54 protein-coding genes (1 of these 54 only partly in view) are annotated in these 55,514 nt (G+C 72.9%); 22 read left to right on the forward strand and 32 right to left on the reverse strand.

Annotation, left to right across the window (positions count from 1 at the left end):
* Nucleotides 1-184: 184 nt before the first annotated feature.
* The gene (locus ACWDBE_RS10840) at nt 185-1,378 is read right to left on the reverse strand and encodes a glycine C-acetyltransferase (protein ID WP_449793180.1); all 1,194 of its coding nucleotides are present in this window, start codon (nt 1,376-1,378) and stop codon (nt 185-187) included.
* Between the two features lie 30 nt (nt 1,379-1,408).
* Nucleotides 1,409-2,437: an L-threonine 3-dehydrogenase gene (gene tdh / locus ACWDBE_RS10845; RefSeq protein WP_449793179.1), complete on the reverse strand. Its 1,029-nt coding sequence runs from the start codon at nt 2,435-2,437 to the stop codon at nt 1,409-1,411.
* Between the two features lie 572 nt (nt 2,438-3,009).
* On the opposite strand from tdh, the gene ACWDBE_RS10850 reads away from it, so the two are divergent.
* Complete coding sequence (locus ACWDBE_RS10850; RefSeq protein WP_449807745.1) at nt 3,010-4,446, forward strand: serine hydrolase domain-containing protein; 1,437 nt, start codon at nt 3,010-3,012, stop codon at nt 4,444-4,446.
* A gap of 80 nt (nt 4,447-4,526) precedes the next feature.
* Here the strand turns inward: ACWDBE_RS10850 and ACWDBE_RS10855 are convergent, their stop codons facing one another.
* Nucleotides 4,527-5,588, reverse strand: coding sequence for an ATP-dependent DNA ligase (locus tag ACWDBE_RS10855; protein WP_449807746.1), 1,062 nt, complete (start codon nt 5,586-5,588; stop codon nt 4,527-4,529).
* A gap of 66 nt (nt 5,589-5,654) precedes the next feature.
* On the opposite strand from ACWDBE_RS10855, the gene ligD reads away from it, so the two are divergent.
* Nucleotides 5,655-6,662, forward strand: coding sequence for a non-homologous end-joining DNA ligase (ligD, locus tag ACWDBE_RS10860; RefSeq protein ID WP_449807747.1), 1,008 nt, complete (start codon nt 5,655-5,657; stop codon nt 6,660-6,662).
* Nucleotides 6,663-6,687: 25 nt separating this feature from the next.
* Here the strand turns inward: ligD and ACWDBE_RS10865 are convergent, their stop codons facing one another.
* Nucleotides 6,688-7,896, reverse strand: coding sequence for an 8-amino-7-oxononanoate synthase (locus tag ACWDBE_RS10865; RefSeq protein WP_449793175.1), 1,209 nt, complete (start codon nt 7,894-7,896; stop codon nt 6,688-6,690).
* 175 nt (nt 7,897-8,071) lie between these two features.
* Here ACWDBE_RS10865 and ACWDBE_RS10870 point away from each other — a divergent pair, with 175 nt between their 5' ends.
* The 4 genes from ACWDBE_RS10870 to ACWDBE_RS10885 all read left to right on the forward strand — a co-directional run bounded on the left by ACWDBE_RS10870 (nt 8,072) and on the right by ACWDBE_RS10885 (nt 12,916).
* On the forward strand, nt 8,072-8,524 hold the full coding sequence (locus ACWDBE_RS10870) for a WXG100 family type VII secretion target (protein ID WP_449793174.1): 453 nt from the start codon (nt 8,072-8,074) through the stop codon (nt 8,522-8,524).
* Between the two features lie 47 nt (nt 8,525-8,571).
* Nucleotides 8,572-9,345, forward strand: a complete 774-nt coding sequence (locus ACWDBE_RS10875) for a hypothetical protein (RefSeq protein WP_449807748.1) — start codon at nt 8,572-8,574, stop codon at nt 9,343-9,345.
* A 42-nt stretch (nt 9,346-9,387) separates the two neighbouring features.
* Nucleotides 9,388-10,098 (forward strand): hypothetical protein, encoded by a 711-nt coding sequence (locus ACWDBE_RS10880; protein ID WP_449807749.1) that lies wholly within the window; start codon nt 9,388-9,390, stop codon nt 10,096-10,098.
* 325 nt (nt 10,099-10,423) lie between these two features.
* Entirely contained in the window at nt 10,424-12,916 is a 2,493-nt protein-coding gene (locus tag ACWDBE_RS10885; protein ID WP_449793182.1) for a DEAD/DEAH box helicase, read from the forward strand.
* A 148-nt stretch (nt 12,917-13,064) separates the two neighbouring features.
* Here ACWDBE_RS10885 and ACWDBE_RS10890 read toward each other — a convergent pair whose 3' ends face one another.
* Nucleotides 13,065-13,925, reverse strand: coding sequence for a hypothetical protein (locus tag ACWDBE_RS10890; RefSeq protein WP_449793171.1), 861 nt, complete (start codon nt 13,923-13,925; stop codon nt 13,065-13,067).
* Nucleotides 13,926-14,253: 328 nt separating this feature from the next.
* On the opposite strand from ACWDBE_RS10890, the gene bioB reads away from it, so the two are divergent.
* The 4 genes from bioB to ACWDBE_RS10910 all read left to right on the forward strand — a co-directional run bounded on the left by bioB (nt 14,254) and on the right by ACWDBE_RS10910 (nt 18,114).
* Nucleotides 14,254-15,516, forward strand: a complete 1,263-nt coding sequence (gene bioB, locus ACWDBE_RS10895; RefSeq protein ID WP_449793170.1) for a biotin synthase BioB — start codon at nt 14,254-14,256, stop codon at nt 15,514-15,516.
* Nucleotides 15,517-15,543: 27 nt separating this feature from the next.
* Nucleotides 15,544-16,860, forward strand: a complete 1,317-nt coding sequence (locus ACWDBE_RS10900; RefSeq protein WP_449793169.1) for an adenosylmethionine--8-amino-7-oxononanoate transaminase — start codon at nt 15,544-15,546, stop codon at nt 16,858-16,860.
* On the forward strand, nt 16,857-17,591 hold the full coding sequence (gene bioD / locus ACWDBE_RS10905; RefSeq protein ID WP_449807750.1) for a dethiobiotin synthase: 735 nt from the start codon (nt 16,857-16,859) through the stop codon (nt 17,589-17,591). The genes ACWDBE_RS10900 and bioD overlap by 4 nt, the downstream gene beginning before the upstream one ends.
* Nucleotides 17,592-17,667: 76 nt before the next feature.
* Complete coding sequence (locus tag ACWDBE_RS10910; protein ID WP_449793167.1) at nt 17,668-18,114, forward strand: hypothetical protein; 447 nt, start codon at nt 17,668-17,670, stop codon at nt 18,112-18,114.
* 222 nt (nt 18,115-18,336) lie between these two features.
* Here the strand turns inward: ACWDBE_RS10910 and ACWDBE_RS10915 are convergent, their stop codons facing one another.
* Nucleotides 18,337-18,564, reverse strand: coding sequence for a hypothetical protein (locus tag ACWDBE_RS10915; RefSeq protein ID WP_449793166.1), 228 nt, complete (start codon nt 18,562-18,564; stop codon nt 18,337-18,339).
* Nucleotides 18,565-18,572: 8 nt separating this feature from the next.
* Nucleotides 18,573-18,797, reverse strand: a complete 225-nt coding sequence (locus tag ACWDBE_RS10920; RefSeq protein WP_449807751.1) for a hypothetical protein — start codon at nt 18,795-18,797, stop codon at nt 18,573-18,575.
* A gap of 209 nt (nt 18,798-19,006) precedes the next feature.
* Here ACWDBE_RS10920 and ACWDBE_RS10925 point away from each other — a divergent pair, with 209 nt between their 5' ends.
* Nucleotides 19,007-20,047, forward strand: coding sequence for a helix-turn-helix domain-containing protein (locus ACWDBE_RS10925; RefSeq protein WP_449807752.1), 1,041 nt, complete (start codon nt 19,007-19,009; stop codon nt 20,045-20,047).
* Nucleotides 20,048-20,125: 78 nt separating this feature from the next.
* Here the strand turns inward: ACWDBE_RS10925 and ACWDBE_RS10930 are convergent, their stop codons facing one another.
* From ACWDBE_RS10930 to ACWDBE_RS10960, 7 genes are all read right to left on the reverse strand, one after another.
* Entirely contained in the window at nt 20,126-20,773 is a 648-nt protein-coding gene (locus ACWDBE_RS10930) for a hypothetical protein (RefSeq protein ID WP_449793163.1), read from the reverse strand.
* A gap of 62 nt (nt 20,774-20,835) precedes the next feature.
* A complete protein-coding gene (locus ACWDBE_RS10935) occupies nt 20,836-21,273 on the reverse strand; it encodes a hypothetical protein (protein WP_449793162.1) in 438 nt (145 codons plus the stop codon).
* Between the two features lie 19 nt (nt 21,274-21,292).
* Nucleotides 21,293-22,201: a helix-turn-helix transcriptional regulator gene (locus ACWDBE_RS10940; RefSeq protein WP_449793161.1), complete on the reverse strand. Its 909-nt coding sequence runs from the start codon at nt 22,199-22,201 to the stop codon at nt 21,293-21,295.
* A gap of 267 nt (nt 22,202-22,468) precedes the next feature.
* Nucleotides 22,469-22,867, reverse strand: a complete 399-nt coding sequence (locus ACWDBE_RS10945) for a hypothetical protein (RefSeq protein ID WP_449807753.1) — start codon at nt 22,865-22,867, stop codon at nt 22,469-22,471.
* Nucleotides 22,868-23,052: 185 nt separating this feature from the next.
* On the reverse strand, nt 23,053-23,613 hold the full coding sequence (locus tag ACWDBE_RS10950) for a GNAT family N-acetyltransferase (protein WP_449793159.1): 561 nt from the start codon (nt 23,611-23,613) through the stop codon (nt 23,053-23,055).
* Nucleotides 23,614-23,704: 91 nt separating this feature from the next.
* Entirely contained in the window at nt 23,705-24,343 is a 639-nt protein-coding gene (locus ACWDBE_RS10955; protein ID WP_449793158.1) for a DUF6461 domain-containing protein, read from the reverse strand.
* Between the two features lie 78 nt (nt 24,344-24,421).
* Nucleotides 24,422-25,042 carry a helix-turn-helix domain-containing protein gene (locus ACWDBE_RS10960; RefSeq protein ID WP_392913332.1) on the reverse strand — a complete coding sequence of 207 codons (621 nt, stop codon included), beginning with the start codon at nt 25,040-25,042 and terminating at the stop codon, nt 24,422-24,424.
* A 111-nt stretch (nt 25,043-25,153) separates the two neighbouring features.
* Between ACWDBE_RS10960 and ACWDBE_RS10965 the strand changes: the two genes are divergently transcribed.
* Nucleotides 25,154-26,590 (forward strand): aminopeptidase P family protein, encoded by a 1,437-nt coding sequence (locus tag ACWDBE_RS10965; RefSeq protein ID WP_449807754.1) that lies wholly within the window; start codon nt 25,154-25,156, stop codon nt 26,588-26,590.
* A gap of 94 nt (nt 26,591-26,684) precedes the next feature.
* Here ACWDBE_RS10965 and ACWDBE_RS10970 read toward each other — a convergent pair whose 3' ends face one another.
* From ACWDBE_RS10970 to paaK, 3 genes are all read right to left on the reverse strand, one after another.
* Nucleotides 26,685-27,122 (reverse strand): GNAT family N-acetyltransferase, encoded by a 438-nt coding sequence (locus ACWDBE_RS10970; protein ID WP_449807755.1) that lies wholly within the window; start codon nt 27,120-27,122, stop codon nt 26,685-26,687.
* A 161-nt stretch (nt 27,123-27,283) separates the two neighbouring features.
* Nucleotides 27,284-27,955, reverse strand: a complete 672-nt coding sequence (locus tag ACWDBE_RS10975) for a class I SAM-dependent methyltransferase (protein ID WP_449793155.1) — start codon at nt 27,953-27,955, stop codon at nt 27,284-27,286.
* 149 nt (nt 27,956-28,104) lie between these two features.
* Nucleotides 28,105-29,454, reverse strand: a complete 1,350-nt coding sequence (gene paaK / locus ACWDBE_RS10980) for a phenylacetate--CoA ligase PaaK (protein WP_449793154.1) — start codon at nt 29,452-29,454, stop codon at nt 28,105-28,107.
* Nucleotides 29,455-29,812: 358 nt separating this feature from the next.
* On the opposite strand from paaK, the gene ACWDBE_RS10985 reads away from it, so the two are divergent.
* The 3 genes from ACWDBE_RS10985 (at nt 29,813) to ACWDBE_RS10995 (ending at nt 33,258) form a co-directional block, all read left to right on the forward strand.
* A complete protein-coding gene (locus ACWDBE_RS10985) occupies nt 29,813-31,357 on the forward strand; it encodes a hypothetical protein (RefSeq protein ID WP_449807756.1) in 1,545 nt (514 codons plus the stop codon).
* A gap of 40 nt (nt 31,358-31,397) precedes the next feature.
* Nucleotides 31,398-31,847 (forward strand): hypothetical protein, encoded by a 450-nt coding sequence (locus ACWDBE_RS10990; RefSeq protein ID WP_449807757.1) that lies wholly within the window; start codon nt 31,398-31,400, stop codon nt 31,845-31,847.
* Between the two features lie 247 nt (nt 31,848-32,094).
* Entirely contained in the window at nt 32,095-33,258 is a 1,164-nt protein-coding gene (locus ACWDBE_RS10995) for an ROK family transcriptional regulator (protein WP_449793151.1), read from the forward strand.
* A gap of 227 nt (nt 33,259-33,485) precedes the next feature.
* On the opposite strand, the gene ACWDBE_RS11000 is transcribed toward ACWDBE_RS10995, so the two are convergent.
* Complete coding sequence (locus ACWDBE_RS11000; RefSeq protein ID WP_449793150.1) at nt 33,486-34,259, reverse strand: GntR family transcriptional regulator; 774 nt, start codon at nt 34,257-34,259, stop codon at nt 33,486-33,488.
* Between the two features lie 356 nt (nt 34,260-34,615).
* On the opposite strand from ACWDBE_RS11000, the gene ACWDBE_RS11005 reads away from it, so the two are divergent.
* Nucleotides 34,616-35,416: an exodeoxyribonuclease III gene (locus ACWDBE_RS11005; RefSeq protein WP_449807758.1), complete on the forward strand. Its 801-nt coding sequence runs from the start codon at nt 34,616-34,618 to the stop codon at nt 35,414-35,416.
* A 300-nt stretch (nt 35,417-35,716) separates the two neighbouring features.
* Nucleotides 35,717-36,115 carry a hypothetical protein gene (locus tag ACWDBE_RS11010; protein ID WP_449807759.1) on the forward strand — a complete coding sequence of 133 codons (399 nt, stop codon included), beginning with the start codon at nt 35,717-35,719 and terminating at the stop codon, nt 36,113-36,115.
* Between the two features lie 153 nt (nt 36,116-36,268).
* On the opposite strand, the gene ACWDBE_RS11015 is transcribed toward ACWDBE_RS11010, so the two are convergent.
* The 5 genes from ACWDBE_RS11015 to ACWDBE_RS11035 all read right to left on the reverse strand — a co-directional run bounded on the left by ACWDBE_RS11015 (nt 36,269) and on the right by ACWDBE_RS11035 (nt 40,675).
* The gene (locus tag ACWDBE_RS11015) at nt 36,269-36,871 is read right to left on the reverse strand and encodes a hypothetical protein (protein WP_449791521.1); all 603 of its coding nucleotides are present in this window, start codon (nt 36,869-36,871) and stop codon (nt 36,269-36,271) included.
* A 531-nt stretch (nt 36,872-37,402) separates the two neighbouring features.
* Nucleotides 37,403-37,537 (reverse strand): hypothetical protein, encoded by a 135-nt coding sequence (locus tag ACWDBE_RS11020; protein WP_449807760.1) that lies wholly within the window; start codon nt 37,535-37,537, stop codon nt 37,403-37,405.
* Between the two features lie 311 nt (nt 37,538-37,848).
* Nucleotides 37,849-38,112, reverse strand: a complete 264-nt coding sequence (locus tag ACWDBE_RS11025) for an acyl carrier protein (protein WP_449807761.1) — start codon at nt 38,110-38,112, stop codon at nt 37,849-37,851.
* A 17-nt stretch (nt 38,113-38,129) separates the two neighbouring features.
* Complete coding sequence (locus tag ACWDBE_RS11030; RefSeq protein ID WP_449807841.1) at nt 38,130-39,356, reverse strand: ketosynthase chain-length factor; 1,227 nt, start codon at nt 39,354-39,356, stop codon at nt 38,130-38,132.
* Between the two features lie 26 nt (nt 39,357-39,382).
* Nucleotides 39,383-40,675, reverse strand: coding sequence for a beta-ketoacyl-[acyl-carrier-protein] synthase family protein (locus tag ACWDBE_RS11035; protein WP_449807762.1), 1,293 nt, complete (start codon nt 40,673-40,675; stop codon nt 39,383-39,385).
* 751 nt (nt 40,676-41,426) lie between these two features.
* Here ACWDBE_RS11035 and ACWDBE_RS11040 point away from each other — a divergent pair.
* Together ACWDBE_RS11040 and ACWDBE_RS11045 are read left to right on the forward strand one after the other, a co-directional pair.
* Entirely contained in the window at nt 41,427-43,379 is a 1,953-nt protein-coding gene (locus tag ACWDBE_RS11040; protein WP_449807763.1) for a BTAD domain-containing putative transcriptional regulator, read from the forward strand.
* Between the two features lie 179 nt (nt 43,380-43,558).
* Complete coding sequence (locus tag ACWDBE_RS11045) at nt 43,559-43,930, forward strand: antibiotic biosynthesis monooxygenase family protein (RefSeq protein WP_449807764.1); 372 nt, start codon at nt 43,559-43,561, stop codon at nt 43,928-43,930.
* Here ACWDBE_RS11045 and ACWDBE_RS11050 read toward each other — a convergent pair.
* The 3 genes from ACWDBE_RS11050 to ACWDBE_RS11060 form a co-directional block, all read right to left on the reverse strand.
* Nucleotides 43,914-45,023 (reverse strand): DegT/DnrJ/EryC1/StrS family aminotransferase, encoded by a 1,110-nt coding sequence (locus tag ACWDBE_RS11050; protein WP_449807765.1) that lies wholly within the window; start codon nt 45,021-45,023, stop codon nt 43,914-43,916. The genes ACWDBE_RS11045 and ACWDBE_RS11050 overlap by 17 nt on opposite strands.
* A gap of 154 nt (nt 45,024-45,177) precedes the next feature.
* The gene (locus tag ACWDBE_RS11055; RefSeq protein WP_449807766.1) at nt 45,178-45,888 is read right to left on the reverse strand and encodes a class I SAM-dependent methyltransferase; all 711 of its coding nucleotides are present in this window, start codon (nt 45,886-45,888) and stop codon (nt 45,178-45,180) included.
* A gap of 77 nt (nt 45,889-45,965) precedes the next feature.
* Entirely contained in the window at nt 45,966-46,745 is a 780-nt protein-coding gene (locus ACWDBE_RS11060) for a cyclase family protein (protein WP_449807767.1), read from the reverse strand.
* A gap of 228 nt (nt 46,746-46,973) precedes the next feature.
* Here ACWDBE_RS11060 and ACWDBE_RS11065 point away from each other — a divergent pair, with 228 nt between their 5' ends.
* Nucleotides 46,974-47,420, forward strand: coding sequence for a nuclear transport factor 2 family protein (locus ACWDBE_RS11065; protein ID WP_449807768.1), 447 nt, complete (start codon nt 46,974-46,976; stop codon nt 47,418-47,420).
* 89 nt (nt 47,421-47,509) lie between these two features.
* Here the strand turns inward: ACWDBE_RS11065 and ACWDBE_RS11070 are convergent, their stop codons facing one another.
* Genes ACWDBE_RS11070 through ACWDBE_RS11095 form a run of 6 tightly spaced genes read right to left on the reverse strand, consistent with a single transcriptional unit; the run spans nt 47,510 to nt 54,492 of the window.
* Nucleotides 47,510-48,775, reverse strand: coding sequence for a methyltransferase domain-containing protein (locus tag ACWDBE_RS11070; protein ID WP_449807769.1), 1,266 nt, complete (start codon nt 48,773-48,775; stop codon nt 47,510-47,512).
* On the reverse strand, nt 48,775-50,265 hold the full coding sequence (locus ACWDBE_RS11075; RefSeq protein WP_449807770.1) for an NDP-hexose 2,3-dehydratase family protein: 1,491 nt from the start codon (nt 50,263-50,265) through the stop codon (nt 48,775-48,777). The genes ACWDBE_RS11070 and ACWDBE_RS11075 overlap by 1 nt, the downstream gene beginning before the upstream one ends.
* The gene (locus ACWDBE_RS11080; RefSeq protein ID WP_449807771.1) at nt 50,262-51,206 is read right to left on the reverse strand and encodes an NAD-dependent epimerase/dehydratase family protein; all 945 of its coding nucleotides are present in this window, start codon (nt 51,204-51,206) and stop codon (nt 50,262-50,264) included. Before ACWDBE_RS11080 ends, ACWDBE_RS11075 begins: the two co-directional genes overlap by 4 nt.
* Nucleotides 51,203-51,817 (reverse strand): dTDP-4-dehydrorhamnose 3,5-epimerase family protein, encoded by a 615-nt coding sequence (locus ACWDBE_RS11085; RefSeq protein WP_449807772.1) that lies wholly within the window; start codon nt 51,815-51,817, stop codon nt 51,203-51,205. The genes ACWDBE_RS11080 and ACWDBE_RS11085 overlap by 4 nt, the downstream gene beginning before the upstream one ends.
* Nucleotides 51,818-51,877: 60 nt before the next feature.
* The gene (locus ACWDBE_RS11090; protein WP_449807773.1) at nt 51,878-53,089 is read right to left on the reverse strand and encodes a methyltransferase domain-containing protein; all 1,212 of its coding nucleotides are present in this window, start codon (nt 53,087-53,089) and stop codon (nt 51,878-51,880) included.
* Nucleotides 53,090-53,106: 17 nt separating this feature from the next.
* Nucleotides 53,107-54,492 carry a cytochrome P450 family protein gene (locus ACWDBE_RS11095; protein ID WP_449807774.1) on the reverse strand — a complete coding sequence of 462 codons (1,386 nt, stop codon included), beginning with the start codon at nt 54,490-54,492 and terminating at the stop codon, nt 53,107-53,109.
* A gap of 120 nt (nt 54,493-54,612) precedes the next feature.
* Here ACWDBE_RS11095 and ACWDBE_RS11100 point away from each other — a divergent pair, with 120 nt between their 5' ends.
* Together ACWDBE_RS11100 and ACWDBE_RS11105 are read left to right on the forward strand one after the other, a co-directional pair.
* Nucleotides 54,613-55,356: an NAD-dependent epimerase/dehydratase family protein gene (locus ACWDBE_RS11100; protein WP_449807775.1), complete on the forward strand. Its 744-nt coding sequence runs from the start codon at nt 54,613-54,615 to the stop codon at nt 55,354-55,356.
* A 146-nt stretch (nt 55,357-55,502) separates the two neighbouring features.
* A protein-coding gene (locus ACWDBE_RS11105; protein ID WP_449807776.1) for an acyl-CoA dehydrogenase family protein crosses the window boundary here: on the forward strand, nt 55,503-55,514 show its beginning. The gene runs 1,218 nt beyond the window's last position; 12 of the gene's 1,230 nt are visible here — the first part of the coding sequence; the start codon lies at nt 55,503-55,505; its stop codon lies off the right edge, out of view.

Genomic DNA, 55,514 nt, shown 5'->3' on the forward strand with positions numbered 1-55,514 from the left:
GCCCCCGGCGGGCGGGCCCGCCCGCGCCGGCCCGCCCTCCCCCCCCCGCGCCGGCTGGGGGGCGCTGGGGGCTGCGCGCGGGTGGTGCGCCGCCCCCGGCCACCCCCCCCCCCCCACGGCAGTTGTGAGCCCGCGGGCCGGTCCGGTTCCGAGCGGTCCGGCCCGCGGGCAGCCTGGGGCGGGGTTACTCCCCCAGCGCGGCGCGCGCGTCCACGAAGGCCGCGACGGCGCGCTCGACGTCCTCGGTGGAGTGCGCCGCGGACAGCTGCACCCGGATCCGGGCCTGGCCGTGCGGCACCACCGGGTAGGAGAAGCCGATCACGTACACGCCGCGCTCCAGCAGCAGTTCGGCGAGCCGGCCGGCCTCGGCCGCGTCGCCGATCATCACCGGGGCGATCGGGTGGTCGCCGGGCAGGATCTCGAACCCGGCCTCGGTCATCCTCGTCCGGAACAGCGCGGTGTTGGCCGCCAGCCGCTCGCGCAGCTCGTTGGACTTCTCGACCAGGTCGAGCACCTTGAGCGAGGCGGCCGCGATCACCGGGGCCAGCGAGTTGGAGAACAGGTACGGGCGGGAGCGCTGGCGCAGCAGGGCGACGATCTCCCGCCGGGCGGAGACGTAGCCGCCGGAGGCGCCGCCGAGCGCCTTGCCGAGGGTGCCGGTGATGATGTCCACGCGGTCCATCACGCCGTGCAGTTCGGGGGTGCCGCGGCCGCCCGCGCCGACGAAGCCGACGGCGTGCGAGTCGTCCACCATGACCATGGCGTCATAGCGGTCGGCCAGGTCGCAGATCTCGCGCAGCGGGGCGACGTAGCCGTCCATGGAGAACACGCCGTCGGTGACGATCAGGCGGCGGCGGGCGTCCTGGGTGTCCTGGAGCTGCTTCTCCAGGTCGGCGAGGTCGCGGTTGGCGTAGCGGTGGCGGCGGGCCTTGCTGAGCCGGATGCCGTCGATGATGCTGGCGTGGTTCAGCGCGTCGGAGATGACGGCGTCGCGGTCGTCCAGCAGGGTCTCGAAGACACCGCCGTTGGCGTCGAAGCAGGAGGAGTAGAGGATCGTGTCCTCCTGGCCGAGGAAGGCCGAGAGGCGGTCCTCCAGTTCCTTGTGGACGTCCTGGGTGCCGCAGATGAAGCGGACTGAGGCCATCCCGTAGCCCCAGCGGTCCAGGGCGTCCTTGGCGGCGGCGAGCACCTCGGGGTGGTCGGCGAGGCCCAGGTAGTTGTTGGCGCAGAAGTTCAGCACCTCGCCCGGGCGGCCGCCGGCGGTCACGGTGACCGCGGCGCTCTGCGGGGATCCGATCACCCGCTCGGGCTTGAACAGGCCGGCCTCGCGGATCTCGTCGAGGGTCGTGGCGATGTCGGCGCGCACGTTGTCGAACACAGCAGGCTCCTTTTGCGTCGGCGGGGTGGCTCAGGCGGTCCAGTCGAGGATGATCTTGCCGCAGTTGCCGCTCGCGGCGTCGTCGAAGGCGGCCTCGAAGTCGGTGGCGGCGTAGCGGCCGGTGATCACCGGGCTGAGGTCCAGACCACCCTCCAGCAGCACGGACATCGCGTACCAGGTCTCGAACATCTCGCGGCCGTAGATGCCCTTGATGGTGATCATCGAGGTGACGATCGAGGCCCAGTCCACCGGGAACTGCTCGGCGGGCAGGCCGAGCATGGCGATCTTCCCGCCGTGGGTCATGTTGGCGATCATCGACTGCATCGCCTCGGGGCGGCCGGACATCTCCAGGCCGACGTCGAAGCCCTCGCGCAGGCCGAGCTTCTGCTGGCCCTCCTCGATGGTGTGCTGGGAGACGTCCAGCGCCAGCGTCACGCCGACCTCGCGGGCCAGGTCGAGGCGGTACGAGGAGACGTCGGTGATCATCACGTTGCGGGCGCCGGCGTGCTTGGCGACGGCGGCGGCCATGATGCCGATCGGGCCGGCGCCGGTGACCAGCACGTCCTCGCCGACCAGCGGGAAGGACAGCGCGGTGTGCACGGCGTTGCCGAACGGGTCGAAGATCGCGGCCACGTCCAGGTCGACCGGCACCCGGTGCACCCAGACGTTGGAGGCGGGCAGGGCCACGTACTCGGCGAAGGCGCCGTCGCGGTTGACGCCCAGGCCGACGGTGTTGCGGCACAGGTGGCGGCGGCCGGCCAGGCAGTTGCGGCACTTGCCGCAGACCAGGTGGCCCTCGCCGCTGACCAGGTCGCCGACCGCGACGTCCGCGACGCCGGCGCCGATCTCGGCGACCTCGCCGACGAACTCGTGGCCCAGCACCAGCGGGGTCCTGATGGTCTGCTGGGCCCAGCCGTCCCACTTGCGGATGTGCAGGTCGGTGCCGCAGATGCCGGTCCGCAGCACCTTGATCAGCACCTCGCCGGGGCCGATCTCGGGCATGGGGACGTCCATCAGCCAGAGCCCGGGCTCGGCCTGCTGCTTGACGAGTGCCTTCACGGCGGCTCCTGACGTGCGGGTGGAACGGCCTGCGGGTGCGGGGGCAGGCCGAGGGGGCCCGGTTCGGCCGCTCCTGACGGGGCGCGCTCCGGGCAGGCAGCAATCTGCCTGGTCGGAGGGGGCGCGGTCCATCGAGGAATTCTTAAGGGCGGCCACAGCTGGGCTGAACGATCGTGCCCGAGCCGCGCTCGCAGGCCGGTGCGGCATGCCGGTGCTCACCCGTCCGGCCGAGCGCGGAGGCGGCGGGCGTGACTCCGGCGGGGCCCGACCACGGCCCCGGGGCGGGTGACGGCGGACCGCCAGCCGGGCGGGGCACTCGGCTGACGGTGCTCCCGTTCGGTCCAGCCGGGCACGGACCCGCGCGCGGCCGGACGGCGGCGGTGCTTACGGTGGCGACGCTCCCCCGCGGCCCCGTGGAGCAGTGCTCCGGCCCGGCCGAGCCGCGCTCCGGGGCCCTTCGTCGCCAAGGGGCCGCCCGCCCCAGAGAGGCGCCTGCGCCGATGACCGACACCCGACGGCCCCGACCGGCCGTTCCCCGCTCCGTACGGGTACCCCGCTCTCCGCGTCCGGCCGTGCCCAGGTCCGTACGGGCGGCCTCCGCCGCCCTCGCGCTGAGCGGCCTGCTCGCCGTCTCCGCCTGCTCCGGGGACTCGTCGCCCGCGCAGGCCGGTCCGGCGGTCACCGCCGAGCCGGCCGCGCTCAGCCCGACCGCCACGCCGACCGGCAGCCCCACCGGCGGAGTGGTGGCGCTCACCCCGGACGTCATGAGCCGGCTGGACACCGCGATCAACCAGGTGATGAGCGAGGCCGCCATCCCCGGGGTGATCGTCGGCTACACCACCCCCGACGGCAGCTACCAGCGCACCTTCGGCGTCGCCGACAAGGACGCCGGGACGCCGATGTCGCCCGACCTGTACATGCGGGTCGGCAGCGTGACCAAGACCTTCACGACCACCGGCATCCTGCGGCTCGTCGACCAGGGCAAGCTCGGCCTGGACGACTCGATCTCCAAGTACGTCCCGAACGTGCCCGGCGGCGACGGCATCACCCTGCGTCAGCTCGGCGAGATGCGCAGCGGCCTGTTCGACTACACCCTGGACTCCGACTTCCGGAACGCGGTCTTCAACGACCCGAACGGGCCCTTCACCCCGGACCAGTTGCTCGGGTTCGCGTTCAAGCACCCGGCGAACTTCGCGCCGGACGCCAAGTTCGAGTACTCCAACACCAACCTGATCCTGCTCGGCCTGGTGGTCGAGAAGGTCGGCGGGCAGCCGCTCCAGGACTTCCTGGACCAGCAGGTGTTCGCCCCGGCCGGGCTCACCAAGACCAGCCTGCCGACCGACGCGACCTTCCCCGACCCGCACGCCCACGGCTACACCAACCAGACGGCCAGCGGCTCCGTCGAGGACTCCACCACCTGGAACCCGTCCTGGGGTTGGGCGGCCGGCGCCGCCATCTCCGACCTCGCGGACCTGCAGACCTGGTCGAAGGTGCTGGCCACCGGCGAGCCACTGCTCAAGCCCGCCACCCAGGCGGAGCGGCTGAAGTTCAAGCCCGCCGGAGACACCCCCGACCTGGGCTACGGCTTCGGGGTGTTCACCACCCACGGCTGGATCGGCCACAACGGCTCGCTGCCCGGGTACGAGGCCGTGGTGCTCCACCTGCCGGAGGCGAAGGCCGGCCTGGTCGTCCTGCTCAACACCGACATCGCCCACGACGGTTCGGAACCCTCGACGCTCGTGGCCCGGGCGATCACCCAGATCGTCTCGCCGAACAACGTCTACACGCTGCCCACCGCGCCCACCACGGGCTCGCCGACGGCCTCCCCCTCACCGACGGGCTCACCGACGGGCTCCCCCTCACCGACGGGCTCCCCCTCGCCGACCACGTCGCCGACGACCTCGCCGCCGGAGTCGCCCACCGCCTCGCCGTCGCCGAGTCCGATGGCCACGCCGACCCCGTCCCCCACGGCCTCGCCCACCAGCACCGCCACGCTGCACCTCTCCTGAAGCACGTTCCGAGCGTTTCGCCGACGTTCCGCCGACAGTGCGTCGGCGGAACGTCGGCATCGCGTCGGGCCCCCAGCACGTCAGATCCCCAGCAGCCTGCCGAGGTCGTACGAGACCGGCTCCTCCAACTGCGCGTAGGTGCAGCTCTCCGGCGTGCGGTCCGGCCGCCAGCGGCGGAACTGCGCGGTGTGCCGGAACCGGGTGCCCTCCATGTGGTCGTACGCGACCTCGACCACCCGCTCGGGGCGCAGCGCGATCCAGGAGAGGTCCTTGCCGCCGGTCCAGCGGCTGACGGCGCCCGGCAGCCGGCCCCCGGCGTGCGCGGCCTCGTCCGCCCAGGCGCCCCAGGGGTGCCGGGAGACGTCCGCCATCCGCAACGGGGCCAGCTCCTCGGCGAGTTCGCGGCGGCGGGCCATCGAGAAGGCGGCGCAGACGCCGACGTGCTGGAGCCTGCCGTCGTCGTCGAAGATGCCGAGCAGCAGCGAGCCGACCACCGGGCCGCTCTTGTGCTCGCGGTAGCCGGCCACCACGCAGTCGGCGGTGCGCTCGTGCTTGATCTTGTACATGGTCCGCTCCCCCGGCCGGTACGGCTGGTCCAGCGGCTTGGCGACCACCCCGTCCAGCCCGGCGCCCTCGAACTCGGCGAACCAGGTCCGGGCGAGGTCGAGGTCGGTGGCGGCGGGGGCGGTGAACACCGGGTCGGCGGCGTCGGCGAGCGCGGCCTCCAGGGCCGGGCGGCGTACCGACAGCGGCTCGTCCAGCAGGCTCTCGTCGCCGAGGGCGAGCAGGTCGAAGGCGACGAAGGAGGCCGGGGTCCGCTCGGCGAGCAGCTTCACCCGGCTCGCGGCGGGGTGGATGCGCTCCAGCAGTTCCTCGAAGCGCAGCCGCCCCTCCCGGGCGATCACCACCTCGCCGTCCAGCACGCAGCGCGGCGGCAGCTCCCGCCCGAACGCCTCGACCAGCTCGGGGAAGTACCTGGTCAGCGGCTTGCCGGTGCGGCTGCCGAGCTCCACCTCGTCGCCGTCGCGGAACACGATCGAACGGAAGCCGTCCCACTTGGCCTCGTACTGCATCCCGGGCGGGATCTGGGCCACCGACTTGGCGAGCATCGGCGCCACCGGTGGCATCACGGGCAGGTCCATGCGACCGATCCTCGCCCGGTTCGCCTCGGGGCGCGCGCCGGGCGTACCGCGCTTAGCGTGAGGGGCATGGGCTCAGCCGTGGAACTGGAAGTCGCCGGGCGCACCGTCCGGCTGTCGAACCCGGACAAGGTGTACTACCCCGAGCGCGGCTTCACCAAGCTGGACGTCGCGCAGTACTACCTGTCCGTCGCCGACGGAGTGCTGCGCGGGCTGCGCGACCGGCCGACCACCCTGCAGCGCTTCCCGGACGGGGTGGACGGCGAGTTCTTCTACCAGAAGCGAGCACCCAAGGGCCTGCCGGAGTGGCTGCCCACCGCCCGGATCGAGTTCCCCAGCGGCCGCTCCGCCGACGAGATCTGCCCCACCGAGCCGGCCGCCGTGCTGTGGGCGGCCAACCTGGGCTGCCTCACCTTCCACCCCTGGCCGGTCCGCCGCTCCGACACCGGCCACGTGGACGAGCTGCGGATCGACCTCGACCCGCAGCCCGGCACCGACTTCCACGACGCCGTCCGCGCCGCCCACGAACTGCGCGCCCTGCTGGAGGAGTACGGGCTGCGCGGCTGGCCCAAGTCCTCCGGCGGGCGCGGACTGCACGTCTACGTGCCGCTCGCGCCCGAGTGGACCTTCACCGACGGACGGCACGCCGTGATCGCGCTCGGCCGGGTGCTGGAGCAGCGGATGCCCGGGAAGGTCACCACCTCCTGGTGGAAGGAGGAACGCGGCGAGCGGATCTTCGTCGACTACAACCAGATGGCCCGCGACCGCACCATCGCCTCCGCCTACTCGCTGCGCGCCCGCCCCCGCGCCACCGCCTCCGCCCCGCTGCGCTGGGAGGAGCTCGACGACGCCGCCCCCGAGGACTTCGACCTGCGCACCGTCCCGGCCCGCTTCGCCGAACTCGGCGATCCGAACGCCGAGATGGAGCAGCACGCGTTCCGCCTGGAGCCCCTGCTGGAGCTCTACGAGAAGCAGCTCCACGACGAGGGCCTCGGCGAACTCCCCTACCCGCCCGACCACCCCAAGGCGAAGGGCGAGCCGCCCCGGGTCCAGCCGAGCCGGGCGAAGAAGACGTAGCAGCCGTCCCCTTCGCTGCGGACCCTCAGGCCCGCGCGCCGGGCGGGGCCAGCTCGGCGACGACGCGGACGGCTTCGGCGATCTGACCGTCCGTCAGATCTCCCCGGGCGGTGAGCCGCAGCCGGGAGATGCCGTCCGGGACGGACGGCGGGCGGAAGCAGCCGACGGCGAGGCCCGCACGCAGGCAGTCGGCGGCCCAGGCGACGGCGGCCTCCGGCCCCGGGGCGCGCACGGAGACGACCGCGGCCTCGGGCTCGCAGCTGTGCAGGCCGGCGGCGGTGAGCTGCCGGGCCAGGGTGCGGGCGACCTCGCGGGCGCGCTCGGCGCGGGCCGGCTCGGCGCGCAGCAGCCGCAGGGCGGCGAGGGCGGCACCGGCGGCGGCCGGGGCGAGACCGGTGTCGAAGATGAAGGTGCGGGCGGTCTCCGTGAGGTGCCGGATCACCCGGCGCGGGCCGAGGACGACGCCGCCCTGCGAGCCGAGCGACTTGGAGAGGGTGGCGGTGGCCACGACGTCCGGCTGCCCGGCGAGGCCGGCCGCCGCGAGCGCCCCGGTGCCCCCGGGGCCGAGCACACCCAGCCCGTGCGCGTCGTCCACCAGCAGCGCGGCGCCGTGCGCGCGGACGGCTTCCGACAGCCCGGGCAGCGGGGCCGCGTCGCCGTCCACCGAGAACACCGAGTCGGTGACCACCAGCGCCCGCGGCTGCGTCCGCCCGGCGAGCGCCTCGGCGACGGCCGCCGGGGCGCTGTGCGGGGCCCGGTGGACGTCGGCGCGGGAGAGCCGGCAGCCGTCGATCAGCGAGGCGTGGTTGTAGGCGTCGGAGACGATCAGGGTGTCAGGGTCGGTGAGCGCCGTCAGCGCCGCGAGGTTGGCCGTGTAGCCGGAGGAGAACACCAGCGCGGCCTCCGCCCCGCAGAACTCGGCCAGCTCCTCCTCGAGTTCGGTGTGCAGGGCCGTCGTCCCCGTCACCAGCCGCGAGCCCGTCGAACCTCCGCCCCAGCGCAGCGCGGCGTCCGCGGCGGCCCGGGTGACCACCGGGTGCCTGGTCAGCCCCAGGTAGTCGTTGCCGGCGAGGTCCAGCACCGCGTCGTCCGCCGCCCGGCTGCGCAGCGTCCGCCTCAGCCCTGCCTCCGCGCGCATCACGGCGGTCTCGTCGAGCCAGTCGAAGACGCGCGCGGGAGCGGGGGCGAGGCCGGTGGCGGCGGGGCGCGGCTCGGCCGCGAGCGGATGGTTCATGCTCGGCACTCTGGCATGCCTCCGCGTGCGGGGCAATGTGCGGATCGGCACAGTGCGGACGGGTTGTCCTTGTGGTGGTTCACCAGGTGTCAACGGGATGTCAGTATTCAATTCACCGAATCCTCGCCGTAAAAATAGTACGATCCATGCCGATCTTTATCCGGGGGGCAAAACAATGACCGCCCTCGAATTCGAGCGTCGCATGAATCCGTGGCTCTTTGACGACAAGGGCAATCTGACCGAAGAGGCGAAGAAGCAGTTCCCGGACCTCGCCGGGGCCAACTCCGCACCGGTCTCGTTGAACCCGGCGGGCGGCGGCAAGACCATCGCCGTGAACGCCGGCGTGCTCCAGCAGGCCGCACAGAACGCCCTCGCCCTGCGGGACGCCGTCAAGACCGAGTGCGACCAGCCCGGCGAGCACGTCAACGCGGCGGCCGGCTCCCTCAAGGGCTGGAACCTCGGCGGCGCGCTCACCGCCGCCTGGGGCACCTGGACCAGCCAGTCCGGCGGACTGCAGACCACCGTCGGCGACATCGGCACCAACCTGCAGACCACGGGCCAGAGTTACAGCAAGACCGACTCGGACATCCAGGCCAACTTCAACAAGCCGCAGGGCACCGGCAGCTAGCGCCGGCGCAAACGGGGGGATACCGCACGAACGACATCATGTCCCACGTGGTGGAGAGGTTCGGCACCAAGGACGGCCCGGACCTGCTCAAGGGCGGCCTGTTCGCGAACCTCAACGGCAGCCTCGGGAACATGACCGCCAACTACATCGGCCCCTTCCAGGGCGCCCTGGAAGGGGCGGGAGCCGACTCCCACCTCTTCAAGCAGAGCCAGGTCGGGCGCCTGCTCGGCACACTCGGCCAGGACCCGGACGCCTACGCCACGATCGCGGCAGGGCAGCAGGCCTACACCACGGCCCAGATCCAGGACGTGCTGGCCCACCCCGAGTTGCACAAGGACCTGGCGGTGGCGGTCGAGAACATCGCCAAGCCGGCCGGGCAGGTCAACGGCCTGATCACCAGCGCGATGGTCGACGCGGTCTACCAGAAGCACTCCGCCGGCGACGCCGAGTTCAACGCCGCCATCGACACCAAGAGGGAGATCGCCGGCCAGATCTGGTCCTTCGCCGGCGACGCGCTCAAGGAGCGCGCGCCCCTGATCGGTGAGGGCGTCGACAGCGTGGTCAACCAGATCATGGACGACGTCGCCAACGGCTACAAGGTGGACACCCACAACGACACCAGCGACGAGGCCGGGTCCGCGAAGGAGTCGGCCGAGCTCAAGTCCCAGCAGGCGATCATCGACGCCGTCCGCGAGGCCGGCCGCAACGCGGGCGCCGACCCGAACTACATCAACGACGTGGCCCGCCGAGCCGCCCAGGAGGAGAACACCGGCTACAGCAGCGGCAAGACCTCGTACGACACGGTCTACCCCAAGAGCTGACCGCCCGAGCCCACCACCTGCCACGACCGAGAGCGCTGAGGAATGGCCGACGTCGCCCACATCATCCCGCCGTCCCCGGACGACCCGCCCCCGCGCCGGTCCCGGGTCCGCCCCTGGCACGCAGTCGTCGCCCTCGCCGTGGTCGCGGCGGTGGGCGGCGGGCTGTGGGCCTGGAAACCCTGGCAGTCGGTGGAGCTGCCACGGAGCGCGTGCTGGGGGGTGCTCGGTGCGAACGACCTGAAGCCGCTCGCGGGCACGGACGGGAAGGCCACCGAGCCCAAGCCGTCCCGCAAGATCGCCACCCCCGCGAAGCCCGCGTCGGGGAGCCGCGACTCCCGGTGCCTCGTCTCCTGGCCCGGCGGGACCATCCTGCTCGACGCGGACGTCCGACCGGCGCACGACCGGATCGACGCCGACCGGAAGAACGACGCCGGCGGCGGATCGGTCATCCCGCTCGACTTCGGCTCCGGCACGACCGGGTGGATCACGGCCAGCAGGATCGTCCCCGGAAACGCGGCGGTTCGGCTCTACGTTCCGTGCGACTACGACGCCCCGAAGGACGACGGCGACCAGCCCCCGCCGAAGTACATCGGCGTCCTGGTCTCCGGGGACGTCGTCCACGGCGCCACCCTCGGCAAGGCACATCAGGCCTACGCGGACATCGCCCTCAAGATCGGCCGGGCTGCCGCGACCGCGTACGAGTGCCGGAACCCCGTGACGCTGGCCGGTACCGCCCCCCGCATCGGTTCCTGACGTCCGGGGGGCGGTCAGGGGCAGCCGTCAGAGCGACGGGGTCTGCCGGTCGCCGAAGGTGGTGGCCGTCGTGCCGGTGAGGTAGCGGACGCAGCCGTCGATGCCGACGGCGATGCCCGGTGCCGGCCGCCCGCCCGCACCGGTCCGCCCCGGCTGCCGTCCGCCTGGAGCCAGTAGGTGTGGAGGGCGCCGGCCCGGACGACGAAGACCCGCGGCCGGGCGGACGGCTGCCCGCCACACTCCGGCGGCCCGCTCCCCTCGGCTCCGGGCTTTGCCCGGGGTGGCGGCGAGCAGGCAAGATAGCCGGGTGACCCTCCTTGATCTGATGCCGAAGCCCGCCACCCCCGACGCGCTGTACGAGACGTTCGCAGCCTGGGCGGAGGAACGGGGGATCACGCTCTACCCGGCGCAGGAGGAGGCGCTGATCGAGCTGGTGTCGGGGAACAACGTGATCCTCGCGACGCCGACCGGGTCAGGCAAGAGCCTGGTGGCGGCGGGGGCGCACTTCGCCGCGCTGGCGGAGGGGCAGCGGACCTTCTACACCGCCCCGATCAAGGCGCTGGTCTCGGAGAAGTTCTTCGACCTGGTGAAGATGTTCGGCACCGAGCAGGTCGGCATGATGACCGGCGACGCGAGCGTGAACCCGACCGCGCCGATCATCTGCTGCACCGCCGAGGTGCTCGCCCAGATCGCGCTGCGCGACGGCACCCGGGCCGACATCGGCCAGGTGGTCATGGACGAGTTCCACTTCTACGCCGAGCCGGACCGCGGCTGGGCCTGGCAGATCCCGCTGCTGGAGCTCCCGCAGGCGCAGTTCCTGCTGATGTCCGCGACGCTCGGCGACGTCCGCCGCTTCGAGGAGGACCTGACCCGCCGCACCGGCCGGCCGACCACGGTGGTGCGCAACGCGACCCGCCCGGTGCCGCTGTTCTACGAGTACCGCCGCACCTCGATGCACGACACCCTGGAGGAGCTGCTGCAGACCGGCCAGGCGCCGGTCTACGTCGTGCACTTCACCCAGAAGGAGGCGGTGGAGCGGGCCCAGTCACTGATGAGCATCAACATGTGCTCGAAGGCGGAGAAGGAGGCCATCGCCGAGCTGATCGGCAACTTCCGCTTCACCACCAAGTTCGGCCGCAACCTGTCCCGTTTCGTGCGCCACGGCATCGGCGTGCACCACGCGGGCATGCTGCCGAAGTACCGCCGGCTGGTCGAACGCCTCGCCCAGGCGGGCCTGTTGAAGGTCATCTGCGGCACCGACACCCTCGGCGTCGGCGTCAATGTGCCGATCCGCACGGTGCTGTTCACGGCGCTGTCGAAGTACGACGGGCAGCGGGTGCGCATCCTGCGCGCCCGTGAGTTCCACCAGATCGCCGGCCGGGCCGGCCGGGCCGGCTTCGACACCGTCGGCCAGGTCGTCGCCCAGGCGCCGGAGCACGTGATCGAGAACGACAAGGCGATCGCCAAGGCCGGGGACGACCCGAAGAAGAAGCGCAAGGTGGTGCGGAAGAAGGCGCCGGAGGGCTTCGTCGGCTGGACCGAGGAGACCTTCGACAAGCTGATCGCCGCCGACCCGGAGCCGCTGGTCTCCCGGTTCAAGGTGAGCCACGCGATGCTGCTGTCGGTGATCGGCCGCCCGGGCAACGCCTTCGAGGCGATGCGCAAGCTGCTGACCGACAACCACGAGGACAAGGCCGCACAGCGCCGGCACATCCGCACCGCGATCGCCATCTACCGCTCGCTGCTGGAGGGCGGCGTGGTGGAGCGGCTGCCGGAGCCGGACGCCGAGGGCCGGATCGTCCGGCTCACCCTGGACCTCCAGGAGAACTTCGCGCTCAACCAGCCGCTGTCCACCTTCGCGCTGGCCGCCTTCGAGCTGCTCGACCCGACCTCCCCCTCGTACGCGATGGACGTCGTCTCGGTCGTCGAGGCGACCCTCGACGACCCGCGCCAGATCCTCGCCTCGCAGCAGAACAAGGCGCGCGGCGAGGCCGTCGGCGAGATGAAGCGGGACGGCATCGAGTACGAGGAGCGGATGGAGCGGCTCCAGGAGATCACCTACCCGAAGCCGCTGGAGGAGCTGCTCACCCACGCCTACGAGGTGTACCGCCGGGCGCACCCGTGGATCGGCGACCACCAGCTGCAGCCGAAGTCGGTGGTCCGCGACCTGTACGAGCGGGCGATGACCTTCTCGGACTACGTCGGCTTCTACGAGCTGGCCCGCACCGAGGGCATCGTGCTGCGCTACCTCGCCGGCGCGTTCAAGGCGCTGGAGCAGACCGTCCCCGAGGACGTGAAGACCGACGACCTCAAGGACGTCATCGCCTGGCTCGGCGAGCTGGTCCGCCAGGTCGACTCCAGCCTGCTGGACGAGTGGGAGCAGCTGGCCAACCCGACCGAGCCGCAGGCCGCCGAGGTGCGGCTGGACGACAAGCCGGCGCCGGTCACCGCCAACGCCCGCGCCTTCCGCGTCCTGGTGCGCAACGAGATGTTCCGCCGGGTCGAGCTGTGCGCACTGGAGCACTACGAGGAGCTCGCCGAGCTGGACGGCGAGTACGGCTGGGACGCGGACCGCTGGGCGGACGCCATGGACGGGTACTGGGAGGAGTACGACGACCTGGGCACCGGCCCGAACGCGCGCGGCCCGAAGATGCTGATCATCGAGGAGGAGGACTCCGCCTGGCGGGTCCGGCAGATCTTCGACGACCCGGAGGGCGACCACGACTGGGGCATCAGCGCCGAGGTCGACCTGTACGGCTCGGACGAGGAGGGCCGGGCGGTGGTCCGGGTGACCTCGGTGGACCGGCTCGGCGGCTGAGCACCGGCCGACGGACCGTCGGAGCCCCCCGGAGTCCTCTCGGCTCCGGGGGGCTCCGTCATGGTCCGTCCGGGCGTCACCTCGGTCGTCCGGGCGTCACACCGGTCATCCGGGCGTCACACCGGTCGGCCATTTCGTCGGCCGGCCGTCACATCCAGGCGAACGGCGAGCCCGCCGCGTAGGAGAGCGCGCGGGTGGCCTCGTCCAGGTTCTGTTCGGTGCTCGGCGCCGTGCCGGTGGTCGTCGGGAGCGGCGCGGCCGGCGCCCCGGTGCCGCTCGGGGCGGCGCTCGCCGGGCGGCCGTCGCCGGACCGCGAGCTGGTGACCGTCACGTAGTGCCCGACCGCCTCGATCCGCGGCTCGCCGCCCGGCTTGGCGCCGGGGGGCGGGGTGGGGGCGGTGGAGGCGTCGGCGAGGATGAAGGCGACCGCGCCGGGCTTGGCCCGCAGGGCTTCGGCGGCCCGGGCGGCGGAGGGCTGGTCGGGGAAGCGCAGCAGGGTGACGCTGCTGAGCACGGGGTGGTCCTGGCCGGTGAAGCTGACGGCCAGGTAGCCCTGGCAGCCGGTGTCCTTCAGCGGGTCCTGGGTGCGGTCCTGGAGCACCTCGCCGCAGTTCTCGCCCTGCCGGACGCCGTTGCGCCGCGCCTTGAAGGCGCCGACCTCGACGGGCCGCTGGGCGGGGAAGAGGGTGTCGACGTTGAGGGCCTCGGAGTCGGTGCGCGGCGGCGGGGCGCCCACCACCCGCGGTGTCGCGGCCGCGTCCTTGGTGGACGGGCCGAGCCCGGGTATGTAGTCGCCGGGCATCGGGCGGGTGATGATCCATCCCCCGGCCGCGACCACCCCGACCACGACGATCCAGCCGGCCGCCCGACGGGCCGTCATCCGACGACCCCGCCCGCGGTCCGTTCCCCCCTCGGCGTCGGCGGCCCCGGCGGCCCCGCCGACCCGCTGCTCTACCCGGCCGTCCCGGCCCTCTCCCGGAGTCGGGGTGCGCTCCCCCTGCGTGGTCATGGCGCAGATTCTAAGCATCCCCGGGGTGGCGTGGATCACGGGGGCGGGGGTTGTGGATCATCGTCCACCGGAGCCGTCCGCGGCCCGGCCGCCAGCGGTCACCACCCCGCCCGCCACCCCGGCCGCGGCCTGGCCGCCACCCCGGCCACCGCCCGTCCGCCACCCGCTGACTACTCGCCGGTAACCGCTGGCCCGGCACCTCGTCAAGCCGATGACCAGCAACGGAGCCCGTGACCTTCGACACTGTGGCAATCGGCACATCCTCACACCGATCTTCTGGCAGGTTTGCTCTGGCGCCGCTCGATCGCCACCAGGCAGGATCGGCCCCATGGATCTTCTCGATAGCCTCACCGCCAAGGGCCTGCGCGGCGAAGTCCCGACCCGCGAGGAGGCCCTGGCCGTCCTCGCCACCACCGACGACGAGCTGCTCGACGTCGTCGCCGCGGCCGGCAAGGTGCGCCGCCGCTGGTTCGGCCGCCGGGTCAAGCTCAACTACCTGGTGAATCTGAAGAGCGGGCTCTGCCCCGAGGACTGCTCGTACTGCTCGCAGCGGCTCGGGTCCAAGGCCGAGATCCTCAAGTACACCTGGCTCAAGCCGGACCAGGCCGCCGAGGCCGCCCGCGCCGGAGTGGCCGGCGGCGCCAAGCGGGTCTGCCTGGTCGCCAGCGGCCGCGGCCCGACGGACCGCGACATCGACCGGGTCACCGACACCATGGCCGCCATCAAGGACGCCGACCCCGCGGTCGAGATCTGCGTCTGCCTCGGCCTGCTCTCCGACAACCAGGCGGAGCGGCTCAAGGCGGCCGGCGCCGACGCCTACAACCACAACCTCAACACCTCCGAGGGCACCTACGGCGACATCGCCACCACCCACACCTACGCGGACCGGGTGGACACCGTGCAGAAGGCGCACGGCGCGGGCCTGTCCGCCTGCTCCGGTCTGATCGCCGGCATGGGCGAGAGCGACGAGGACCTGGTCGACGTGGTGTTCGCACTGCGCGAGCTCGGCTCGGACTCCGTCCCGGTCAACTTCCTGATCCCCTTCGAGGGCACCCCGCTGGCCAAGGAGTGGAACCTCACCCCGCAGCGCTGCCTGCGCATCCTGGCGATGGTCCGCTTCGTCAACCCGGACACCGAGGTGCGGATCGCGGGCGGGCGCGAGGTGCACCTGCGCTCGATGCAGCCGCTCGGCCTGCACATCGCCAACTCCATCTTCCTCGGCGACTACCTGACCAGCGAGGGCCAGGCCGGGCAGGCCGACCTCGACATGATCAGGGACGCCGGCTTCGAGGTCGAGGGCGCCGGCGAGGCCACCCTGCCGCGCCACCGCGCGGACGTCGCCGAGGCCGCCCAGGCCGCCGGCGGCTGCGGCACCGCGGCCTCGGCCTGCGGCAGCGGCGGTGGCGGCTGCGGGCCGTGCGGCGGGCACGCCCACGGCGCCGACGCCCCCGCCCCGGAGGCCGTCACCGTACCCGACAGCGGGAACAGCGCCGGGAACGGCACCGAGAACGGCACCGAGAACGGGCTCCGCAGCGAGCTCGTGAAGGTCCGCCGCCGCGGCGCCGGCACCGAACTCGCGCCCAACGCCTGACAGTTCCGACCCTCCGGAGAAAGCACCATGCTCCAGCCGTCCACGGCCGCGTCCGCGTCCGACCTGCTCGCCCTCGACCGCGCCCACGTGTGGCACCCGTACGGGCCGATGCCCGGCACCGTCACCCCGTACGTGGTCGAGTCCGCCTCGGGGGTGCGGCTGCGCCTGGCCGAACCGGTCGCGGGCGGGCGGCGCGAGCTGGTCGACGGGATGTCGTCCTGGTGGGCGGCGATCCACGGCTACCGGCACCCGGTGCTGGACGAGGCGGTGCGCGATCAGCTGGGGCGGATGAGCCATGTGATGTTCGGCGGGCTCACCCACGAGCCCGCCGTCCGGCTGGCCGCCCGGCTGGTGGAGATCACCCCGGAGCCGCTGCGGCACGTCTTCCTCGCCGACTCGGGCTCGGTGGCCGTCGAGGTCGCGATGAAGATGTGCCTCCAGTACTGGCAGTCCACCGGGCGGCCGGCCAAGCGCCGGCTGCTCACCTGGCGCGGCGGCTACCACGGGGACACCTTCCACCCGATGTCGGTGTGCGACCCGGACGGCGGGATGCACCACCTGTGGGGCGGGGTGCTGCCCGGCCAGCTGTTCGCCCCGGAGCCGCCGGCCGGGTTCGACGCCCCGCTCGACCCGGCGTACGCGCAGCACTTCGAGGAGTTGATGGCCCGGCACGCCGACGAGCTGGCCGCCGTCATCGTCGAGCCGGTGGTCCAGGGCGCGGGCGGGATGCGCTTCCACTCGCCGGCCTACCTGCGGATGCTGCGCGAACTGTGCGACCGCTACGGGGTGCTGCTGGTCTTCGACGAGATCGCCACCGGCTTCGGGCGCAGCGGCGCGCTGTTCGCGGCCGACCACGCGGGCGTCTCGCCGGACGTCATGTGCCTGGGCAAGGCACTGACGGGCGGCTACCTGACGCTGGCCGCGGCGCTGTGCACCGCCGAGGTCGCGGACGGGATCAGCCGCGGCGAGGTGCCGGTGCTCGCGCACGGGCCGACGTTCATGGGCAACCCGCTGGCCTGCGCGGTCGCCAACGCCTCGTTGGACCTGCTGCTCGGGCAGGACTGGTCGGTGGAGGTGAAGCGGATCGGCACGGGGCTGGCCGAGGGCCTCGCGGCGGCCGCGGACGTCCCCGGCGTGCGTGACGTACGGGTCCGGGGGGCCATCGGCGTCGTGCAGTTGGACCACCCGGTGGACGTTCCGGCGGCGACCGAGGCGGCGGCGCGGGAGGGCGTGTGGCTGCGGCCGTTCCGGGACCTGATCTACACCATGCCCCCCTATGTGACGCAGGACGAGGACGTGGCGCGGATCGCCGCCGCCGTGACCGCCGCGGCGGTGGCCGGATGAGCGCGCGCATCCTGTTCGTGACGGGGACGAACACCGACGTCGGCAAGACGGTCGCGACCGCGGCCGTCGCCTCGGCGGCGCTGCGGGCGGGCCTGAGGGTCGCGGTGCTGAAGCCCGGGCAGACCGGCGTCTCGCCGGACGAGCCGGGCGACGCTGCCGAAGTGCGGCGCCTGGCAGGGGATCTGACGGTACGTGAGCTGGTCCGATACCCCGAGCCGCTGGCGCCCGACACCGCCGCCCGGCGGGCCGGGATGGCCTTTCTCTCCCCGGCGGACGTGGTGTCGGAGGTCGCCGAACTGGCTTCCACACACGATCTGGTCCTTGTGGAAGGCGCCGGCGGACTGCTGGTCCGCTACGACGACGAGGGCCGCACGCTCGCCGACCAGGCCAGGGCCGTGCTCGACGCCGGACTCCCGGCCGAGATCCTGCTGATCGCCTCGGCCGGGCTCGGCACGCTCAACATCGTCTCCCTCACCGCGGAGGCGCTGGCGGCCCGCCACCTGCCGCTCGCGGGTGTGCTCATCGGCTCCTGGCCGGCCGAGCCGGGCCTCGCCGAGCGCTGCAACCTGGCCGACCTGCCCCGCTGCGCCGGCGCCCCGCTGCTCGGCGCACTTCCGGAACGGGCGGGCGGCACGCCGGACTTCGCCGCCCTCGCCCACGCCTCGCTGGCCCCTGAGCTGGGCGGCGGCTGGGACGCGGAGCACTTCGCCCACGTCCACCGGCCCGATTAGGCCCCGCTTCGCTCGAAGGGGTGATCCCGGCTTCCGCACCTGTCGGAAGCCGGGACGGCTCAATACCGTTCCTTCCATGACAGAAGGGCTCACCGCAGACGAGGCCCTGCGGGCCTTGGCCGCCCTCGAGGCGGCGTGGAAGGACGACGACGAGGCGCTGTTCGCCCTGGCGGCGGGCGGCACCGGCGAACGGCCGCTGCCGGCGCTGGTCGCCGCGTACGGCGAGCATGCGATGGACACCCTGATGGCGCTCGCCTTCGGGTTGCGCGCCACCATGAGCGACGAGGAGATCGCCGAGATCTCCGATGCCGTCAGCTCCAACATCGGCGCCAGGATGAGCGCCCTGCTGACCCAGACGCTGAAGGCCTGGGGCACCCTGGCGCCCGCGGACGACCTTTCGGTGACGAAGATCATCGCCCACACGGTGATCGACGCGATGCGGGCCGTCACCGAGGACCCCAGCAAGACCGAAGTGCTGCCCCTGCTGGCCACCTTCCGCAGCTACGCCCTCAATGGAGTCTGAGGGCGGAGGTGTTCGGTGTGGGCTTCGGGTCTCCTCGAAGCCCACACCGCTATGACCGCACGCTCAGCCACCCCGCCACGAGCACGAACGCGCCCGTCGAGGCGGCGAGGAAGACGAGAACGAACACCAGGGCGCTCGCGGAGGGGGAAACGCACTCGGGAATCATCAGGAGGACCGATGCCGCGAGCGCGAGACTCCCGACTGTGATGACGCCGGCTCCGGCTACGGCCGCATACCTCTGCGGAGGACGACGACCAGCCGCTCGATGACGTCCGGCCGGGCGGCCCCGAGGTCGATCAGGACGACGCCGGTGGCCCTGGCCGACTGCCAGTCGATCCCGAGGGACGGGAGTTTCACGTCGGCGGCGTTCAGGACGACCCGGAGGTCGTCGAGGACGTCGGCCGCGACGCGACGGTCCTCCGCCGTAATCTTGTCGATCATGCTGCTCATCGGGCATCTCACTGTTCGGTGTCGGTGATCCAGCGCGCTTCGGTGTCCCACTCGACGCCGCCGCCCAGGGGGCGGAGGTAGGCGCGACCGTGCTGCCACCCCATGAAGGCGGCCCAGCGGCCGGAGCGGACGTCGAAGACCCGCTCGCCGAGGACCGAGGGCCGGTAGGGGCTGGTCGGCGGCGCCACCCGCCGCGCGGGCGGCGCCGCCGGGGTCATGGCGTCGGCGCTCATCCGCGCCTCGGGGATGGAGTCGCCGCACTTCGGGCAGCGACACGGCGGAAAGTTCCGCCGCAGGAGCAGGCTTTCGCCAGATTGATTGTTCGTCATATCCATCGACTAATTCCTCTCTGTTGCTACCCCCTCACCAAGAGTGGCCGATTGCGGCTAGCATCGGAAGGACTTCACTTTGACAGCGAGCACTGTGGAAGCGGGCAGCCATCATGCGCCAGCGCGAAGTAGACCCCACCTCATCTCCGAACGCCGCCCTCGGCGTTCAGCTGCGGCGCTTCCGCAGGGCGCGGGGGCTCACCCAGGTCGAGCTCGGGCGGCGGACCAACTACAGCGACTCGCTCATCTCCATGATCGAGAACGGCGACCGTCCCGCGCCGCTGAACCTCGTGCGGCGGTGCGACAGGGAGCTCGACACCTGCGAGGCGCTTGAACTCCTGTACTGGACCGCCAAGAGCAGTACTTTGATCGGCGGATTCCTCGCCTACATTGAGCACGAGCGCAAGGCGACCGCCCTCAAGATCTACGAACTGAACGTCGTCCCCGGGCTACTCCAGACGCGGGCCTATGCCTCTACGCTTATCGAGGCCGCAGCCCGGCGCGGTGAGATCCCCGAGGGCAAGGCCATCGAACGCCTGAATGTCCGAATGGCGCGACAAGCGTTGCTGTACCGGGAGCCTGCTCCCTCTCTCCAAGTCGTCATCGAGGAGAGTTGCCTGCGACCCATCGGCGGCCCCCACGTCATGGCCGATCAGCTCCGCCGGCTGGAGAGCGTGGCCAGCCTCCCCCATGTCATGCTGCAGATCGCGCCCACCAGTCTCGGCGAAAACCTCCCCACCAGCAAGCCGTTCACGCTCCTGACCTCCTCGGACGGGGAGTGGATGGCCTACCTCGAAACCATCCAACGGGGCTATGTCGAGCGAGACGACAAGGACAAGATCCGTTCTCTGGCAAGGGCTTACGATTGGCTCCAGGCTCAAGCCCTCTCAAGTGCGGACACGCTGGCAGTCATCCGCACCCGCCTCAAGGAGTTTCAAGCCATGTTCCCCATCTCGACGGTCAAGCCCACTTCCTGGCTGAAGTCCTCGTACAGCGACGGCGGTGGCCAGTGCATCGAGGTCGCGCCGGGCACTCCGGGGATCCTTCCGGTCCGCGACAGCAAGGACCCCGACGGCCCGCAGCTCGCCTTCGGCCTCGACGCCTGGCAGTCCTTCATCACCGGCGTCAAGTCCGGCGAGTTCGGGGCTGCTTGATCCCTTCGCCCCGGCCCGGACACACGGGTGCGCGGGAAGTCGGACCGGCCGACTTCCCGCGCGCTTCCGCTCCGCTCGTTACGCGGTCCCGCAGAACGGCAGCGAGGCGGTGGGCTCGGCGATGTCGTCGTCCCACACATACCCGGCGCTGTTGGCCCACTGGACGCCGTTGCGGCCGGGACGCTCGATGACCAGGTCCAGGCGCTTGCCGTTGTTGTCGAGGACTTGGCAGATGCCGGCCACGTCGTCGCCGGCCCAGGCGGTGCCGACGGCCGGGGTGCTCAGACCCGGCCCCGAGTAGATCGCGGTGTTGCGGACCGGGGTGAGCCGCCGGCCGTAGTTCGAGCAGCTCGGGAAGCCGCCGGTGGCTTCCGCGATGTCGTCGTCCCAGAGGTAGCCGGCGGTGTTGGCCCACTGGACGCCGTTGCGGCCCGGGCGTTCGATGCCCAGGATCAGGCGCTTGCCGTTGTTGTCGGTGACCTGGCAGATGCCGGCCACGTTGTCACCCGCCCAGGCCGTGCCGATCCGCGGGGTGCTCAGCCCCGGGCCGAAGTAGATCCCGGTGTCGCGCACCGGGGTGACCTGCGAACCGATGCCCAGGATGCCGACCGGCCCCTGCTGCACCGCCGAGGCGGGCACCGCCCCGGCGGTGGCGCCGGCCAGAGCGGCGGCCGCCGCGAGGCAGACCGCTCCGAATGCGGTCGCCGCCTTACTCGTCCTTGTCACGTTCTTGCTCCTCCGCTCGTCCGAGGCTGCGCCACGACCATGGCGCGCCGTGTCACGTGGTGTCAGCAGTGCGGCAGGATCACGGTGTCGTGGGCGTAGCCGTACGCGTCCAGGTAGGTGTCGCTGACCCAGACGTTGCGGTGTCCGGTGTCGTCGTCGGTCAGCAGCCAGATGTTGCTGGTCCGGCCCGTTTCGCCGGCGTAGTACGTCTGTCCGGTGGTCCAGCAGTAGAAGTAGTTCACCCCGGCGTTCAGGGTGCCCGCGTGGCTGGAGTCCGCGGCGTCCGGTGTCCAGTGCGTCCACTGCGTGAGGATCGTGGTCAGGTTCTGCTTCGCGAACGCGGGGGCGGGTGCCGACGAGGACGCGGTGGTGGAGCTCTTCGCCGCGGGGCCGGCCGGCGCCGCCGCGCCGACCCCCGCCGTCGCGGTGAGCAGGAGCGCGACGGCGCCCGCCGTGGTGGCCACCCGCTTCACCGCGGAGGCGATCAGACTGCGTGACACAGGGATTCTCCCGTTCGCTTCATGGTGAGGGCGTCCGGCCGGTGGGGCCGGCGCCAGGACAATCCTCGGGAGGACGGCGGCCGCGGCGTTGGACATCCTTGCCCGGTCCCGCGATGGGCGTGGTGCGCGACAGCACGGACCGCACGACGCTGGGGAGTTCGCCGGCGTACTGCCGGAACACGCGTGTCAGGTGGGCCTGGTCGGCGAAGCCGTACTGCGCGGCCAGCTCCCGCAGCGGCCGGCCGCCGACGATCTCCTCCGCCACCGCGCGCACCCTCAGCTGGTTGCGATAGCTGGTGAGGGTACGGCCGGTGACCGACCGGAAGACCCTGCTGAGGTGGAACGGCGAGCAGCCGGCCGCGCGACTGACCTCCTCCAGTCCCAGGGTCGGCGGCCCGTCGATCAGTGCGGCGCAGGCCTGGTGGGCGATCCTGCGGTGGGCCAGGGCGGTGGCGGCCCGCCGTCCGCCACCGGTGGACGGGCGGCCGCCGGTCAGCCTGGCCATCAGGCCGTGGGCGCGCTCCGCCACCTCGAACGGGTCCGCCCCCGCGCGACAGGCGGCGACCAGGCTCCGGTGGGCCAGGTCGAGGCCGGGATCCACCGGCAGGCTGCGCGGCCCGGACCCGCCCGGGCACTCCCCGTGGACGTCCTGGTGGAACTCCAGCACCGTGCTCAGCTCGGGAGCGTCCGTCAGATGGGCGACGGCCGCGTCGTCCCCGCGGCGCAGCAGGAAGCCCGTCGTGGGGTCGACGAAGTCCTCGCGGCCGCCGGTGCGGAGCACGAAGCCGCCCGAGCGGATCAGCGAGAGGACGAGCACCGCGTCGTCGGGCGCCCCGGTCACCACCGGTCTGAACGACCGGTGGTCCTCGAAGCAGGCGAGTTCGGTGATCCGCAGGCCCGACTGACAGGCCAGGCGGGACCGTCTCACCGGTTCCTCGGCCAGGCCTTGCCGCCCCTGGTGCACCGCCCCGTGGTCTCGCACCATCCCCGCGTCCCCTGCGTCCGAACGTGTCGATCGGATCCGCAGTCTGGCGGCGGCGGGGCGTGCGGCGCCCGGCGCAGCGGGGCTATTGGCGTAGACCAATCTCAGAATGACGCAAACATGTCATCTTTCCGTCTCCGGGGTGAGCCGCCCGCAGGTCGGTCCTCGGCGAGCCCCAGCAGCCTTCGGCGCCCCTCGGCGAACCAGCGAACCTCAGCGACCCTGCGCGACCTGGAAGCGGCCGGAGCGCCAGTGCAGGCGCGCCGGGCCGCCGGTGGGCCAGTCGTGGTCCAGGTGGCGGCGGCCGCGGCCGAGCCCGCCCAGCTCACACGGTCGCAGGGTGCCCGCCGTCAAGCCGGTGGCCTCACCGTCGGTCACCGGCATGATCGTCACGTACTGGGCGTCGTCGCCGCCCATCCAGTCGACGACCTCGGTGTAGATCCAGACGAACCGCTGCGAACACTCCCGGCAACGCCGGAGGTTGACGGCGAAGCGCGAGCCGTCCACCACCGCCGTCTCGTGCTCGAACCCCTCGCGCTGCCGGCCCCACACCGCCCGCTCGTCCTCGCCGTAGCACTTCGCGCAGCCGAACTCCGCCAGCGGCCTTCCCATCGGTCGACTCCCTGTTCCGCGACGTCCCGTTGTCGCGGCCCATGATGCCCGCAGGGCCCCGTCGACCGGCCGGACGGCCAGCCGCCCGAGGAACAATTCACGGCCCGTTCCCGCTCCGTTCGCGCCCCAAGCGGGAGACGTGCCCGCCGGGTTGACGACGCGTCCGGGAAACGGCCCCGGGGGTGTCAGGACTCCGATGCCGGGCGGGGCGGCGGGCCCGCCCGCAGGAGCAGACCCGTACCGCCGTCGAACTCGATGCCCTGGAACGAGGCACCGGTCCTGACGTGGTCGAATCCGAGTTCCCGGTGCAGGTCGAGCGAGGCGGGGTTCCTGGCGGAGACGAAGCACCAGACGGCCGAGTCCCGCTGGTGGACCCAGTCCATCCGCCACCGGGTCAGCAGCCTCCCGATGCCGCGGCGGCGCCAGGCGGGATCCACCGTGACGCCGGTCAGGTAGTAGCCGGCCGGGGCCCGGTCCACGGGGTGCTCCGGCAGGAACGCCGCGTTGGCGTACCCGACAGCCTCGCCGGCCACCTTCGCGGTGACCACCAGGCTGCGTCCGGCGCGGCGCGCCCGATCGATGCGCTCCGCCCATGCGTCCGCCGAACCGCCGCGGGCCCGGGCCTGCAGCCCGGCCAGCACGGGCACGTCCGTCCCGGTCGCCTCCGCCACCACCGCGGACACCGGGGCAGGCCGCGCGGCCGGATGCGGCAGGTAGGCGGCGAACCGCGAATCCGTCCCCGCCATGCCGCCTCCCCCGCTCCCCGCTGCGTCTCCGGCCCGCCACGCTACGGCCGCTCGTGCCCTTTCCGGCACCCGGCCGGCGGCGCGCCTAGGATCAGTCGGTCTCCAGCAGCACCGCCGGAAGTGCGGCCTCCCGCACCAGGGCGCGCGGCAGGGTGAGCGCGAAGTGGCGGCCGAGCACCTCCAGGCAGGTGCGGTGGAGGTCACCGCTCTCGCGCTCGGGGTCCGGCAGCCCGGCGGCGGCCAGCTCCGCCGTCAGGGCGGCGGCCGTGGCCGGCTCTCCCCGGACGTCACCGGGGCCCCAGCTCGGGTCCAGGTGGAGGTTGAAGTAGCAGTGCTCCCGCCCGTCCCGGTAGCTGCTGAAGAACGGAGGCACCGGCTTGCCGTTCTCCTCCTCGAACTCCAGGTGGAAGACCTCGGCGCCGCCGCGTGACACCGACGGCGGGATCGTCAGCTCGCCCTGCCAGTAGCCGTACGCCACCGCGAAGGCGAGGTCGCCGCTGCGCCCGTGGTGCAGCGCGATGTCCTCGACGCCCCCGGCGAACTCGAGCTCGTACTCCTCGACCAGGTCCTCCGCGGTGAGTTCGTCGAGCGGTCGTGCGGTGCGCCCCGGAAGCTCCTCGGCGATCCGGGCCACCAGCTCCTCCGGCGTCAGGCCGCGGGCCAGCACGACGCTGTAGCCGCCGTAGGCGATCGACTCGGGTTCCGCCAGCCAGGTGAGTGCGTCCGTCATGGTGATCATCCTGCCCCACGGGTCGGACACGTTCGGTATTCCGAACGATCCGGCGGTGCGCCGAACCGCCGGGACCGCTCAGTGCCAGAGCCCCCAGGAGGCGGCCGGCCGGGCCGGTTCGGCGAGGTGGCCGTGCTGCTCGGCCCGGTACTGCAGCACCAGCACCGAGCGGACCCGCTCGCCGTCCAGCGCGGTGTAGGCGTGCGGGAGCGCGGCGTCGAAGCCGATGTAGTCGCCGGGGCCGAGCTCGATCTCCCGGCCGTCGACCCGCACGCCCAGCCGGCCGGCCTGGACGACGGTGTGCTCGGTGCCGGTGTGGCCGCCGGACTCCTGCGCGGCGCCGGCCCGCACCACCTGGTCGTACAGCTCGAACACCGCGTCCCCGGACTCGATCCGGCGCAGCGGGCGCAGGTCGACGCCCCGCCCGCTGAGCACCTCGGTCTCGGCCGCCCGCACCACCGTGACCTCGCCGCCCGGCCGGGCCTCGACCAGGTCGGAGATCGGCACGCCGAGCACCCGGGAGAGCCCGAGCACCGTCTCCAGCGTCGGGTTCCCGGCCCCGGACTCCAGCTGGGAGAGCGTCGCCTTGCCGACCCCGGCCTGCCGGGACAGCTCGGACAGGGACAGGCCACGCTGGGCCCGTACCCGCTTCAGATTGGCGGCGAGGACGCCCCGGACGGATTCCTCGGCGTCGTTCACTCTCGACCTCTTCTCACCAGGCACTGTTCGATATACCGTACGGGACGCACACCGACGGACGGGGCAGCGTAGCGAAACGCCTCACTTCCCACACCTCACCAGGAGACCGCAGTGACCGAGCCCGCCGAGACCATCAAGTACCGGAAGAACGGCCTGACCCGCGGCGTCACGGACGAACTCGCCGAGAGCATGACGCAGGGCTGGGCCGACACCGAGCGCACCGCCCTGGAGCCCGTCCCGCAGGCCGCGCACACCGCCCGCCGCCGCGCGGAGCTGTCCGCCGCCTTCCCCGGCGAGCTGCTGGTGGTCCCCTCCGGCAACCCGAAGGTCCGGGCCAACGACACCGACTACCCGTTCCGCCCCTCCTCCGACTACGCCTACCTGACCGGCGACCAGTCCGAGGACGGCGTCCTGGTGCTCACCCCCACCGGCGAGAACGGCCACGAGGCCGCGCTCTACCTGCGCGACCGCTCCCGCATCGACAACGGCGAGTTCTGGCTGGACAACCACGGCGAGCTGTGGGACGGCCGCCGCAACAGCCTGACCGAGAGCGAGCAGCTGTTCGGCCTGCCCTGCCGGGACGTGCGCACCGTCGGCGCCGACCTGCGCGCAGCCACCGGCCCGGTGCGGGTGCTGCGCCGCCACGACGCGGGCGTGGAGGCAGCCCTCGCGGACCGGGCGGACGCCCAGCGGGACGAGGAGTTCGAGGTCTTCCTGTCCGGACTGCGCCTGGTCAAGGACGAGTTCGAGATCGAGGAGCTGCGCTTCGCCTGCGCCGCCACCGCCCGCGGCTTCGAGGACGTGGTGCGCGTCCTCGGCACCGACACGGAGACCGCCGAGCGGCTGATCGAGGGGACCTTCTTCGTCCGCGCCCGGATCGAGGGCAACGACGTGGGCTACAGCACCATCGCCGCGGCCGGCCCGCACGCGACCACCCTGCACTGGGTGCGCAACAACGGCCACGCCCGCCCCGGGGACCTGCTGCTGCTCGACGCGGGCGTGGAGACCAACCACCTCTACACCGCCGACGTCACCCGCACCCTCCCGGTCAGCGGCCGGTTCACCGACCTCCAGCGCAAGGTCTACGACGCCGTGTACGCGGCCCAGGAGGCCGGCATCGCGGCCGTGCGGCCGGGCGGGCAGTTCCGCGACTTCCACCACGCCGCCCAGCGCGAACTCGCCGAACACCTCACCTCCTGGGGCCTGTTCGGCGACCTGAGCGCCGACAAGGTGTACGAGCTGGGCCTGCACCGCCGCTTCACCCTGGCCGGCACCGGCCACATGCTGGGCATCGACGTCCACGACTGCGCCCACTCCCGCACCGAGGAGCACGTCGACGGCCCGCTCAAGCCGGGCATGGTGCTCACCGTCGAGCCGGGCATCTACTTCCAGGAGAACGACCTGACGGTGCCGGAGGAGTACCGGGGCATCGGGGTGCGGATCGAGGACGACATCCTGGTCACCGAGGACGGCAACGAGAACCTCTCCGCCGGCCTCCCCCGCCGCTCCGACGAGGTCGAGGCCTGGCTGGCCCGCCTGCGCGGCTGACGGACGGCCTGCCGAGCGCGTCCGCTCCCGTCCTGACGGGGACGGGAGCGGACGCGCTCGGCAGGCGGACTCCTCAGGCGGACTTGGCAGGCGGTCAGGCCGGCAGCGGCTTGACCCAGCGGCTCCACTGCGGCTCGGGCGCGTAACCGGCCGCCTGCCAGGTGCGGTGGCCGAGGGCGTTGTCGTCCAGCACCATGGCGTCGGCACGCCGCCCGCCGAGCGCGGCGAAGCGCTCCTCGGCGGCCGCCAGCAGCGCGGCGCCGATGCCCCGGCGGCGGTGCTCCGGGTCGACGGCGAGGCGGTAGAGGTGGCAGCGCCAGCCGTCCCAGCCGGCGATCACCGTGCCGAGGACGGTCGCCGGGTCGCCGGCCGGGGTGGCGACGATCAGGCAGTCCGGATCCCGGGCGAGCAGCGCGGCCACCCCCGCCTCGTCGTCCGTGATGCTGGCGCCCCTGGCGGCCCGGGCCCAGAGGGCGAGCAGGGCGGGGATCTCGTCGGGGCCGGCGGTACGCAGGGCGATCTGGTCGGTCATGCGCGCCTGTCTAGCAGCCGGCCCCGCCGCGCCGCCGGGAATTTCGCGGGCCGGACGGCCGTCGAGCGGCGTTGGGACGACCGGCCCGCGGTGTTCGGTCGGCCCGCGGTGTTCGGCCGCCCCGCGGCGCTCGGACGATCGCTCCTCGGCATGAGCGGCCGTCAGCCGAGGCGCCACACCGTGGTGGTCTTGACCGCGGTGTCCTCCAGGTCCGCGACCACCGGCACCTGGTACGCCGCCACCGCGGTGAACCGTTCCCGCGGCAGGTAGGCCCGGCCCGGGTCGCCGACGATCACGGTCGCGCCGCGCGCCGCGGCCCGCTCCAGGAAGGGCAGGAAGCGGGCGGCCATAGCCCGTTCGTAGAAGACGTCGCCCGCGAGCACCACCTCGGCGGGCCCGCCGTCGCCGTCCACCAGGTCCACCAGGGCGCCGTCCACGCGCACCCCGTTGGCCTCGGCGTTCAGCCCGATCGCGGCCACCGCGTAGGCGTCGATCTCGGCGGCCCGCACCTCCGTGGCCCCGCGCAGCGCGGCGGCCACCCCGACCAGCCCGGAGCCGGCCGCGACGTCCAACACCGTACGGCCGGCGACCAGTTCGGGGTGGTCAAGGACGTAGCGGGTCACCGCCACACCGCCCGCCCAGGCGAAGGCCCAGAACGGCGGCGGCAGTCCGGCTTCCCCGCGTGCCCGCTCGGTGGTCTCCCAGAGGGCGATGGCGTCCTCGGCCATGTGCAGGCGGATCTCGGGCACGAACGGGACGGGCTTCAGCTCGGTCTCCCGCCGGATGAAGGCGAGGTCCTCGGCGGGCTGAAGAGTGCGCAGCTCACTCGGCATGCCCCGCAGCATAGAGCCCGCGCGGGGATCGCTCTGCCACGCTGCCACGCTTCCGCCCGTCACCCCGCCATCCCGTCATCCCGTCATCCCCATCGTCCGTCATCCCGGTCGTCCCGTCACCGCCGCCATCCCGTCAGCCGCACACCGGATCAACCCCGTTCGTCCACCACCCGCTTGATCTTCCCGACCGAGCGCTCCAGCGTGTACGGGTCCACCACCTCGACCGCGACGGTGATCCCGACCCCGTCCTTCACCGCGCGGGCGATACCGGCCCGCGCCGACTCCCGCCGCTCGGTGGAGGCCTCCGGCCGGGCCTCCACCCGGACGGTCATGCTGTCCATCCGCCCCTGCCGCCCGAGCCGCAGCTGGAAGTGCGGGGCGACACCCGGGGTGCGCAGCAGGATCTCCTCGATCTGGGTCGGGAAGACGTTCACCCCGCGCAGGATGATCATGTCGTCGCTGCGCCCGGTGACCTTCTCCATCCGCCGGAAGGCCGGCCGGGCGGTGCCGGGCAGCAGCCGGCTGAGGTCGCGGGTGCGGTAGCGGATGATCGGCAGGGCCTCCTTGGTGAGCGAGGTGAAGACCAGTTCACCGCCCTCCCCCTCGGGCAGCACCGCGTCGGCCCCCGGCTGATCGGCCAGCGGGTCGACGATCTCCGGGTAGAAGTGGTCCTCCCAGATGTGCAGCCCGTCCTTGGTCTCCACGCACTCCTGGGCGATGCCGGGGCCGACGACCTCGGAGAGGCCGTAGATGTCCACGGCGTGCAGGTCGAGCCGTTCCTCGATCTCGCGCCGCATCTCCTCCGTCCAGGGTTCGGCCCCGAAGATGCCGATCCGCAGCGAGGTGCTGCGCGGGTCGATGCCCTGCTTCTCGAACTCGTCCAGCAGGGTCAGCAGATAGGACGGGGTGACCATGATGATCTCAGGCTCGAAGTCCAGGATCAGCCGCACCTGGCGGGCCGTCATGCCGCCGGAGGCCGGGATGACGGTGCAGCCGGCCCGCTCGGCGCCGTAGTGGGCGCCCAGGCCACCGGTGAACAGCCCGTATCCGTAGGCGACGTGCACCTTGTGGCCGGGTCGGCCGCCGGCCGCGCGGATCGAGCGGGCGACCACGTCGGCCCACACGGAGAGGTCGTTGTCGGTGTAGCCGACCACGGTCGGCTGGCCGGTGGTGCCGCTGGAGGCGTGGATCCGGCGGACCTGCTCCATCGGGACGGCGAACATGCCGAAGGGGTAGCCCTCACGCAGGTCGGCCTTGGTGGTGAAGGGGAAGCGGGCGAGGTCGTCCAGGGTGCGGCAGTCCTCGGGGCGGACCCCGGCGGCGTCGAACTTGCGGCGGTAGAGCTCGACATTGTCGTACGCGTGCCGCAGGGTGGCCCGTAGCCGGGTGAGCTGGTGGGCGCGCAGTTCGTCCGGCGTCATCCGCTCGCCGGCGTCCAGGAGCTCGGGCGGGATCGGCTCCCCGAGGGGTCGGCGCGGGACGGGTGCGGTGCCGGTCATCGTCGCTCCTTCGCTGCTGCTCTGCCTGCGTCCTGTCGGGCTACGGCCGCGTCCCACCGGGCGCCGCCTGTGTCCTGCCGGGATCGGTCCGTGTTCCGTCCAAGCCACCCCAGGCTGCCTACCGATCGTTCGGTCAGGCCCGTTCGGGTCCATTGATCCAGTACCCGAACCACCTGTCAAGGGATCGCACAGAGCTTCCGGAATGTGCGGTTCCGACCACTTCGCGGTGACTTCAGCTCGTCAGCTTGGCTGTCCGATATGAAAATCATTACAGAAGCTTGACTTGCTACCGGCCTCCCGCGCCCCGCCCCCGTGGTTCAGTAGTGCGGTTTCTGCCCCGCACCCCGGAGTGATCACCGTGCCCACGACTCCCGCCCTGGTCAGCGCGCTGCGCGAACTCGGCGACCGACCCGCCGTCGTCGCCGACGGGCGCGCGATCAGCGGCATCGGCCTGCTGCTCGGCGTCTCCCCGCCGGGCGGCCTGCCCCGCGCCCTCGCCCGGCGCGTCGCCGAGCACGCGGCGCTGGCGCCCTCCGCCGCCCGGGCCGCCGAGCAGCGGCTGCGCTACTGGGCCGGCGTCCTCGGCGCGCCCCCGATCCGGCACACCGTGCTGCACCCCGTCACCGACCTCGCCGTCGAACTCGCCCTGGCCACCCTGCTGGCCGGCGGCACCGTCCACTGCGGCGACCCCGAGCAGCAGCCCGAACAGCAGCTCGAAGCCGTCGCCGCCGCCCGGGCCACCCACCTCAGCCTGCCCTCCGCCCTGCTCTGGCCGCTCAGCCGCCAGCCCGGCCTCGCCGCCCACGACCTCGGCGCGCTGCGCCTGGTCCTGCACGTGGGCCCCGAACCCCGCCAGGAGGACGTGTACGCCGCCGTCGACGCGCTCGGCGCCGTCCTCGCCCACGTCCGCGCCCCGGACAGCAACGCCGAGGCCGCCGACCGCCGGCTGCGCGCCGACGCCGAGAACGCCTCCGCCGCCGCCTGGAAGTACGGCATCGGCATCACCGCCGCCCAGGTCCGCGACTTCGGCGCCCAACTCGACCGGGCCGTGCTCGCCTCGCTGCTGCACACCCTCCAGCAGAGCGGCGCGCTGACCGACCCCGCGCGCGGCTACCCCGAGGCCGAGGTCCTGGCCGCGGCCATGGTCACCCCCGCCCAGCGCCCCCTGGTCACCCGCTGGCTGGACGCGCTCGCCCGGCACGGACTGCTCACCCGTCAGGACGGCGGAGCCCAGGGCCCGGTCTTCCGCGGCGGACCCGGACCGGCCGCCGCCGAGGTCCGGGAGACCTGGCGCCCGGCCGTCGAGACCTGGGCGGACGGGCTCGGCCCGGCCGCCGCCCTGGACCGGGTCCGCCGCGGCGCCCTGCGGCTGCCCCGGCTGATCACCGGCGCGGAGGCCCCCCGGCCGGCCGCCTCCCCGGTCCGCTGGGCCGCCGCCCGGGGCTTCCTCGGCGCCGCGCTCGGCGCGCTGGTGCGCGGCGCCGCCGACGCCCACCAGGGGCCCGGGCCGCTGCGCGTCCTCGAACTCGACGCCGAGGGCGGCGAACCCGCCGTCGCCCGTGCCCTCGCCGCCCGGCCCCGACCGAACACCGAGCACCACACCGCCCCCGACGGCGGCCGCTACGACGTCGTCATCGCGAGCGTGACCGGGCAGTCGGAGCGGGAGGTCCCCGAGCTGGTCCGACTGCTCTCCCCCGGCGGTCGGCTGCTGCTGCTCGCGCCCACCGCCGAACAGCTCGACCTGCTGATCACCGGCGACCCCCACGGCCTCACCGCCCGCCCGGCCGAGCACTGGCGGGCCGCGCTCACCACCGCGGGCTGCCCGACGGTGCTGACCCTGCCGGAGGAGGGGCACCCGATGGCGCTGCTGGGGCGGCGACTGTTCGCGGCGCGGGTGGACTGACGGGAGACGCCGAGGGCGGGGCTGGCTACGCTCAAGGGTCATGACCGCTTCCACGCGTCCGGCCCGACCCGCCCGCGGGTCCCTCGCCTCCCTCGGCTCCCTCGGATCGCTACTGTCGATCGACTCCATCGGGTCCATCGGGTCCGTCCTGTCCATCGGGTCCATCGGGTCCATCCTCTCCGTCGGCTCGATCGGGTCCGTCCTCTCCATCGGCTCCATCGGATCGATCGGGTCCCTCGGCTCCATCGGGTCGATCGGGTCCCTCGGCTCGATCGGGTCCCTCGGCTCCATCGGGTCGATCGGGTCTCTCGGCTCGATCGGGTCCATCCTGTCCGTCGGCTCCATCGGCTCGATCAGGTCGGCCTGTTCCACCCTCAGTGCCCTGTCGGCCGGCTCCCGGCTCGGCCTCGGCTCGCTGCTGTCGGAACGTTCCCGCCGGTCGGCGGGGCCCCGGCGACTCGCCTACCCGCCCACCGTGGCCGGGCGGTGAAGTCCGGATCACGCACCGCCACCCGATCCGTACCATTTCGATACCGAAGCCGGGATGAGCTGCGAAGATCCTCGCCGCCCCGGCCGGTCCCCGGGTAGGCTCCGCTTGTCCTCCGGCCCTCGCGCAGGCGGCCCCCTGCCGCCCTGCCGCGTTCTCCGGGGGGCGCAACCCCGCGGGCCATTCGGTGGGCACCGCGCACTCGACACCGCGCGCCAGGGCAGTCGCGCGAACGGCGAAGGGCATCGCATTGGCGGATCGGCTCACCGGAGGAGACTCCTCGCTGCTGCGGCGGATCAACGCGGCGGTCACGCTCCGGGCGCTGCGCAACGGCCACTCCGTGACCCTCACTCAGCTCGTCGGCGAGACCGGACTCTCCCGCCCGACGGTCGAGGGCGTGATCGAGGGCCTGGTCGAGACCGGGCTGGTCGCCGAGGTCGACCAGCCCAGGGACGACGGCCAACCGGGCACCGGCCGCCGCGGTCGCCCGGCCCGCTGGTTCCGCTTCCGCGCCGAGGCCGGACACATCCTCGGCATCGAGATCGGCGTGCACGACATCCGGGTCATCCTGGCCGACCTCACCGGCGAGGTGGTGGGCAGTCACTTCAAGCCCGTGGACGAGAGCCTCGACGCCGAGGACCGGCTCGCCGCCGTCCGCACCGCCGTCGCCGAGGTGCTGCGCAAGGCCGGCATCTCCCGGGACAACCTCTGGTCGGTCGGCATCGGCACCCCCGGCATCGTGGACCGCGAGGGCACCGTCCGGCTGGGCACCGCGATGCCCGGCTGGACCGGGCTCGACCTCGGAGCCCGGCTGCGGCGCTCCTTCCGCTGCCCGGTCCTGATCGAGAACGACGCCAACCTGGCCGCCATCGCCGAGCACTGGCAGGGTTCGGCGGTCGGCGCCGACGACGTCGTGTTCGTGATGGCCGGCCTCAGCCCGGGCGCCGGCTCCCTCATCGGCGGCAAGCTGCACCGCGGTTTCGGCGGCGCGGCCGGCGAGATCGGCGCCCTGCACCTGCTCGGGCAGGACGTCACCCCCGAGCGCCTGCTCTCCACCACCGGAAAGCCACTCAACCCGCTGGACGAGGCCGCCGTGGCCCGGGTGCTGCGGCTGGCCCGGGAGGGCGACGAGGTCGCCAAGGTCGCCATGGACCGCTTCCTGACCCGCCTCGTGCAGGGCGTCGCCGCGCTCGTCCTGGCCATCGACCCGCAGCTGGTGGTGATCGGCGGCTGGGCGGCCGGCCTCGACGGCGTCCTGGACCCGCTGCGCGAACGCCTCGCCCAGCTGACCCTGCGCGCCCCGGAGGTCGCCCTGGCGGCCCTCGGCTCGGAGGTGGTGGCGATGGGCGCACTGCGCGTCGCCCTCGACCACGTCGAGGAGCAGCTCTTCGCGGTCGACCCGCCCCGGGCCTGACGCCCCGGCGGGGCGGCTCGTCACGCCGGTGGGGCGGCTGCCTCGTGGGCGGAGCGGCTCCTTGGTGGGCGGAGCGGCTCGTCAAAGGCTCACGGCCCCGCCCTTCCCCCTCCCCACTGCCGGATCTTCCGATGCCATGCGAGCCACACGGGCCATGCGGGCCAACAGCAAAGGCCCGGACGCCAGTTGGCGTCCGGGCCCCTACCTGAGGGTGTTCGGAAAATGGTTCAGGAGGCGGTACGGACCTCGGCCGTCGCGCCGACCGGGGTGACCTCGACGAGTCCGGCCTCGCCGAAGGTCAGCTTGCAGGTGTCCGCCCGGTAGGTGGAGACGGCCAGCGCCACCAGCCGGCCGGCCGAGGCGTACTGGGTGGTCATCACCAGCACCGGCGCGCCGGGCGGGCGCTCCAGCAGCGCGGCCTGCTCGGCCTCGGCGACGCCCAGCTCCACCGAGCGGGACTCGCCGTCCACCTCCAGGCGCTCCAGCTGGCGCAGCACCGAACGGGCGCGGTCGCTCTCGGCGCGGAAGCCCGGCAGGTGCGGCAGGGCGGCGGCCGGAACGTGCAGTGCCTCGGTGGCCACCGCGCGACCCTCGACCAGGCGGACCCGGCGCACGGTGTGCACGGTGGCACCCTCGGCGATGCCGAGGGCCTTCGCCAGCTGGGCGGGGGCGGGGGCGGTGGTGCAGTCGATCGTGCGCCAGGACTGGCTGCGCGCGGCGCCGGGCCAGCCCTCGTCCTGCCGGCTGACCGGGACGCCGACCCGCGGGGCGGCGATCAGGGTGCCGATCCCCCGGCGGCGCACCAGGCGGCCCTCCAGCTCCAGCTGGTCGAGCGCCTGCCGCAGCGTGGCCCGGGCGACGCCGAAACGGGCCGAGAGCTCGCGCTCGTTGGGCAGGACCTGACCGGTGGAGAACTCCGAGTCGATGGCCCGCAGCAGCACCGTGCGCAGGTGCCAGTACTTCGGCTCCGGCACCGCAGAAAGCTGTCCTGTCGTCCCCACCGTGTCCTCCACCCTGATGCTGTCCGCCCTGCGGCAAGGAGGCCGGATCCCGGGCCCACTGTCCGCTGTCGCGGCAGGTGGGAGAGCGGGCCTTTATCCGTCCTTCTTTATTAAAGGTCCTTGCAGTAAGTGACCCTAGGCGTTCCGTCCGGAGATGGTCAAGACCAATGGCGCGGCTTGATGGGGCGGCCGCACATCTTCATGCCGCGTTCACGACAGCTCCTGGCAGCCGCTGTCACCATCCACGTCGGCACCCGGATCCGGGGCCGCGTCCGGGGCCGCGTCCGCGCCCGCCGGGGCCGTCGGCCCGCGCGTCACGATTCGGGTCGGCAACCACCAGTCGGTAGGCTGCCCGGGTGATCGTGGTGACGAGTGTGAACGTGAACGGAATCCGGGCAGCGGCCAAGAAGGGCTTCGTCGAGTGGCTGGCCGGCACCGAGGCGGATGTGGTGTGCCTCCAGGAGGTGCGCTCGGAACCCGCGCAGCTGCCCGTGGAGTTGCGCGACCTGGACGGCTGGCACGCGGTCTGGGCCCCCGCCGCCGCCAAGGGCAGGGCCGGCGTCGCCATCCTCTCCCGGCAGGAGCCGCAGCGCACGGTGATCGGGTTCGGCTCCGAGGAGTTCGACAACTCGGGCCGATACGTCGAGATCGACCTGCCGGGCCTGACCGTCGCCAGCCTCTACCTCCCCTCCGGCGAGGTCGGCACCGAGCGCCAGGACGAGAAGGAACGCTTCATGGCGGAGTTCCTCGTCCACCTCACCGCCCTGCGCACCCGCGCCGCCGCCGACGGCCGCGAGGTCGTCGTCTGCGGCGACTGGAACATCGCCCACCGCCCCGAGGACCTCAAGAACTGGAAGTCCAACCAGAAGTCCGCCGGCTTCCTCCCCGAAGAGCGCGCCTGGCTCTCCCGCGTCTACGACGAGGCCGGCTACGTCGACGTCGTCCGCGCCCTCCACCCCGACCGCACCGGCCCCTACTCCTGGTGGTCCTACCGCGGCCGCGCCTTCGACAACGACTCCGGCTGGCGCATCGACCTGATCGTGTCCACCAAGAATCTCGCCGACAAGGCCGTCGAGGCCTACGTCGAGCGGGCGGCCACCCACGCCGACCGCTGGTCCGACCACGCGCCCGTCACCGCCGTGTTCGATCTCGACTAACCGGCCGACAGCCGGCGATAGTTCAGCAGCACCGAGAGGCCGCCAGAGGCCGCTAAAACCCGGCCGTGCCAGAATTCCCTCTCATCTGCAGGCCGACGCGACACCGGCCTCACGCTCCAGCGGACTTCCCCGCTGGAGCGTTTTACAAAGTGAGTCGATCGCCGGCTCCGGTGGCATTGTCGACACTCCAGCGCCCTGGGGCCGGAGGCGGCCATCTTCGATTCCGACGGCACCCTGGTCGACACCAGCACCGTCAACACCGACGCCGTCCGCGCCAGCTTCGCCGACCTCAGCCTCACCGTGCCCGAGCCGTGGCTGCGCGAGGCTCCGCTACAGGAACGCGAATTCGCGACCACACTCCAGACCACCATGCTGCCTCGCCGCATCCCCGAGATCAGCAGCGGCGAGGTGGCCGGGCGTCTTGTTGACACCCTCCAGGCCGCCGGCCGCGCCGATCGCCGTGACGTCGACCTGGGTGACGCCGCTCGGGGCGGCGAACGTCTGCTCGGCGCCCGTGAAGGCGAACGTACAGGTGGTGGTGGGCCCGAGACCGTGCAGGTGCCCTGCGCGGGGGCGGTCCCGGACAGCGCCACCGGGGCGATGCCAACGACACAGAGCATGGTGGCCGCAACGGCCGACGCGGATCCGCGGCGACCGGCCGAACCGGCACGGCCCCCGCTCGTACCCGGGCCCGGCTGACCGGCGGCAGCCGCCCTTCACGCTCCAGGCTGGCGACCCTTATCGCCCGCCCGGTCGGCGGCACCGAGCGGGCGGACGGCAGGGGTCGCCAGTTGCCGATGGCCGTCACCCCCGCTGGGTGACGGCCACCGAACAGGGCTCACACCGTGGTCACTAGCACGACCACGGCGTGGTGACGTGGCCCGTCACGGTGTCCACCGCCACCGTCCTGCCCTCGCTGGGAATGCAGAAGTAGTAGGTGGGATGCGGGTTCTGCACGACGGGCTCATTGAGGTACAGGGGCTTGAACGCGCCGGTGTGCCCGGCCTTGACGGCCAGATCGTGGGCCTGGACTTCCGTCATGGTGAACGGGGAGATGGCCTGGATCCCGATCGGGACGCTCCACGGCTGCGTGCTCTGGTACTGACCGGTGGTCGAGTACTTGTACTCGAAGGACGGCTCCGAGCCCTTGGCCCGGAAGCGGATCCACCAGGCCTGGACGTCATTGGGGTTGGTCGTGGGTGTCAGCAGGACGGCGTACGCGTCGTAGAACTGCGAGCCGGGGTGTTCCTGCTGCGCCTTCACCTTGGCCTCCCGCACGATCTGTGTGAGCGGGAGGTGGGGTGCCGCGCTGGCGGTGGACGGGGCGATCGGCAGCAGCGACAGGGCCGTGGCGGTCGCGGCGAGCCCGGTCCGTGCCCGAAGGCGGCGGCGTGATGTCCGGCACCCGTTCAGTGCGGGTGTCGCGGGCGTGCGGGCGGTGCGCGTGCTGTTCATGTCCTTCATCTCCTTCGACCCGGACCCTGCGTGGTCACGGTGGAAGTCGACTGCCGGGTTCGGTGTGAGCGGTGGCCCACGGGCGAGAGGTCCTCGGCCGGGCTCCGCGGGGATGCAGCCTCCCGGGGTCCAACGGTAGGAAGGTCTCCGGGCGCCGTCTCCTGGCCGTCATCCTCGCTGAGCCGAACAGGCGAACCTCTCACCCGGAGCGATGCCCGTCCGGGGCTTCGCCGCGCGGTCCCGGCCGGTGGGCCCGAACCTGTGCCGCTCCTTGATCATCGCTGACTGTTACAAGGTGGTGACACGATCTTCTCGAAGTAGGCGTCCCAGCCGACGGGCCGACGAGCCTGTAGATCGTCGATCGTCCTTCAGGCTGCGTTCCATCCACTCCAGGGCGATGTAGTACCGCTCCAGCACCGGGTCCCAGCCCGACTCCGGCATCCGCACGATATGAGGGTGCTCGACAGCTTCGAGTGCGACGGTCTCCGGTTCCAGGAAGACCTTGGTGATTTCGTCGTCGCGCCGCTTGAGTCACTTGATCGCCGCGAACTGCCTGCCACTGTCGCTATTTGCCGTGTCGACGGCCTTGCGCACCTTCGACAGACCGCCGCTGCGCGCGCTGTCTCCCACCAGCAGGAAGCGATCGTTGATCACATGCGGTCCCACACATGCTCCTCGTCCAGCACCGGCGTCAACTACCGGTCCGGCCATCCTGCCAGCCCAGGACTCCTCGGTTGGATGATTCGGCAGATCCGGGCTTGATCGTGGCCAACTCCTCGATGACTACAGTGCCCGACGCTCGACCAACTTATCGCTCATCTTCGGCTTGTTGGGGAGAGTTGGCCGAGGACGTGGTCGACGGCATCGGAGGCAGCCAATCCGGTGGCCCGGAGGGTGGTCACTCGGGAGTGTCAGGGTGGGGTGGTGCCGCCGCCGATGACCGTCGGGGGTGCGGCCGTCGGGTGTGGCGAGGGCCGTCAGGCGGAGGGAGACCGAGCCAGGAGGCGGTTGACGAGCGTGGTGAGCTCGGCGGGGGTCCTGACGGCGGCGAACTCATCCTCCTCGATGTCTATGCCGAACTCGCGCTTCAGCCTGCTGAGCGCCTCCAGCAGGGCCAGCGAGTCGTAGCCCAGGACGGCGAAGTCGAGCTCCTCGGGCTGGTCGGTGGGCTCCAGGGGGTCACCCTCGCCGGCGCACTCGCGCAGGATCGCCAGGAGCCGGTCGGTGGTCAGCTGGGTCATGGTGGTCTCTTCTCCGGTCACGGTTGGGTGGGATCGGACGGGGGCCCGCCGGGTCCGGCCACGACCAGGGCCGAGTTGAACCCGCCGTGCCCGCGGGCGAGGATCAGCGCCGTACTCAGCGGGCCCCGGCGCGGGCTCGTCACCAGGTCGAGGGTGTGCTCGGGCAGCGGCCGGGCGACGTTGACGGTCGGGGGGATGACGCCGTCGCGCAGGGCCAGCAGGGCCGTGGCCACGTCGAGCGCGGGGCCACCCGAACTCAGCCGTCCGGTCATGGTCTTGGGGGCGGTGACCGGTACGCCGTACGGGCCGAAGAGGCTGCGCAGGGCTTCGGCCTCGACCGCGTCCTCCGCCCGGGTGCCGGCCGCGTCGGCGAAGACCACGCTGATGTCGCCGGGCCGCAGCCCGGCGTCGTCGAGGGCCGCTCGGGCGGCGCGCAGCAGGTTCGCGGGTCGGCCGGAGTCCGGCGGCGGGTCGAAGGTGGCCGCGTAGCCGGTGATCCGGCCGTACCAGCGGCCGTCGTCCAGGGCTCCCCGCGCGCGGGCCGCGTCCTCGCGCTCCAGGACGAGCAACGCGCCGCCCTCGCCCGGCACGTAGCCGTCGGCCTCGGGATCGAAGGGGCGGTAGGCCCGGGTGGGGTCGGTCCGCCGGCTCATCCGGGCGGTGCTGAGCTGGGCCACCCAGCCCCAGGGGCAGGGGGATCCGTCCACCGCGCCGGCGAGGACCATCCGCTGGCCGCGGCGCAGGTCGCGGCGGGCCTGGCCCAGGGCGTCGAGGCCGCCGGCCTGTTCGGTGACCAGCGCGCCGGCGGGGCCGCGCAGCCCGTGCCGGATGGAGATCTGTCCGGTGTTGACGGCGTAGAACCAGGCGAAGGACTGGTAGGCGCTGACGTATTCGGGGCCGCGCCCCCACAGGTTCTCCAGCTCCCGGTGGCCGAACTCGAAGCCGCCCGCGGAGGCGGCGGTGACGACTCCGACCCCGTACTCGGGCAGGGCGGCCGGATCGACCCCGGCGTCGGCGAGCGCCCAGTCGGAGGCGACCAGCGCCATCCTCGTCATGTGGTCGGTCTGCGGCAGGAGCCGGCTGGGCAGGTGCTCCTCCGGGACGAACCGGGGGACCTCACCGGCGAGCCGGCTGGGGTAGCGGTCGGCGTCGAAGCGGGTGACGGGGCCGATCGCCGAGGCGCCGTCCAGGGTGTTCGTCCAGTGCTCGTCTCGGCCCAGGCCCGTCGGGGCCAGCACGCCCATCCCGGTGACGACCGGGTCGGCCCCGCTCACGCGGCGGCCCGTCCCCGGCTGCCGGGCTCGGTCAGCACCATGGCGCTCTGGAAGCCGCCGAAGCCGCTGCCGACCGTGAGGACGTCGGACACGGCCACCGAACGGGCCTCCAGCGGCACGTAGTCGAGGTCGCACTCCGGGTCGGGCTCGCGCAGGTTGGCGGTGGGCGGCACGACGTCGTGCCGGATGGCGAGGGCGCAGGCGGCGATCTCCAGGGAGCCGATGGCGCCCAGCGAGTGGCCGATCATGGACTTGATGCTGCTGACCGGGGTGCGGCGGGCGTGTTCGCCGAGGCTGAGCTTGAAGGCCGCGGTCTCGTGCCGGTCGTTCTGGCGGGTGCCCGAGCCGTGGGCGTTGACGTAGTCGATCTCCGACGGGTCGGTCCGGGCCTCCGCCAGTGCCGCCCGGATCGCCTCCGCCATCTCCCGTCCGTCGGGGCGCAGTCCGGTCATGTGGAAGGCGTTGCAGCGGGCCGCGTACCCGGCGATCTCGGCGTAGACCTCGGCGCCCCGGCGGCGGGCGTGCTCCCTCTCCTCCAGAACGAAGACCGCGGCGCCCTCGCCGAGGACGAAGCCGCGCCGGGTGCGGTCGAAGGGCCGGGACGCCTCGGCTGGCCGGTCGTTGTAGGGGCTGGTCGCCTTGATGGCGTCGAAACAGGCCACGGTGATGGGCGAGATGGGGGCCTCGGTGGCGCCGGCCACCATCACGTCGGCGGTGCCGTCCACGATGAGATCGGCGGCCCGGCCGACCGCGTCCAGGCCGGAGGTGCAGCCGGTCGACACCAGGGAGACGGGGCCCTCCGCCGCGATGCGGTCGTGCGCGACCTCCGTGGCGATCGAACTGGGGACGAAGTAGTCGAACAGATGTGGCACCGCGTAGGTGTGGTCGACCAGCCACCGGCTCCCGCTGTCGCTGACGACGGCGTATTCGTTCTCCAGACTGGTGGTGCAGCCGACAGCGCTGCCGATGACGACGCCGACCCGGGAACGGTCCAGGGCGTCCGGGTCGATGCCGCTGTCCTGGATTCCTTCGCGGGCGGCGACGACGGCGAATTGCGCGGCCCGGTCCATCCGCCGGATCTGCCGGGGCGTGAGCCCTTCCGCCGCCGGGTCGAAATCGCATTCCGCCGCCATTCGGGACCGGAACGGCAAGGGGTCGAACGCGGTGATGGTGCGGGTGGCGGTCCGACCGGACGTCAGCAACTCCCAGAACGGCTTCACGCCGATCGCACCAGGTGCCACGATCCCGATTCCGGTGATTACCGCGCGGCGATTCTCCGGCGCTCTCATTTCGACCCCCCCTTTACCTTCGGCCGTTCATCCGTGTTCTCTGCTCCGGTCCCGACGCTGCGGATCTCCGGGCCGGCGTCAGCGGTAATGTCCACGGAGGGATCGTGCGCGGAGCGGCTCGCATTCGGCTCAATGGCCCGTGGAGGGTCGTCACGAGGCCCGGCGGCGGCTCCGGAAGCGGGCCCGACGTCCGATCCGGTCGTCCGGTGGGACGCTCCCCCGTTCGAATCCCGCTGGAGGATCACTCGAACAGACGGGCGCACGGGGCCCGTTGGCCGGAGACTACACCTGCGCGGCGGTGCGGCCCGGGGCCGGGAAGGCGCTGCCCACGCCGGTCGTGGCGGGTGGCGGACGCGGCGGTGGTGGCGGGAAGGGATCGCTCGGCGTTCAAACTGTCGACCCCGGTCGAAGGACGGAACCCACGAGCTGGCGAGCACCGGGCGGCGACCGCGACCGCGCCCACCGGGATCGAATATCCGCCACTTCCCGATCGGTCGGACTTTACGGGAACTTTTCTTTTGGCAAGCAATGTCAAACCAGACAAACAGGACATCTCACCCTTTTGGCAGGGACTTCGCTCGCCGCCTCCGGGCCCCCCGCCCGTCATTGACCAGATGTATTCAAGGACTTACGGTGAAGTCGCGACGATCACCTGATGACGAGATGCGTGCTCGATCTCATCCGGAGCGCCCCCAATGCTCCGCTACGAGCACGACAAGATGTCAGGACCCACCTGAACGGGAGGAACATCTTGGAGTTCCGGCTTTTGGGCCCCGTCGAGATCCTGTGGCGGGGGCGCAACATCATGCCGACCGCGCCCAAGCCGCGTCAGGTCATATCCCTGCTGATACTGCGGCACGACACCGTGGTGCAGGCGCCCGAACTGATCGACGAGCTATGGCCCGAACTCCCGCCCCCGAGCGCGGTCACCACCCTTCAGACGTACATCTACAAGTTCCGCAAGCTCCTGCTGAAGCAGGGCCTGGGGAACCTCCTGCAGACCCAGCCGGGCGGCTACATCCTCAGCATCCCGGAGGACAGCATCGACGTCAGCCTCTTCGAGCGGGAGGCCGAGCGGGGCCAGGAGCTCCTCCTGCGGAACGACTCCGTGGCGGCGCTGGAGAACTTCGAGCGGGCCCTGGCCCTGTGGCGGGGCCCCGCCCTCGCCGACGTCGAGACCGGCGGACGGCTCTTCTCCTACGTGACCCGGCTGGAGGAGCTGCGCTTCCGCATCCTCGAACTGCGGATCGAGGCCGACCTGGAGACCGGCCGGCACCGCGAACTCATCAGCGAGCTCAAGGCGCTGGTCCTGGCCCACCCGCTGCACGAACACCTGCACGGGCTGCTGATGCTGGCCCTGCACCGGTCCGGCCGCCGGCACGAGGCGCTGGAGGTGTACCGGATCCTGCGCCAGAAGATGATCGACGAGCTGGGGCTCGAACCGGGCAGCGACCTCGCCCGGCTCCAGTACACCCTGCTCTCCGACTCGCCCGCCGAACCCCCGGATCCGCGCGGCCCGCAGCCCGCACCGGTGGCGCCCGCCCTCGCCCCGGCCGGCGAGCGCACGCCCGCGCACGCCCCCTCCCCCACCCTCCTGCCGCCCGCCGCGGTCTTCCCGGCGCCGCCCCTCGCGCCGTCCGAGTCCATCGGGATACCCGCCCAACTGCCTGCCGGACTGGCCGGGTTCGTCGGCCGACAGGCCGTCCTCAAGGAGTTGGACGCGGCGCTGCGCGAGCCGGACGGCCCCGAGGCTCACGGCACCGCGGCCCGCATCGGCGTGATCAGCGGACCGCCCGCGATCGGCAAGAGCGCGGTGGCCGTGCACCTCGCCCACACGCTCCGCACCCGCTTCACCGACGGACAGCTGTACGCGGACCTGCGCGGCTCCTCCGCCGAGCCGCGCGACCCCGCCGACGTGCTGCGCGGCTTCCTGCGGGCCCTCGAAGTCCCGACCTCACGCATCCCGGAGAGCCTGGAGGAGTGCGGGGCGCTGTTCCGCTCCCGCACCTCCGGGCGGCGCATCCTGGTGCTGCTGGACGACGTCGAGTCCTCGGCCCGGATCCGGCACCTGCTGCCCGCCGACCCGCGCTGCGCGCTGCTGGTCACCAGCCGCCGCCGGATGGCCGCCCTGGTGGAGGCCGAACACGTCGAACTGCACGCGCCGCCCCTGGAGGAGGCCCTGGAGATCCTGGCGGCCCTGGCCGGCCGCCAGCGCGTCGAGCGGCAGCCGGAGGCCGCGCTGCGGATCGTCGAGCTGCTGGGCCGTCACCCGCTCGCCCTGCGCTGCGTGGGCGGGCGGCTCGCGGCGGGTCCGGGCCTCTCGCTCGCGGTGCTCGCCGACCGGCTCGGGGCGACGCCCCGGATCCTGGACGTGGCCCGGCTCGGCGAGCTGGACGTGCGCTCCCGGTTCGAGGCGAGCTACCACGGGCTGACCAGCGCGGAGCAGGAGGTCTTCCGGCTGCTCAGCGAGGTGGACGAGACGCCGTTCACCGCGAGCCGGGCCGCCGAGCTGCTGTGCCGCCCGGTCCAGGACCTGGAGACCATCCTGGAAGAGCTGGCGGACCACCACCTGCTGGCCACCGACCGGTGCGGGGACGGGATCGGCCGCTACGTCTTCGACCGGCTGGCCCGCGCCTACGCGCAGGAGCGGCAGGAGGACGCGCTGGTCGCCCGGCCGCTGGTCCAGCAGGCGGCGGTGCACTGAGGCGCGTCCGACACGGCCCACCGGGCCCGCGACGGCGGTCAGCGGCTGTCGAGGCATCCTCCACAGCCAGCCGTCAGGCTCGGCGACACGCGTCCGCGGCTGCCGCGCGCAGGCGCCCGGGCGGGGTGCCGGACACTCCGCCCGCCGATCCGCCCACACGAGACGAGGACGATCCCGCCATGCCGAACGAAGAGCACGTGTCCCCCGAAGCGTCCGGCGGCGCCGAGGTGACGTTCGTCAACCGGTTCACCGTGCACGGGCCGGCCGAGGAGTTCGAGGAGGTCTTCGACCGCACCTCCGCCTTCATGGCCCGGCAGCCGGGATTCGTCCGGCACACCCTGCTGCGGGAGGTGGACGATCCGGCCGGCTACGTGAACCTCGCCGTGTGGCGGGACCGGGACTCCTTCCGACGCGCGGTGGGGCACCCGGACTTCGTCCCGCACGCCACCGCGCTGCGGTCGCTGAGCCGGAGTGAGAACGGGCTCTACGCGGCCCGGCTCTCCCGGCCGGCGGCGGACGGGACGGACCGGCCGGTCAGGACAGGTTCTTGAGTACCTCGCGCAGGGCCTCGATCACCCGGTCCTGGGCGTCCGCGGTCAGCGAGGGGTACATCGGCAACGAGAAGATCTGACCGGCCAGCCGCTCGGTCACGGGGAGCGAGCCCTCCCCGTGACCGAGGTGGGCGAAGCCGGTCATGGTGTGCACCGGCCACGGGTAGCTGATGTTGAGTTCGATGCCCCGGGGCCGCAGCGCTTCGATGATCTCGTCCCGGCGCGGGTGGCGCACCACATGGACGTAGTACACGTGCTCGTTGCCCGGGGCCGCCTCCGGGAGGACCAGCCCGGTGTCGGCGAGCCCCACGGCGTAGCGCCGAGCGATGTCCTGACGAGCCGTCACATAGCTATCCAGGCGGCGGAGTTTGCGCCGCAGGATCTCGGCCTGGACCTCGTCCAGCCGACTGTTGTGGCCGGGCAGCGCGGTCACGTAGTACCGCTCCTCCATGCCGTAGTAGCGCAGCCGGCGCAGCGCGCCGTCGACCTCGGCGTCGGAGGTGAGGACGGCGCCGCCGTCGCCGTACGCGCCGAGGACCTTCGTCGGGTAGAAGGAGAAGGCGGCGGCCCGGCCCATGGTCCCGGCCGGGCGGCCGTGGTGACGGGCGCCGTGGGCCTGGGCGCAGTCCTCCAGCACGGCCAGGCCGTGCCGCTCGGCGAGTTCCTCCAGCGGCGCCATGTCCACGCACTGGCCGTACAGGTGGACCGGCAGCAGGCAGCGGGTCCGCGGGGTGATGGCGGCCTCCACCTGGGAGACGTCCATCAGGTAGTCCTCGCCCACGTCGACGAAGACCGGGGTCGCCCCGGTGCCGACGATGGCGACCACGGTCGGGGCGGCCGTGTTCGAGACGGTGATCACCTCGTCCCCGGGTCCCACCCCGAGGGCCTCCAGGCCGAGCTTGACGGCGTTGGTGCCGTTGTCCACCCCGACGCAGTGCGGGACGCCGTGCCAGGCGGCGAACTCCTCCTCGAACGATCGGACGCTGTCGGCGAGGACCAGCCGGCCCGAGCCGAAGACGGTGTCCACCGCGTCGAGGATGTCCTCCCGTTCCGCGGCGTACTCGTCCAGATATCCCCATACGCGAATGGTCACAGGAACTCTCTTCCTTTCGTCTTCGACAGGCTTCGACAAGCTCCGACAAGCTCCGGGGGAGCTCGGACCGGGCTCGGACGGGCGCCGACGGGCTCCGATCCCAGCCGACGGCACTCGCATCCGTCTCGCACCCGGTTCGACACCGCTGCCGGTGTCAGTCACGGCGGGCGACGAACAGCCCCCGCGCCGTCCAGTCCGGCCGGAGGTACTCCGCCGGGCAGCCGGCGTCCGCGAACGCGGCCAGGTACTCCTCCTGCGTGAACAGGGTGAGCAGGTCGATCTCGGTGAACTCCCGGATGCCGTCGGCCTCGCCGACCACGAACCGGACCTCCATGCGGGTGGTGCGGCCGTGTCGGGTGGAGTGCGAGATCCGGGCGACGGTGCGCCGCTCGTCACTGGCGAGGTCACCGGCCACGTACCCGTCGAGGAACCGTTCCGGGAACCACCAGGGTTCGACCACCAGCACCCCGCCGGGCCGCAGATGGCGGGCCATCGCGGCGGCCGCGGCCCGCAGACCGGCCAGGTTCGGCAGGTAGCCGATCGCGGTGAAGAGGCAGACCACCGCGTCGAAGCGGCGCCCGAGGTCGAACGCGCGCATGTCGCCCCGGTGCAGCGGCACCCCGGGGAGCCGGCGGGTGGCGCGCTCCAGCATCGCCGGGGCGAGTTCCAGGCCCGCGGTGTGGCCGAAGCGCCCGGCGAAGGTCTCCAGGTGGGCGCCGGTGCCGCAGGCGACGTCCAGCAGGGAGTCCGCCCCGGGCAGCCGTTCCCGGATCAGGCGGGTGATCTCGGTGGCCTCCGCGGCCCAGTCCTTGCCTCGCGAGCGGTAGACCAGTTCGTAGACCTCCGCCAGGTCCTGACCGTACATCGGACTCCTTCGGTGCGGGTGCGGGTACACATGCGGGTGCGGGTACACGTGCGGGCCCGGTCACGGGCGGCGGCCGCTCATTCGTCGACGATCGCCACCGCGCGGGCCCAGCCGGCCCCGGCCCCGGCCACCTTGACGGGGAAGCAGGAGACCCGGAAACCCTCCGGGCCGGGCAGCGCCTCCAGGTTGGCGAGCCGCTCGATCTGGCAGTACTCGCGGTCCCGGCCGATCACGTGCGCGGGCCACAGCACCGAGCGGTCCCCGGTGGCCCGGTAGCGGGCGATGATGTCGCCGAACGGCGCGTCCAGGCTGAACGCGTCCGTGCCGATGACCCGGACGCCGAGGTCCAGCAACAGGTGGACGGCCGGCCCGTCGAGGCCCGCGAACTCGGTGAAGTACTTCGGGGTGCCCTGGTGGCGCTGTGCCCCGGTGTGCAGCAGGACGATGTCCAGCGGAGCGGGGCGGCGGCCGATCCGGACGAACTCGCGCTCCAGCCGGTCCGCGCCGATGACGCCGGTGGGCGCGTCGGTGAGGTCGAGGAGCAGGCCGGGCCGCAGGAACCAGTCCAGCGGCATCCGGTCGATGTGCCGCGGCACGCCGTCGCCGTAGCCGGCCCGCGATCCGTAGTGGGAGGGCGCGTCCACGTGGGTGCCGGTGTGGGTGGTGAGGGTGAGGCGGTCCAGGGAGAGGAACTCGCCGTCGGGCAGTTCGTCGGGGCCGACCTCGATGCCGAAGTGGGTGCGCATCTCCTCGCTCATGTGCACGGCACCCTCGCGGGGCGTGAGGACCTCGTGCTCCACGGGATCGGGTTCCCAGAGCGTGGCGTCCACCGGCGAGGACAGGTCGATGAGCCGCACAGGGCACCTCCGTGGGGTCGGGGCGGCAACCTCGGGGCCGCAGCCTCGGACCGGGGCCTCGGGTCGGAGCCGGCCGCGGCGTCGGGCTCCGGATCCTTCCGGCCGGCTCCGGAACAACGGTGGAGCCGGGCTGGAGCCGGAGGCGGGCCCGGGCACCAGCCCGGCTCCAAGCGCGGGCGCGAACATCCGGGCAGCGTCCCGCGATCCCGCGGGCGAGGAGGGAGAACCATGACGGACACCGTCGGCCCGGCACAGCAGGCGTACCCGGCGCTCTGCGCCGACCTGGGGCGCTTCTACGCCCGGCAGATGCAGCTGCTGGACTCCGGCGAGGCCGAGGCCTGGGCCGCCACCTTCACCGCGGACGGCCTGTTCGCGCCGCCGTCGCTGCCCGAGCCGGTCCGCGGGCACGCCGCCCTGGCCGCCGGGGTGCGCACCGCGCACGCGGCCCTGGTGGCCGGGGGCGAGGTCCGCCGGCACGTGCTGTCCACGGCGGCGGTGGAGCACCCGGCGTCGGACGGTTCGGTGCGGGTGCGCTCGTACGTGCAGGTGGTGGCGACCCGCCGGGGCGAGGACCCCCGGCTGCTGCTGATGTGCGTGTGCGAGGACCTGCTGGTCGTCGAGGACGGGCAGTGGCGGGTGCGCGAACGGTACGTGACCCGCGACGACCGGCCCTGAGCACGGCGCGAGGCCCGGCGGAACGTCACCAGGACGTTCCGCCGGGCCTCGCACGTCGGACCGCCCGGGCCACCCGGGCCGCCGTGCCGTCAGCGGAGCGAGTCCGCCGAGACGATGACGGGCTTCGGGAACGGCAGCACGAACCGGCCGCCGGCCCGCAGGAAGGCCTCCTCCTTGCGCAGGATCTCGTCGGCGTAGTTCCACGCCAACATCAGGTAGACGTCCGGCGGGTCGGTCCGCGCCCAACCGGGGCTGCGCACCGGGATGTGGGTGCCGGGCAGCACCTTGTCCTGCTTGAGGGCGGTGGTGTCGGTGCAGTACGCCACCTCGTCCGGGCCGAGTCCGCAGATGTTGAGGATCGTGGTGCCCTTGGCCGACGCCCCGTACCCGGCGACCCGGTTGCCCTCCTCCACCAGGGACCGCACCAGGGCGGGCAGTTCCTCCCGGACGGCCTGGACGCCGCGGACGAACTCCCGGTAGCCGGCCTCGCTGCCGAGCTCCGCCCGTTCCTCGGCCGCGATCAGCGCCCCGACGGCCGCGCCGACCGGCCGCCCCTGCTCGGGGCGTCCCACGAACGCGAGGAGGGAACCGCCGTGCACCGGGAGCCGCTGCACGTCGAACAGGCTGAGGCCGTGCCGGGTGAACAGCGTGTCCAGCGTGCGGACCAGGAAGTACGACAGGTGCTCGTGGTAGATGGTGTCGAACGCGTTCTTCTCCAACAGGTCGACCGCGTACGGGACTTCGATGACGAACACGCCGTCGGACGCGAGCAGCTCCCGCACCCCGGCGAGCACCCCGGCGAGGTCGTCGATGTGGGCGAAGACGTGCCGACCGAGGATGATCCGGGCCGGGCCGTGGTCCTGGCGGATGGACCCGGCGGTGCCGGCGGTGAAGAACTCGGGCACGGTGGGGACTCCGAGCCGGTCGGCGGCGGCCGTCAGGTTGCGGGCCGGGTCCACGCCGAGCAGCCGGGCGCCGTGCGGGGCGAAGGCGGCGAGCTGCTGGCCGGTGTTGCTGCCGAGCTCCACCACCAGGTCGCCGGGGGCGAGGCCGGCCCGTTCCCGGCACAGGTCGGCGACCTTCGCCATGTGCCGGGTCATGGTCTCCGAGTCCGAGGTGACGTAGCTGTAGGTGCGGTACAGCACCTCGGGGTCGACGACGTGGGTGACGCTCATCAGCCGGCAGGAGCGGCAGGACACCACGCCCAGCGGGTACGCCGGCTCGTCCACGTAGGAGGCGGCCGGTTCCAGGAAGGCGTTGGCCAGCGGCACGTCGCCGAAGGAGACCACCTCCTGCCAGTCCGAGGCTTCGCAGACCCGGCACCGGGTGACCGGGCGTACGTTGTCGGGGTGCATCACGGCACCTTCCTCTCCACGGTCGGCGCCGGCTCGCCGGGGACGAGCAGGCTCTGCAGGCAGGCCACCAGGCTGCGGGCCTGGATGTTCAGGTAGTGGCTGTGGCGCAGCAGCTCGACGAGCTGGTGCACGGTCATCCACCGGTAGTCGGGGTCGTCGGGGGCGACGTCGGTGTCGGCGTCGCTCTCGACGATCAGGTAGCCGTTGCGGGCGTGGTGGAAGCGTCCGCCCTCCTCGGAGAGCACGGACCGGAAGCGGATCCGGCCCGGGTCAGCCGCCTCCACCGCGTCGAGGAAGCGCGGCCGGGCGCTGCCCGGCAGGTGCGCGTAGGAGTCGGGGGTGCACTGGACGGTGGGGGCCAGTTCCACCACGTCCATGTAGCCGGCCTCGACCCGGGCGTGCATCAGGACGTGCAGCACCCCGTCGATGGGCCGGGTCAGGAAGGCGACCACGCCGGTGCCGTGCGGTTCGATCATCGGCTGGGACCACTGGGCGACCGCCCGGCCGCCGGCCTCCACTCGTACGCCGATGACGTCGAAGAAGGCGCCGCTCTCGTGCGAGATCCGCTCCGGGGTGCGGTGCCAGCCGGGCAGTCCGGCGAGCGGGACGCGGCGCACCCGGACCTCGGTGCGGGTGCGGGCCTCGGTGATCCAGCTCAGCACGGAGTCCAGCGAGTGCCGGGCCCCGGCGGACGGGTCGCAGGAGCGGAACAGGGCCGCCCGGAACTCGTCCTCGGGCGGGCCGAGTTCGCGGGCGAGCCGGGCGTCGGCGAACGGCAGGCAGGACAGCACGGTCCGGGCGTCCATGTTGACCAGGTCGTCCTCGGCGAGGAGTTGGTGCAGCTCGCCGAGGGTGAACCAGCGGAAGCCGTCGTGCACCTCCACGTCCCCGTACGCCTCGACCACCATGTTCCGGTTCCGCTTGTGATGGAAGGCGGAGCCCTGTTCGGACTGGCGCACGTCGACCAGCGGGCCGTCCGGGCCCGGGTCCCGGAACAGTTCCAGGTACGGTACGGGCCGGCCGCCGTGGACGCCGGTGTAGTTGCTGCGGGTGGCCTGCACGGTCGGCGAGATCTGCAGCCCGTTGGCGTTGCCGGGCTCGACCTTGGCCTGCATCAGGCAGTGCAGGATTCCGTCGAACTCCTGGACCAGGATGCCGAGGACGCCGATCTCGGGCTGGTTGATGATGGGCTGGCTCCAGGCCGGCACCGGGCCGCCCGGGATCCGCACCTCCAGGCCCTCCACGGTGAAGAAGCCACCGGTGTGGTGGCGCAGGTTGCCGGTGCCGGGGTCGGTCCGCCAGCCGGCGAGTTCGTCCAGCGGGGCCCGTTCCACCCAGGTGAAGGTGCGCTTCGCGGCCTCGGCGAACCAGTCGCGGAAGTCCTGGCGGAAGGCGGGCCCGTCGGGCCGGGCGCGGGCCGAGGCGGCGACGCGCAGGGGGGTGGCGGCGGTGCGCCGCCGGCTCGCGGGTCGTGCGGTTGCTTCGGTCATGCTCGCTCCAGGTGGTCCGTGCGGGACGCGTCCCACATGTCCTTGATCGAGGCGGGCAGGTCCACCTGCGGTCGCCACCCCAGCAGCCGGGCCGCGCGGCCGATGTCGGCGAGGGTCCAGTCACCGCCCCGGGAGTCGACCGGGGCGGTGCGCCGCCGGACCGCGCCGGGCGGCGGGGCCGCGGCGGCGACGAGCAGGTCGATCAGGCGGCTCACGGGTACTGCCTCGCCGCGACCCACGTTGATCACCTGGCCGGTCACCGGGGCGGTGGCGGCCGCGAGGACGGCGCCGGCCAAGTCCCGGACGTCGAGGTAGTCGCGGTGGGCGTCGGCCACGGTCAGCTCGGCCGGGCGGTCCGGGGTGGCGGCGTGCAGCAGGCGGACCGCGGCGCCCAGGAACCCCGCCGCGACGCCCGGGCCGCACAGGTTGACGACGCGCAGCACCACTCCGTCCACCGCACCCTCACGGGTGGCGCGGAGCACCGCCTCGGCGCCGGCCAGTTTGGTGCGGGCGTAGACGGAGCCGGGGTTCGGCACCCGGATCTCGTCGACGGCGGTGCCGGCGGGCAGCGGTCCGTACTCGTGCACGGAGCCGATCTGCACCAGGCGCGGCGGCCGGTGCGTGCGCGCGCACGCGGCCAGCAGGTTCTCCACCAGCCGGACGTGGGCGCGCTCGTTCTCGGCCGCTCCGGTGACCCAGCCGCCGGCCGCGTTGACCACGGTGTCCACGTCGGCCTCGGCGAGCAGTGCGGCCAGCTCGGCTGGGTCCGCGGCGGCGACGTCGAGGGCGTGGAAGCGCCGGCCGACGGTGTCCGGGGGCCGGCGGCGCGCGACCTCGACCACGGGTCGGCCGGCCCGGCCGAACGCGGCGGTCACCGCGCCGCCGACCCAGCCGGTGGCGCCGATCACGGCGACGGCGCCCGTCCGCGGCCCGGCGGTCATCGGGCCGGGCGGCCGCACAGTGCCCGTTCGAGGTCGAGGCACGCGCGGTACTCCGGGAGGGTGCCGCTCTTCTCGGCCGCCTCCAGGGTCGGCGCGGCCCGGTCCCGTTCGGACATGACCGGGTCGACGTCGCGCGGCAGCGGCAGGCCGAGCGCCGGGTCGAGGACGGAGAGCGACAGCTCGTGCTCGGGGACGTACTCGCCGGAGAGCATGTACGACATCACGGTGTCGTCCTCCAGGGCCACGAAGGCGTGGGCGACGCCGACCGGGAAGTAGACGGCGCGGAAGTCCTCCTGGTCGAGCAGGACGGCGTCCGAGCGGCCGTACGTGGGCGAGCCGACCCGGACGTCGATGACCAGGTCGAGCGCCCGGCCGCGCGCGCAGTACACGTACTTGGCGACCCCCGGGGGCGTGAGGGTGTAGTGGGCGCCCCGGATCGTGCCGCGCCGGGAGCGGCTGTGGTTGGTCTGGGCCACGGGGAACAGGGGATGCCCCAGGGCCTCGCGGGCGGCCGTCTCCTGGAACGGGGAGACGAAGAGCCCCCGTTCGTCGGTGAAGACCTTCGGCCGGAACTCGAACGCGCCGGCCACGGCGAGTTGTCGCGACTCCATGTCACCGTCCTCGTTGCTGGTGGTGGCGCCGGCGGGGACCGGCGGTGGGGTGGTGCGGGGTCAGATGACGCGGACCTCCGGCGCGTAGACGATCCAGCGCCCGCCGGACTCGCGGAACAGCCGCTCCTTGGCCATGATCTCCTCGGCGTGGTTCCAGGCGAACAGCACCACGTAGTCCGGGTAGGGGTGGGCCAGGGCCTCGCTGGGGCGGACCGGGATGTGCGAGCCGGGCATGAGCTTGCCGTGCTTGGCCGGGGTCACGTCGCAGACCCATTCGATCAACTCGGGTCCGATGCCGCAGTAGTTGGTCACGGTGGCGCTCTTGGCGGTGGCGCCGTAGCCGACGACCCGCTTGCCCTCCGCACGCAACTTCCTCAGCAGCGTGGTCAGTTCGGTGCGGATGCGTTCGATGCGGACGGCGAACTCGTCGAACACCTCGGGGTTGTCCAGCCCCCTGCGCCGCTCCTCGGCGGCCAGTTCGGCCACGGCCCGGCTCGGGGTGCCGCAGCCGGCCCGCTTGAGGGTGTAGCGCAGTTCGCCGCCGTGCACCGGCAGCCGTTCGACGTCGACGACCTCGAAGCCGTGGCGGACGGCCGCGTTTCGCACCGAGGTCAGGGTGAAGAAGTAGAAGTGCTCGTCGTAGATCTGGTCGAAGGTGGTGCGTTCGAGGATGTCACCGAGGTACGGGTCCTCGAAGACGAAGGCGCCGTCCGGGGCCAGCAGGGTGTCGAGGCCCCGGAAGACGGAGTCGAGGTAGGGGATGTGGCAGATGGTGTTGGCGGAGTAGACCAGGTCGGCGGGGCCGTCGGCGGCCAGGATCGCGGCCGCCGTCGCCTCCTCGAAGAACTCGGAGCGGACCCGGACGCCCTGCTGGCGGGCGAGTTCGGCCACGCCGCCGGACGGCTCGACGCCGAGGTGGCGGATGCCCTCCTTGGCCAGGGCGCGCAGCATCACCCCGTCGTTGCAGCCGATCTCCACCACGAACGGGTCGGGCCCGCGCAGGTGGTCACGGGACAGCCGGGCGGCGGTCTGCTCGAAGTGCCGCCGCATGTGGGCCGAGCCGGACGAGTGGTAGGGGTAGGCCTCGTGGAACATGCGGTCCCGGGCGACCTCCTCCAGGAGCTGGGTCATGCCGCAGGACTCGCAGACGCCCACGGCGAGCCGGAAGAAGTACTCCTCGTCGACGCGTTCTGGGTCCACGAAGGCGTCGGACAGTGGCTGGCGCCCGAAGTCGAAGAACTGACGGACGGGTCCTCCACAGACACGGCACATGGGGCCTTCCTCGGGATTCATCGGGCCCGGGGCGGGATCTGCCGCCGGACGGTTCCGTGGCGGGCGGCGGGGAAGCGGAGCACCCCGCTGGTGATCGGTGAGCGGAGCCGGCGCAGCACCTCGCCGGTACGGGTCAGGTCGGGCAGCTCAGCGGCGAGGGCCCGCAGGGCCGCGTCGGCCGCCAGCCGCGCCGCCGGGCCGACGAGACCGCCGTGGTGGCCGTCCTCGGGGAGCAGCCGGCGGTCGTGGGCGGGCCGGCGGAGGTCGAACCGGTCGGGGTCGGGGTGCCGCCGGGGGTCGCGGTGCGCTGCCTCGACCAGCACCACCACCTCCTCGCCGGCGGCCACCCCGGTCCCAGCGAGTTCCAGGTCCTGCCGGGCGTGCAGCCGGCGCAGCCGGACCGGCGGCGTGTGCCGCAGGGTCTCGGCGACGCAGGCGGTGGCGAGCCCGGGGTCCTCGACCAGGGCCCGCCACTGCTCGGGGTGGTCCAGCAGGAGGGCGAGCGCGTTGCCGACCAGCGTGGTGGTGACGTCGACGCCGACCGTCGCGAGCAGGACGCTCACGGTCAGCACGTCGCCGGCTGCGGCCGCCGGACGCCCGTCCGGGGGCGGGAGCCGCAGCAGCCGGCCGGGCAGGCCGCCCCCGGTCGCACGCCCGACCGTCTTCCCGGCGTACGTGTTCCCGGCGACCGCCTTCTCGGCGTCCGCGACCGTCTCGGCGAGCAGGGCGCGGAGTTCGGGCAGGGCGGCGCCCAGCCGGCGGGCGGTGTCCAGCCTGGGCGGGCAGAGCGTCGCGTCCAGCGCTCCGGCGGTCGCGCCGCACAGTTCGGCGAAGCGCTCGGCCCGGTGTCGCGGCAGCCCGAGCAGCACCCGGGCCGTCTCGGTGGTGGCCGGCCGGATCAGGTCGTCCACCATGTCGAACCGCTCGCCGAGGGCGGCCGCCCGGCTCCGGTAGGCCCGTACGGCCGGTGCCCGCAGGCGGCCCACGGCCCGTTCGCCGAGGACCGGTTCGGCCCAGCGCGCCAGCCGCTCGTACTCCTCGCGGTCGAGTCCGGTGGGCAGTTCGGCGAGCGGCAGCGCCTCGTGCAGGGCGGGAACGTCCCAGGGCGCCGGTTCGCCGGCCGGCTCACCGGCCGGGGTGGCGGTCCGCGGGGGCCGGGGCGTCAGCCGCCGGTCGGCCAGCGCTGCGGTGGCCACCTCGTGGTCCGCCGTCACCCACGCCTCGGCGCTGCTGCGGTACAGGGGGCCACGCTCGCGGACCCGCCGGCCCAGTTCGGCGCGGTCGTCCCCGGCCGCACGGAGCAGCAGCGCGTACGGATCGCCCTTGGTGCCCAGGATCCACTGCACGCCGCGCAGGGTCAGCAGCACACGCCCCAACTCGCCGTCGGTCATGCTCGCTGTCATGGGGAAGGACGCTAGGCAGGTCCCCTCGATCACCCCTCGACTTCCCGTGGCCGGGTCCGGGCGGGCCGTCGAGCCGGCCACGAGGGGGGCGTGGCACCCGCGCCCTAAGGTGACGCGGTCATGGACATCATCGGCAAGGGATTCATCGCCCGGTACCTGTGGCCGCTGCGCGAGGCCCACCCCGGGGTGACGGTGCTGGCTGCGGGCGTGCCCCGCCAGCACCTTCCGGACTCCGAGCACGAGCGGGAGGCCGCGCTGGTGCGGGACACGGTCGCGCGCTGCCACAACCGGGGTGACCTGCTGGTCTTCCTCTCCACGGTGAGCATGTACGGCAGCCCGGGCTGCCGGGGGCGGGAGGACGACCCGCTCGTCCCCAGCACCCGCTACGGCCGGCACAAGCACGCCCTGGAGACCGTGATCCGAGAGTCCGGCGTCGAGCACCTGGTGCTGCGCCTGGCGTACGTCCTCGGGCCGCACGAGCCCGACTTCCGGCTGGTGCCGGCCCTGCTGGCGCAGGTCAGGGCGGGGCTGGTCCGGGTGCACCCGGGGGCCCGACGCGACCTGCTGCACGTGGCGGACTTCGTCCGGCTCGTGGACGGGCTGCTCGCCGCGGGCGTGCGCAACGAGACGGTGAACGTGGCCTCCGGCGACTGCGTGGACGTCCGGGACCTGGTGGCCCATCTGAAGCGGCGGCTGGGCCTGGAGGCGGCCGAGGAACTCGTCGGCGGCGGGGACAGCGCCTTCTCGCACTGCCCGTCGATGGCGAAGCTGCGGCGGCTGGTGCCTGGGTCGGCCGAGCCGCCCTTCGGGCCCGGCTACCACCGGCGGGCGCTGGACCGCTATCTGCGGGAGACCGGTGCCTGACCGGCCGGACCGAACTCCTGGACGGGACAGCGACTTTCGGGACGGGGCAGCGGCTCTCGAACGGTCGTCGAACCGCACCGGACATCATCGAGGCCGTCCCGATCGCACCGGGCGGCCGGATTTCGAGCGAAGAAAGCGGGAACGCGATGGCGACACAC

The sequence above is a fragment of the Kitasatospora sp. NPDC001132 genome (assembly GCF_053598415.1).

Excerpts from the sequence above, each read along its gene's own strand:
- ACWDBE_RS10855 (WP_449807746.1), bottom strand. The coding sequence starts at position 5,588 with ATGGACCTGCCCGTGATGCCACCGGTGGCGCCGATGCTCGCCAAGTCG.
- ligD (WP_449807747.1), top strand. The coding sequence starts at position 5,655 with ATGGGCTCAGCCGTGGAACTGGAAGTCGCCGGGCGCACCGTCCGGCTG.
- ACWDBE_RS10865 (WP_449793175.1), bottom strand. The coding sequence starts at position 7,896 with ATGAACCATCCGCTCGCGGCCGAGCCGCGCCCCGCCGCCACCGGCCTC.
- ACWDBE_RS10870 (WP_449793174.1), top strand. The coding sequence starts at position 8,072 with ATGACCGCCCTCGAATTCGAGCGTCGCATGAATCCGTGGCTCTTTGAC.
- ACWDBE_RS10880 (WP_449807749.1), top strand. The coding sequence starts at position 9,388 with ATGGCCGACGTCGCCCACATCATCCCGCCGTCCCCGGACGACCCGCCC.
- ACWDBE_RS10885 (WP_449793182.1), top strand. The coding sequence starts at position 10,424 with ATGCCGAAGCCCGCCACCCCCGACGCGCTGTACGAGACGTTCGCAGCC.
- ACWDBE_RS10890 (WP_449793171.1), bottom strand. The coding sequence starts at position 13,925 with ATGACCACGCAGGGGGAGCGCACCCCGACTCCGGGAGAGGGCCGGGAC.
- bioB (WP_449793170.1), top strand. The coding sequence starts at position 14,254 with ATGGATCTTCTCGATAGCCTCACCGCCAAGGGCCTGCGCGGCGAAGTC.
- ACWDBE_RS10900 (WP_449793169.1), top strand. The coding sequence starts at position 15,544 with ATGCTCCAGCCGTCCACGGCCGCGTCCGCGTCCGACCTGCTCGCCCTC.
- bioD (WP_449807750.1), top strand. The coding sequence starts at position 16,857 with ATGAGCGCGCGCATCCTGTTCGTGACGGGGACGAACACCGACGTCGGC.
- ACWDBE_RS10910 (WP_449793167.1), top strand. The coding sequence starts at position 17,668 with ATGACAGAAGGGCTCACCGCAGACGAGGCCCTGCGGGCCTTGGCCGCC.
- ACWDBE_RS10915 (WP_449793166.1), bottom strand. The coding sequence starts at position 18,564 with ATGAGCAGCATGATCGACAAGATTACGGCGGAGGACCGTCGCGTCGCG.
- ACWDBE_RS10920 (WP_449807751.1), bottom strand. The coding sequence starts at position 18,797 with ATGAGCGCCGACGCCATGACCCCGGCGGCGCCGCCCGCGCGGCGGGTG.
- ACWDBE_RS10925 (WP_449807752.1), top strand. The coding sequence starts at position 19,007 with ATGCGCCAGCGCGAAGTAGACCCCACCTCATCTCCGAACGCCGCCCTC.
- ACWDBE_RS10945 (WP_449807753.1), bottom strand. The coding sequence starts at position 22,867 with ATGGGAAGGCCGCTGGCGGAGTTCGGCTGCGCGAAGTGCTACGGCGAG.
- ACWDBE_RS10950 (WP_449793159.1), bottom strand. The coding sequence starts at position 23,613 with ATGGCGGGGACGGATTCGCGGTTCGCCGCCTACCTGCCGCATCCGGCC.
- ACWDBE_RS10955 (WP_449793158.1), bottom strand. The coding sequence starts at position 24,343 with ATGACGGACGCACTCACCTGGCTGGCGGAACCCGAGTCGATCGCCTAC.
- ACWDBE_RS10970 (WP_449807755.1), bottom strand. The coding sequence starts at position 27,122 with ATGACCGACCAGATCGCCCTGCGTACCGCCGGCCCCGACGAGATCCCC.
- ACWDBE_RS10975 (WP_449793155.1), bottom strand. The coding sequence starts at position 27,955 with ATGCCGAGTGAGCTGCGCACTCTTCAGCCCGCCGAGGACCTCGCCTTC.
- paaK (WP_449793154.1), bottom strand. The coding sequence starts at position 29,454 with ATGACCGGCACCGCACCCGTCCCGCGCCGACCCCTCGGGGAGCCGATC.
- ACWDBE_RS10990 (WP_449807757.1), top strand. The coding sequence starts at position 31,398 with ATGACCGCTTCCACGCGTCCGGCCCGACCCGCCCGCGGGTCCCTCGCC.
- ACWDBE_RS11015 (WP_449791521.1), bottom strand. The coding sequence starts at position 36,871 with ATGAACAGCACGCGCACCGCCCGCACGCCCGCGACACCCGCACTGAAC.
- ACWDBE_RS11025 (WP_449807761.1), bottom strand. The coding sequence starts at position 38,112 with ATGACCCAGCTGACCACCGACCGGCTCCTGGCGATCCTGCGCGAGTGC.
- ACWDBE_RS11030 (WP_449807841.1), bottom strand. The coding sequence starts at position 39,356 with ATGGGCGTGCTGGCCCCGACGGGCCTGGGCCGAGACGAGCACTGGACG.
- ACWDBE_RS11035 (WP_449807762.1), bottom strand. The coding sequence starts at position 40,675 with ATGAGAGCGCCGGAGAATCGCCGCGCGGTAATCACCGGAATCGGGATC.
- ACWDBE_RS11045 (WP_449807764.1), top strand. The coding sequence starts at position 43,559 with ATGCCGAACGAAGAGCACGTGTCCCCCGAAGCGTCCGGCGGCGCCGAG.
- ACWDBE_RS11055 (WP_449807766.1), bottom strand. The coding sequence starts at position 45,888 with ATGTACGGTCAGGACCTGGCGGAGGTCTACGAACTGGTCTACCGCTCG.
- ACWDBE_RS11065 (WP_449807768.1), top strand. The coding sequence starts at position 46,974 with ATGACGGACACCGTCGGCCCGGCACAGCAGGCGTACCCGGCGCTCTGC.
- ACWDBE_RS11070 (WP_449807769.1), bottom strand. The coding sequence starts at position 48,775 with ATGCACCCCGACAACGTACGCCCGGTCACCCGGTGCCGGGTCTGCGAA.
- ACWDBE_RS11075 (WP_449807770.1), bottom strand. The coding sequence starts at position 50,265 with ATGACCGAAGCAACCGCACGACCCGCGAGCCGGCGGCGCACCGCCGCC.
- ACWDBE_RS11080 (WP_449807771.1), bottom strand. The coding sequence starts at position 51,206 with ATGACCGCCGGGCCGCGGACGGGCGCCGTCGCCGTGATCGGCGCCACC.
- ACWDBE_RS11085 (WP_449807772.1), bottom strand. The coding sequence starts at position 51,817 with ATGGAGTCGCGACAACTCGCCGTGGCCGGCGCGTTCGAGTTCCGGCCG.
- ACWDBE_RS11090 (WP_449807773.1), bottom strand. The coding sequence starts at position 53,089 with ATGTGCCGTGTCTGTGGAGGACCCGTCCGTCAGTTCTTCGACTTCGGG.
- ACWDBE_RS11095 (WP_449807774.1), bottom strand. The coding sequence starts at position 54,492 with ATGACAGCGAGCATGACCGACGGCGAGTTGGGGCGTGTGCTGCTGACC.
- ACWDBE_RS11100 (WP_449807775.1), top strand. The coding sequence starts at position 54,613 with ATGGACATCATCGGCAAGGGATTCATCGCCCGGTACCTGTGGCCGCTG.